Source organism: Streptococcus suis YS56 (assembly GCF_000440115.1).
Taxonomy (GTDB): Bacteria; Bacillota; Bacilli; order Lactobacillales; family Streptococcaceae; genus Streptococcus; species Streptococcus suis_L.
Genome location: NZ_ALMY01000056.1, coordinates 1 through 57,671, shown reverse-complemented (window position 1 = coordinate 57,671; position 57,671 = coordinate 1). Strand labels below are relative to the sequence as shown.

General features: G+C 39.8%; 58 protein-coding genes and 3 pseudogenes (1 of these 61 running past the window's edge). 47 read left to right on the top strand and 14 right to left on the bottom strand.

Going from position 1 to position 57,671, the window contains the following annotated elements:
- A protein-coding gene (locus tag SST62_RS0106535) for a GntR family transcriptional regulator (protein WP_029178110.1) crosses the window boundary here: on the bottom strand, window positions 1-161 show its 5' portion. It extends 214 nt beyond the left edge of the window; 161 of the gene's 375 nt are visible here — the first part of the coding sequence; the start codon lies at window positions 159-161; its stop codon lies off the left edge, out of view.
- 152 nt (window positions 162-313) lie between these two features.
- Between SST62_RS0106535 and SST62_RS0106530 the strand changes: the two genes are divergently transcribed.
- The 6 genes from SST62_RS0106530 to SST62_RS0106500 all read left to right on the top strand — a co-directional run bounded on the left by SST62_RS0106530 (window position 314) and on the right by SST62_RS0106500 (window position 10,783).
- Entirely contained in the window at window positions 314-3,424 is a 3,111-nt protein-coding gene (locus tag SST62_RS0106530) for a DNA polymerase III subunit alpha (protein ID WP_029186725.1), read from the top strand.
- A gap of 84 nt (window positions 3,425-3,508) precedes the next feature.
- Window positions 3,509-4,519, top strand: a complete 1,011-nt coding sequence (pfkA, locus tag SST62_RS0106525; RefSeq protein ID WP_029186724.1) for a 6-phosphofructokinase — start codon at window positions 3,509-3,511, stop codon at window positions 4,517-4,519.
- 78 nt (window positions 4,520-4,597) lie between these two features.
- The gene (gene pyk / locus SST62_RS0106520; protein ID WP_029186723.1) at window positions 4,598-6,103 is read left to right on the top strand and encodes a pyruvate kinase; all 1,506 of its coding nucleotides are present in this window, start codon (window positions 4,598-4,600) and stop codon (window positions 6,101-6,103) included.
- 160 nt (window positions 6,104-6,263) lie between these two features.
- Window positions 6,264-9,377, top strand: a complete 3,114-nt coding sequence (locus SST62_RS0106515; protein WP_029186722.1) for an IdeS/Mac family cysteine endopeptidase — start codon at window positions 6,264-6,266, stop codon at window positions 9,375-9,377.
- Between the two features lie 454 nt (window positions 9,378-9,831).
- Window positions 9,832-10,107 carry a hypothetical protein gene (locus SST62_RS0106505; protein WP_153309611.1) on the top strand — a complete coding sequence of 92 codons (276 nt, stop codon included), beginning with the start codon at window positions 9,832-9,834 and terminating at the stop codon, window positions 10,105-10,107.
- Window positions 10,108-10,459: 352 nt separating this feature from the next.
- On the top strand, window positions 10,460-10,783 hold the full coding sequence (locus SST62_RS0106500; RefSeq protein ID WP_029186720.1) for a hypothetical protein: 324 nt from the start codon (window positions 10,460-10,462) through the stop codon (window positions 10,781-10,783).
- 194 nt (window positions 10,784-10,977) lie between these two features.
- Here the strand turns inward: SST62_RS0106500 and SST62_RS0106495 are convergent, their stop codons facing one another.
- Window positions 10,978-12,087 (bottom strand): NAD(P)/FAD-dependent oxidoreductase, encoded by a 1,110-nt coding sequence (locus tag SST62_RS0106495; RefSeq protein WP_029186719.1) that lies wholly within the window; start codon window positions 12,085-12,087, stop codon window positions 10,978-10,980.
- An 84-nt stretch (window positions 12,088-12,171) separates the two neighbouring features.
- Here SST62_RS0106495 and SST62_RS0106490 point away from each other — a divergent pair, with 84 nt between their 5' ends.
- The 6 genes from SST62_RS0106490 to SST62_RS0106465 all read left to right on the top strand — a co-directional run bounded on the left by SST62_RS0106490 (window position 12,172) and on the right by SST62_RS0106465 (window position 17,676).
- Window positions 12,172-12,789, top strand: a complete 618-nt coding sequence (locus tag SST62_RS0106490; RefSeq protein WP_024413844.1) for a GDSL-type esterase/lipase family protein — start codon at window positions 12,172-12,174, stop codon at window positions 12,787-12,789.
- A gap of 42 nt (window positions 12,790-12,831) precedes the next feature.
- Window positions 12,832-13,374 carry a signal peptidase I gene (gene lepB / locus SST62_RS0106485; RefSeq protein ID WP_029186718.1) on the top strand — a complete coding sequence of 181 codons (543 nt, stop codon included), beginning with the start codon at window positions 12,832-12,834 and terminating at the stop codon, window positions 13,372-13,374.
- Window positions 13,375-13,572: 198 nt separating this feature from the next.
- Window positions 13,573-15,384, top strand: coding sequence for a glutamine--fructose-6-phosphate transaminase (isomerizing) (gene glmS, locus SST62_RS0106480; protein ID WP_029186717.1), 1,812 nt, complete (start codon window positions 13,573-13,575; stop codon window positions 15,382-15,384).
- A 151-nt stretch (window positions 15,385-15,535) separates the two neighbouring features.
- Entirely contained in the window at window positions 15,536-16,177 is a 642-nt protein-coding gene (locus SST62_RS0106475; protein ID WP_024375819.1) for an amino acid ABC transporter permease, read from the top strand.
- Window positions 16,178-16,186: 9 nt separating this feature from the next.
- Window positions 16,187-16,819, top strand: a complete 633-nt coding sequence (locus tag SST62_RS0106470) for an amino acid ABC transporter ATP-binding protein (protein WP_009909533.1) — start codon at window positions 16,187-16,189, stop codon at window positions 16,817-16,819.
- Between the two features lie 26 nt (window positions 16,820-16,845).
- Entirely contained in the window at window positions 16,846-17,676 is an 831-nt protein-coding gene (locus SST62_RS0106465) for an amino acid ABC transporter substrate-binding protein (protein WP_024385321.1), read from the top strand.
- Window positions 17,677-17,856: 180 nt separating this feature from the next.
- Here the strand turns inward: SST62_RS0106465 and SST62_RS0106460 are convergent, their stop codons facing one another.
- The 3 genes from SST62_RS0106460 to SST62_RS0106450 are packed head-to-tail and all read right to left on the bottom strand — an operon-like array spanning window position 17,857 to window position 20,321.
- The gene (locus tag SST62_RS0106460; protein WP_029186716.1) at window positions 17,857-19,050 is read right to left on the bottom strand and encodes a cation diffusion facilitator family transporter; all 1,194 of its coding nucleotides are present in this window, start codon (window positions 19,048-19,050) and stop codon (window positions 17,857-17,859) included.
- Between the two features lie 56 nt (window positions 19,051-19,106).
- Entirely contained in the window at window positions 19,107-19,559 is a 453-nt protein-coding gene (locus SST62_RS0106455; RefSeq protein WP_024400719.1) for a threonine/serine exporter family protein, read from the bottom strand.
- A gap of 3 nt (window positions 19,560-19,562) precedes the next feature.
- Window positions 19,563-20,321 carry a threonine/serine exporter family protein gene (locus SST62_RS0106450; RefSeq protein WP_029186715.1) on the bottom strand — a complete coding sequence of 253 codons (759 nt, stop codon included), beginning with the start codon at window positions 20,319-20,321 and terminating at the stop codon, window positions 19,563-19,565.
- 161 nt (window positions 20,322-20,482) lie between these two features.
- On the opposite strand from SST62_RS0106450, the gene SST62_RS0106445 reads away from it, so the two are divergent.
- Together SST62_RS0106445 and SST62_RS0106440 are read left to right on the top strand one after the other, a co-directional pair.
- The gene (locus SST62_RS0106445; RefSeq protein ID WP_024406937.1) at window positions 20,483-20,908 is read left to right on the top strand and encodes a MarR family winged helix-turn-helix transcriptional regulator; all 426 of its coding nucleotides are present in this window, start codon (window positions 20,483-20,485) and stop codon (window positions 20,906-20,908) included.
- Between the two features lie 19 nt (window positions 20,909-20,927).
- On the top strand, window positions 20,928-21,287 hold the full coding sequence (locus SST62_RS0106440) for a DUF1304 domain-containing protein (protein ID WP_029172151.1): 360 nt from the start codon (window positions 20,928-20,930) through the stop codon (window positions 21,285-21,287).
- A gap of 35 nt (window positions 21,288-21,322) precedes the next feature.
- On the opposite strand, the gene SST62_RS0106435 is transcribed toward SST62_RS0106440, so the two are convergent.
- The 7 genes from SST62_RS0106435 to SST62_RS0106405 form a co-directional block, all read right to left on the bottom strand.
- On the bottom strand, window positions 21,323-22,177 hold the full coding sequence (locus SST62_RS0106435; protein WP_029186714.1) for a DUF4097 family beta strand repeat-containing protein: 855 nt from the start codon (window positions 22,175-22,177) through the stop codon (window positions 21,323-21,325).
- On the bottom strand, window positions 22,164-22,742 hold the full coding sequence (locus tag SST62_RS0106430) for a DUF1700 domain-containing protein (RefSeq protein ID WP_029186713.1): 579 nt from the start codon (window positions 22,740-22,742) through the stop codon (window positions 22,164-22,166). Before SST62_RS0106430 ends, SST62_RS0106435 begins: the two co-directional genes overlap by 14 nt.
- A gap of 11 nt (window positions 22,743-22,753) precedes the next feature.
- Entirely contained in the window at window positions 22,754-23,866 is a 1,113-nt protein-coding gene (locus tag SST62_RS0106425) for a DUF4097 family beta strand repeat-containing protein (RefSeq protein WP_029186712.1), read from the bottom strand.
- Window positions 23,863-24,180 carry a PadR family transcriptional regulator gene (locus tag SST62_RS0106420; RefSeq protein ID WP_029186711.1) on the bottom strand — a complete coding sequence of 106 codons (318 nt, stop codon included), beginning with the start codon at window positions 24,178-24,180 and terminating at the stop codon, window positions 23,863-23,865. Before SST62_RS0106420 ends, SST62_RS0106425 begins: the two co-directional genes overlap by 4 nt.
- 148 nt (window positions 24,181-24,328) lie before the next feature.
- Window positions 24,329-24,727: a DUF5684 domain-containing protein gene (locus tag SST62_RS0106415; protein WP_029186710.1), complete on the bottom strand. Its 399-nt coding sequence runs from the start codon at window positions 24,725-24,727 to the stop codon at window positions 24,329-24,331.
- 125 nt (window positions 24,728-24,852) lie between these two features.
- On the bottom strand, window positions 24,853-26,073 hold the full coding sequence (pepT, locus tag SST62_RS0106410) for a peptidase T (RefSeq protein WP_029186709.1): 1,221 nt from the start codon (window positions 26,071-26,073) through the stop codon (window positions 24,853-24,855).
- Between the two features lie 9 nt (window positions 26,074-26,082).
- Window positions 26,083-26,898: a Cof-type HAD-IIB family hydrolase gene (locus tag SST62_RS0106405; RefSeq protein ID WP_029186708.1), complete on the bottom strand. Its 816-nt coding sequence runs from the start codon at window positions 26,896-26,898 to the stop codon at window positions 26,083-26,085.
- Between the two features lie 405 nt (window positions 26,899-27,303).
- On the opposite strand from SST62_RS0106405, the gene SST62_RS0106400 reads away from it, so the two are divergent.
- The 24 genes and pseudogenes from SST62_RS0106400 to SST62_RS1000000112900 form a co-directional block, all read left to right on the top strand.
- Complete coding sequence (locus tag SST62_RS0106400) at window positions 27,304-27,774, top strand: ATPase (RefSeq protein WP_029186707.1); 471 nt, start codon at window positions 27,304-27,306, stop codon at window positions 27,772-27,774.
- Between the two features lie 17 nt (window positions 27,775-27,791).
- A complete protein-coding gene (locus SST62_RS0106395) occupies window positions 27,792-28,049 on the top strand; it encodes a hypothetical protein (RefSeq protein ID WP_002940881.1) in 258 nt (85 codons plus the stop codon).
- Between the two features lie 6 nt (window positions 28,050-28,055).
- Window positions 28,056-29,315, top strand: a complete 1,260-nt coding sequence (locus SST62_RS0106390) for a DUF2130 domain-containing protein (RefSeq protein ID WP_029186706.1) — start codon at window positions 28,056-28,058, stop codon at window positions 29,313-29,315.
- A 25-nt stretch (window positions 29,316-29,340) separates the two neighbouring features.
- The gene (locus tag SST62_RS0106385) at window positions 29,341-32,073 is read left to right on the top strand and encodes an AAA domain-containing protein (protein ID WP_079267448.1); all 2,733 of its coding nucleotides are present in this window, start codon (window positions 29,341-29,343) and stop codon (window positions 32,071-32,073) included.
- 10 nt (window positions 32,074-32,083) lie between these two features.
- A pseudogene (locus SST62_RS0106380) lies at window positions 32,084-32,407 on the top strand (PAS domain-containing protein); the annotation flags it as partial.
- 33 nt (window positions 32,408-32,440) lie between these two features.
- Window positions 32,441-32,872 carry a hypothetical protein gene (locus tag SST62_RS1000000112910; RefSeq protein ID WP_228376853.1) on the top strand — a complete coding sequence of 144 codons (432 nt, stop codon included), beginning with the start codon at window positions 32,441-32,443 and terminating at the stop codon, window positions 32,870-32,872.
- 52 nt (window positions 32,873-32,924) lie between these two features.
- Window positions 32,925-33,800 (top strand): tRNA pseudouridine(55) synthase TruB, encoded by an 876-nt coding sequence (gene truB / locus SST62_RS0106365; RefSeq protein WP_029186702.1) that lies wholly within the window; start codon window positions 32,925-32,927, stop codon window positions 33,798-33,800.
- A gap of 34 nt (window positions 33,801-33,834) precedes the next feature.
- The gene (locus SST62_RS0106360; RefSeq protein WP_029186701.1) at window positions 33,835-34,758 is read left to right on the top strand and encodes a bifunctional riboflavin kinase/FAD synthetase; all 924 of its coding nucleotides are present in this window, start codon (window positions 33,835-33,837) and stop codon (window positions 34,756-34,758) included.
- The gene (locus SST62_RS0106355; RefSeq protein ID WP_029186700.1) at window positions 34,751-35,488 is read left to right on the top strand and encodes a potassium channel family protein; all 738 of its coding nucleotides are present in this window, start codon (window positions 34,751-34,753) and stop codon (window positions 35,486-35,488) included. The genes SST62_RS0106360 and SST62_RS0106355 overlap by 8 nt, the downstream gene beginning before the upstream one ends.
- Before the next feature lie 73 nt (window positions 35,489-35,561).
- Entirely contained in the window at window positions 35,562-35,963 is a 402-nt protein-coding gene (locus SST62_RS0106350) for a Spx/MgsR family RNA polymerase-binding regulatory protein (protein ID WP_029186699.1), read from the top strand.
- A gap of 5 nt (window positions 35,964-35,968) precedes the next feature.
- Window positions 35,969-36,247, top strand: a complete 279-nt coding sequence (locus SST62_RS0106345; protein WP_024379624.1) for a UPF0223 family protein — start codon at window positions 35,969-35,971, stop codon at window positions 36,245-36,247.
- Entirely contained in the window at window positions 36,237-36,995 is a 759-nt protein-coding gene (locus SST62_RS0106340) for an inositol monophosphatase family protein (RefSeq protein WP_029186698.1), read from the top strand. Before SST62_RS0106345 ends, SST62_RS0106340 begins: the two co-directional genes overlap by 11 nt.
- A complete protein-coding gene (locus SST62_RS0106335; RefSeq protein WP_029186697.1) occupies window positions 36,995-38,296 on the top strand; it encodes an RsmF rRNA methyltransferase first C-terminal domain-containing protein in 1,302 nt (433 codons plus the stop codon). The genes SST62_RS0106340 and SST62_RS0106335 overlap by 1 nt, the downstream gene beginning before the upstream one ends.
- 137 nt (window positions 38,297-38,433) lie before the next feature.
- On the top strand, window positions 38,434-39,303 hold the full coding sequence (locus SST62_RS0106330) for a phosphate ABC transporter substrate-binding protein PstS family protein (protein WP_029186696.1): 870 nt from the start codon (window positions 38,434-38,436) through the stop codon (window positions 39,301-39,303).
- Between the two features lie 2 nt (window positions 39,304-39,305).
- Window positions 39,306-40,223, top strand: a complete 918-nt coding sequence (gene pstC / locus SST62_RS0106325; RefSeq protein WP_002937619.1) for a phosphate ABC transporter permease subunit PstC — start codon at window positions 39,306-39,308, stop codon at window positions 40,221-40,223.
- Window positions 40,213-41,100, top strand: a complete 888-nt coding sequence (gene pstA / locus SST62_RS0106320) for a phosphate ABC transporter permease PstA (protein WP_014635996.1) — start codon at window positions 40,213-40,215, stop codon at window positions 41,098-41,100. Before pstC ends, pstA begins: the two co-directional genes overlap by 11 nt.
- Before the next feature lie 24 nt (window positions 41,101-41,124).
- Complete coding sequence (gene pstB, locus SST62_RS0106315) at window positions 41,125-41,928, top strand: phosphate ABC transporter ATP-binding protein PstB (RefSeq protein WP_029186695.1); 804 nt, start codon at window positions 41,125-41,127, stop codon at window positions 41,926-41,928.
- 11 nt (window positions 41,929-41,939) lie between these two features.
- Complete coding sequence (gene pstB / locus SST62_RS0106310) at window positions 41,940-42,698, top strand: phosphate ABC transporter ATP-binding protein PstB (RefSeq protein ID WP_029186694.1); 759 nt, start codon at window positions 41,940-41,942, stop codon at window positions 42,696-42,698.
- Window positions 42,699-42,724: 26 nt separating this feature from the next.
- Complete coding sequence (gene phoU, locus SST62_RS0106305) at window positions 42,725-43,381, top strand: phosphate signaling complex protein PhoU (RefSeq protein WP_029186693.1); 657 nt, start codon at window positions 42,725-42,727, stop codon at window positions 43,379-43,381.
- A 165-nt stretch (window positions 43,382-43,546) separates the two neighbouring features.
- Window positions 43,547-43,984 (top strand): hypothetical protein, encoded by a 438-nt coding sequence (locus SST62_RS0106300; protein ID WP_029186692.1) that lies wholly within the window; start codon window positions 43,547-43,549, stop codon window positions 43,982-43,984.
- 191 nt (window positions 43,985-44,175) lie between these two features.
- On the top strand, window positions 44,176-44,847 hold the full coding sequence (locus tag SST62_RS0106295) for a response regulator transcription factor (RefSeq protein WP_029186691.1): 672 nt from the start codon (window positions 44,176-44,178) through the stop codon (window positions 44,845-44,847).
- Window positions 44,840-46,219 (top strand): sensor histidine kinase, encoded by a 1,380-nt coding sequence (locus tag SST62_RS0106290; protein WP_029186690.1) that lies wholly within the window; start codon window positions 44,840-44,842, stop codon window positions 46,217-46,219. The genes SST62_RS0106295 and SST62_RS0106290 overlap by 8 nt, the downstream gene beginning before the upstream one ends.
- Window positions 46,220-46,504: 285 nt before the next feature.
- Complete coding sequence (locus SST62_RS1000000112905; protein WP_228376852.1) at window positions 46,505-46,975, top strand: hypothetical protein; 471 nt, start codon at window positions 46,505-46,507, stop codon at window positions 46,973-46,975.
- Window positions 46,976-46,996: 21 nt separating this feature from the next.
- A pseudogene (locus SST62_RS1000000112900) lies at window positions 46,997-47,734 on the top strand (transglutaminase domain-containing protein); the annotation flags it as partial.
- A gap of 263 nt (window positions 47,735-47,997) precedes the next feature.
- On the opposite strand, the gene rpsT reads toward SST62_RS1000000112900, so the two are convergent.
- Both rpsT and coaA read right to left on the bottom strand, forming a co-directional pair.
- Window positions 47,998-48,246, bottom strand: coding sequence for a 30S ribosomal protein S20 (gene rpsT / locus SST62_RS0106280; protein WP_012027069.1), 249 nt, complete (start codon window positions 48,244-48,246; stop codon window positions 47,998-48,000).
- A gap of 58 nt (window positions 48,247-48,304) precedes the next feature.
- Window positions 48,305-49,225 carry a type I pantothenate kinase gene (gene coaA / locus SST62_RS0106275; RefSeq protein WP_002940857.1) on the bottom strand — a complete coding sequence of 307 codons (921 nt, stop codon included), beginning with the start codon at window positions 49,223-49,225 and terminating at the stop codon, window positions 48,305-48,307.
- 108 nt (window positions 49,226-49,333) lie between these two features.
- Here coaA and SST62_RS0106270 point away from each other — a divergent pair, with 108 nt between their 5' ends.
- The 9 genes and pseudogenes from SST62_RS0106270 to SST62_RS01000000111600 all read left to right on the top strand — a co-directional run.
- Window positions 49,334-49,924 (top strand): class I SAM-dependent methyltransferase, encoded by a 591-nt coding sequence (locus tag SST62_RS0106270; protein WP_024376492.1) that lies wholly within the window; start codon window positions 49,334-49,336, stop codon window positions 49,922-49,924.
- On the top strand, window positions 49,921-51,198 hold the full coding sequence (locus tag SST62_RS0106265; RefSeq protein WP_029186689.1) for a pyrimidine-nucleoside phosphorylase: 1,278 nt from the start codon (window positions 49,921-49,923) through the stop codon (window positions 51,196-51,198). The genes SST62_RS0106270 and SST62_RS0106265 overlap by 4 nt, the downstream gene beginning before the upstream one ends.
- Window positions 51,199-51,213: 15 nt before the next feature.
- The gene (gene deoC, locus SST62_RS0106260; protein WP_029186688.1) at window positions 51,214-51,876 is read left to right on the top strand and encodes a deoxyribose-phosphate aldolase; all 663 of its coding nucleotides are present in this window, start codon (window positions 51,214-51,216) and stop codon (window positions 51,874-51,876) included.
- Window positions 51,863-52,252, top strand: a complete 390-nt coding sequence (locus SST62_RS0106255) for a cytidine deaminase (RefSeq protein WP_029186687.1) — start codon at window positions 51,863-51,865, stop codon at window positions 52,250-52,252. Before deoC ends, SST62_RS0106255 begins: the two co-directional genes overlap by 14 nt.
- Window positions 52,253-52,332: 80 nt before the next feature.
- Window positions 52,333-53,400 (top strand): BMP family lipoprotein, encoded by a 1,068-nt coding sequence (locus SST62_RS0106250; RefSeq protein WP_002940836.1) that lies wholly within the window; start codon window positions 52,333-52,335, stop codon window positions 53,398-53,400.
- A gap of 194 nt (window positions 53,401-53,594) precedes the next feature.
- Window positions 53,595-55,130: an ABC transporter ATP-binding protein gene (locus SST62_RS0106245; RefSeq protein ID WP_002935272.1), complete on the top strand. Its 1,536-nt coding sequence runs from the start codon at window positions 53,595-53,597 to the stop codon at window positions 55,128-55,130.
- Window positions 55,123-56,184 (top strand): ABC transporter permease, encoded by a 1,062-nt coding sequence (locus tag SST62_RS0106240; RefSeq protein WP_002935270.1) that lies wholly within the window; start codon window positions 55,123-55,125, stop codon window positions 56,182-56,184. The genes SST62_RS0106245 and SST62_RS0106240 overlap by 8 nt, the downstream gene beginning before the upstream one ends.
- A 1-nt stretch (window position 56,185) precedes the next feature.
- The gene (locus SST62_RS0106235) at window positions 56,186-57,139 is read left to right on the top strand and encodes an ABC transporter permease (protein WP_012775589.1); all 954 of its coding nucleotides are present in this window, start codon (window positions 56,186-56,188) and stop codon (window positions 57,137-57,139) included.
- 375 nt (window positions 57,140-57,514) lie between these two features.
- Window positions 57,515-57,671: pseudogene (locus SST62_RS01000000111600) on the top strand (dihydrofolate reductase family protein); the annotation flags it as partial.

Sequence of the window (57,671 nt, the reverse complement as noted above, 5' to 3'; positions counted from 1 at the left end):
GCGCGCTGAACGGTATTTGGATTGACGCCAGCAATTTCGGCTAAGTCACGAACAGTGGGAAGTTTATCTCCAGATTTTAATTGATTGGTTACAATCTGTAATTTTATAGTATTACTGATTTGAATATATATGGGCATATTGTTGTCAAATTTCCAAGCCATTATTCTTTCCTTTCTAGGCATTTTCGCCAATACCTATGTTCTAACTAAATAATACAATAAAACATGATAAATTGCAAGTCTTTTGATTGCATTTCTTGAAAAAATTTTCCTAGAATATTTGGTATAATAGAAGAAATAAAAAGGAGAAGACCATGCTGGCACAACTAGATACAAAAACCGTCTATACCTTTATGGATAGCATGGTGACGATAGAAAATTATGTAGGCAAGGCTAAAGAGCTTGGTTACCACGCATTGGGGATAATGGATAAAAACAGTCTTTATGCAGCCTATAGTTTTATGGAATCCTGTAACAAAATGGGGCTTCAACCAATTATTGGTTGTGAACTGGACTGGAAATTACAGGGAGAGGAGCAGGACGTCACTACTCAATTGATTGCTCTGACAACCAGAGGTTATCGCAATCTATTGAAAATTTCGACTGCTAAGATGACAGGGCAAGATGATTTTGAAACCATTCGTCAATATTTAGTCGACATAGCAGTGGTTGTTCCTTATTTTTCTGGCATTGAGCACCTTGAGTTAGGTACTAACTATTATATCGGAGTGACGGTTGACACACCAGTTCAAGACTTTAAGCAAGCAATACTCCCGATTCATACGGTTCGTTTTTTTGAAGAGGAACAATTGGAAAGTCTACAGGTTCTCCATGCTATTCGAGATAATATTCCACTTAATCAAGTTGCAGATATAGATAGTCGGCAAAAACTTTTATCGGCTGATAGCTTAACCAATCTATTTTCGAATCGGTTTCCGCAAGCAGTTGATAATTTACGTGACTTGGTTGCAGGGATTTCTTATCAATTAAATACAGATTTAAAATTGCCGCGTTTTAATCGTGACAGACCTGCAGTGGAAGAATTATACGAGCGCTCCTATCAAGGATTAGAAGAGAAGGGCTTGACTAATTCACTGTATAAGGAACGCTTGGAAAAGGAATTATCCATTATTCATCAAATGGGATTTGATGATTATTTCTTGATTGTATGGGACCTACTTCGTTTTGGACGTAGCCAAGGGTACTACATGGGAATGGGGCGTGGTTCAGCTGTTGGAAGCCTAGTTGCCTACGCCTTAAATATCACAGGTATCGACCCAGTTAAGCATAATCTTCTCTTTGAACGCTTTCTCAATGCTGAACGTTATTCAATGCCCGATATTGATATTGATATTCCAGATATTCATCGAGCAGATTTTATTCGTTATGTACGAGATCGTTATGGTTCAACCCATGCTGCTCAAATTGTAACCTACTCGACATTTGGAGCTAAGCAGGCCATTCGTGATGTATTTAAGCGTTTCGGAACACCTGAATATGAGTTAAGTAATATAACCAAGAAAATTTCATTTAGAGATAGTCTTACTTCTGCCTATCAGCGAAATGCCGCTTTTCGTCAGATTATCAATAGTAAGATAGAGTACCAAAAAGCTTTTGCGATTGCTCAACAAATTGAAGGGCAACCTCGCCAGACTTCCATTCACGCAGCAGGGATAGTGATGAGTGATGAGGAGTTGACAGATACCATCCCTCTTAAAATAGGGGATGACATGCTGGTAACCCAATATGATGCACATGCTGTTGAGGCGAATGGTCTGTTGAAGATGGATTTCCTTGGCTTACGAAATCTGACCTTTGTGCAAAAAATGGCAGAAGGAGTACGTGAACGTTATCAGCAGGAAATTGATATTGCCAAGATAGATTTAGAAGACAAGAAAACCTTGGAACTTTTTGCTGCTGGTCGGACTAAGGGAATTTTTCAATTTGAACAGCCTGGTGCGATTAGCCTGCTTCGAAGGGTCAAACCTGGTCGATTTGAAGATATAGTTGCGACAACGAGTTTGAATAGACCGGGGGCTAGTGATTATTCGGATAACTTTGTAAAACGCAAGCATGGACAAGAGGCAGTTGATTTGTTGGACCCAACCATTGCTCCTATTTTACAACCGACTTATGGTATCATGCTTTATCAGGAACAGGTCATGCAGATTGCACAGGTCTATGCAGGCTTTACGCTTGGAAAGGCGGATTTACTCCGCAGGGCGATGTCTAAAAAGAATGCCCAAGAAATGCAGGCAATGGAAACGGAATTTTTACAGGGAGCACTGAAAAACGGACATGCTGAAGAGAATGCAAGGGAAATATTTGGTATGATGGCTAAGTTCGCTGGTTATGGTTTTAACCGTAGCCACGCCTATGCTTATTCAGCTTTAGCCTTTCAAATGGCCTATTTCAAGAGTCACTATACGGATGTCTTTTTTGATGTCATGCTCAATCATTCTAGCAGTGCTTATATTGAAGATGCGATGCAGTTTGACTTTGAGGTGGCTCGACTCACGATTAACAATATTCCTTATCACGATAAGTTTGATAAAAGTAAGGTTTACCTAGGATTAAAAACACTAAAAGGTTTGCCTAAAGATTTAGCTCTATGGATATTGGAACATCGTCCCTATAAGTCTGTAGAAGATTTTATTTTGCGCTTGCCAGATAATTTCAAGAAAAAAGATTTACTGATCCCTCTTATTCAGATTGGTTTATTTGATGATTTTGACGCCAATCGTAAAAAGATTATTGAAAATCTAGACAATCTCTTTGTCTTTGCAGAGGCGATTGGTACATTTTTTGCAGAGGAGAGTTATAGTTGGACAGATGTAGAAGATTACAGCGATAGCGAAAAATTTATGCTAGAGCAAGAATTGCTAGGTGTTGGTATTAGTCCGCATCCTTTAGTCACTATTTGTCGAGAGTCTAAGCGTAGTTTTACAGATTTGGCTGATTTAGCGGTTGGCAATCGAGCAACCGTTCTTGTGCAGATTCAAGCTATTCGATTGATTCGTACCAAAAAGACTGGGGAGCAGATGGCATTTCTACGAGTGACAGATACCAAGAGGACGGTTGACGTGACTCTTTTCCCAGAATCTTATCGACAATACGCTTCTATTTTGGAAGAAGGGGGAATGGGCTACATCACTGGTAGAGTGCAAGAGCGCGAAGGACAGTTGCAATTAGTTCTAGAAAAATTAGAGCCTGTCAGTTTGGAGAAATTTTGGATTCTTTTGGAAAATCGAGAACACGATTATGCCGTTGCTCGTATTTTGGACAAATATAGAGGAAGCATTCCAGTAGTGCTTCATTATCAAGATAGTAATCAGACAATTCAGGCTGAGCATCACATGGTTATGAAAACGCCTCAATTAGAAGAAGAGTTAAGTGAATTTGTTATGAAAACGATTTTTCGATAAAAAAATAGCAAAAAGTCAAGCAAGTTTAGGTTAAGTATGTTATAATAGGGCAGTTAAAATGAAAAGTTAAAGGAGCATTAACGAATGAAACGTATTGCTGTTTTGACCAGTGGTGGTGACGCCCCTGGTATGAACGCTGCTATTCGTGCAGTTGTTCGTCAAGCAATTTCAGAAGGAATGGAAGTTTATGGAATCAACGAAGGTTACGCAGGTATGGTTGCGGGTGATATCCATGAATTGTCTGCACGTTCTGTAGGTGATATTATTTCACGTGGAGGAACATTCCTTGGTTCAGCTCGTTATCCAGAATTTGCCAAATTAGAAGGGCAACTTAAAGGGATTGAGCAATTGAAAAAACATGGTATCGAAGGTGTAGTTGTTATCGGTGGTGATGGTTCTTACCACGGAGCAATGCGCTTGACGGAGCATGGTTTCCCAGCTATTGGTGTACCTGGTACAATTGATAATGACATCGTGGGTACAGATTTTACAATCGGTTTTGATACAGCTGTAACAACTGCTATGGATGCGATTGATAAAATCCGCGACACTTCATCAAGTCACCGTCGTACTTTCGTTGTTGAAGTAATGGGACGTCATGCGGGAGACATTGCTCTTTGGGCTGGTATTGCATCTGGTGCTGATGTCATCGTGGTTCCAGAAGAAGAGTATAATATCAGTGAAATTGTAGAACGTATTAAAGCTGGCTACGAAAATGGTAAGAAGCATAGCATTATTGTCTTGGCTGAAGGTGTTATGCCAGCTGCGAAATTTGCTGAAGAGTTGAAGGCAGCTGGTGATACTAGCGATCTTCGTGTGACTGAACTCGGTCATATTCAGCGTGGTGGTTCACCAACTGCTCGTGACCGTGTACTTGCATCTCGTATGGGCGCGCATGCTGTTAAATTGCTCAAGGAAGGCCGTGGTGGTCTTGCGGTTGGTATCCGTAATGAGCAAATGGTTGAAAATCCAATTCTTGGTACAGCTGAAGAAGGAGCATTGTTCAGCTTGACTGCAGATGGTAAGATTGTTGTGAACAATCCACATAAAGCTGACTTAGAAATGGCTGAATTAAACCGCAACTTGTCAATCTAATTTGACAATTTCATTATTTGTTATTAAGGGTCAAAAGACCATTCAAAAGACCATTAAATATAAAGGAGTTTTGTTAAGATGAATAAACGTGTTAAAATCGTTGCAACCCTCGGACCTGCGGTAGAAATCCGTGGTGGAAAAAAATTCGGTGATGATGGTTATTGGGGAGAAAACCTTGATGTTGAAGCATCAGCACAGAAAATTGCTCAATTGATCACTGAAGGTGCAAACGTATTCCGTTTCAACTTCTCACATGGTGACCACAAAGAGCAAGGTGAGCGTATGGCAACTGTACGTCGTGCGGAAGAAATTGCTGGTAAAAAAGTTGGTTTCTTGTTGGATACAAAAGGTCCAGAAATCCGTACTGAGTTGTTTGCTGACGATGCTAAAGAATATTCATACAAAACAGGTGATGTTCTTCGCGTAGCTACTAAACAAGGTATTCAATCAACTAGAGAAGTAATCGCTTTGAACGTTGCAGGTGCACTTGATGTATTTGACGATGTTGAAGTTGGTAAACAAATTCTTGTTGACGACGGTAAACTTGGTCTTAAAGTTATCGAAAAAGATGCTGAAAAACGTGAATTTGTTGTTGAAGTTGAAAACGACGGTGTTATTGCTAAACAAAAAGGTGTAAACATTCCTTACACTAAAATTCCTTTCCCAGCTCTTGCTGATCGCGACAATGCCGATATCCGTTTCGGTTTGGAACAAGGTTTGAACTTCATCGCGATTTCATTTGTTCGTTCTGCTAAAGATGTTGAAGAAGTTCGTAACATTCTTAAAGAAACTGGTAACGAGCACGTTCAATTGTTCTCAAAAATCGAAAACCAACAAGGTATCGACAATATTGATGAAATCATCGAAGCTTCAGATGGTATCATGATTGCTCGTGGTGACATGGGTATCGAAGTACCATTCGAAATGGTTCCAGTTTACCAAAAAATGATTATCACTAAAGTGAATGCAGCTGGTAAAGCAGTTATCACAGCAACAAACATGTTGGAAACAATGACTGAAAAACCACGTGCAACTCGTTCAGAAGTATCAGACGTATTCAACGCAGTTATCGACGGTACTGACGCAACAATGCTTTCAGGTGAGTCTGCAAACGGTAAATATCCAGTTGAATCAGTTCGTACAATGGCAACTATTGCTAAAAACGCACAGACTCTTCTTAATGAATATGGTCGTTTGAACTCTGATCACTTTAACCGTGCATCTAAAACAGAAGTTATTGCATCTGCAGTAAAAGACGCTTGTCACTCAATGAACATCAAGTTGGTTGTAACAGTTACTGAAACTGGTTATTCAGCTCGTTCAATCTCTAAATACCGTCCAGATGCTGACATCTTGGCAGTAACATTTACTGAGAAAGTACAAAAATCATTGATGCTTAACTGGGGTGTTATCCCAGTTGTAACAAAACGTCCAGATTCAACTGACGATATGTTTGATTTGGCTGAACGTATTGCCAAAGAGCAAGGTCTTGTTGAAGCAGGAGATGATATTATTATCGTTGCTGGTGTGCCTGTAGGTGTTGCAGGTTCAACAAACACTATGCGTGTTCGTACAGTAAAATAATCAAAAAGGTCCTCTTGGACCTTTTTGTCGTGATTATGGAAATAGACTATGAATTTCTTTCAAACGCTTGTTTATAAATATTTTCTTGGGGGATGTGGAAATAAAAATAAGTCGTAAATAGAATAGTTTATTCAAATTTTTGATGATAAACGGAGGAAAGATGAACATTCAAGAACGATTTTCTTTGAGAAAATCAGCGGTTGGCTTGGTCTCAGTCTCTTTGCTATGTGCTATTCATACATCCACTGTTGCTGCAGATACAGTTGTTACAGGAGTGAATGAAATAATTGAAGAATCACAAGTCAAGGATGAGGCATCTATTGAATCAGAAAAAAATGAATCCCTAGATGGTTCTAATCTTGAAATTGTAGAGGAAATAGCAGACAACATCCCATCACCTGTTATCGCTGAAGGAGAAGTAGCGGTAGAGATGAAAGTTGACGGAGGGACCGATAATGTAGTTTCTAGAAATGATACAGAAGTTACGACGAGTGAGCAAAATCAGATAGAGGTTGCTGAGACAAAAGAAATTTTGAATCAGACCAGTTATCAAACGGAGAGTGGCGAGCAACGACAAATTGTATGGGCTCATGGAATTACCTCTCCTGCAATGGAACAAAGCGGTGGTTTTGTAAAGGAAAAGTATGGAGATTATTTAAACTATACAGCGCCATTTGAGGCAGGAAAAGGCTATTATGATACCAATAAAAGTCTCAATGCTTCATTTATTGACCTTAACCTATGTTTTGCGGCCGTGTCTTCCAACATGGTACATTGGTGGTTGGAACAGAATAGTTCCTATGTTGAGCGATATCTCAAGGAAAAAAATAGTACAGTAAATGTTGGGGAAAACTATGCAATAACGGACCTACGTCGCTATATTGATTCGTTCCAGGATCAGCAAAATAGTCGAGTCTTTGATATGTTCAAAACTTACTACGGTTATCGTACAAATGGTTTTGTGTCAGATGCCTTAGTTGACTTGTTTATTAATGGATATAAACCTAAGGTACAGGGTGGTGTCAATCTGGAAGATAGCCAGTTAGTACCAGATAGTAGGGGTGGCTTTTTCTACGACGTTTTCAAAGAGAAAAAACTGACAAATCGTATTTTCAGTGGTAGCTATGAGCGTTTTGGTGAGGATGTTCGAACTGTTTTGGAGAGCAAAGGATTACTCGGTCTAACTTATAGAACATTAGGATATGCAACGCATATTGTGACGGTATGGGGTGCTGAGTACGATAATCAAGGTAAGATTAGGGCTGTCTATATCACTGATTCTGATGATCAACAAGAACAAATTGGTTTGAAGCGTATGGGAATCACTCGTGATGCTTCTGGAAATCCACGTTTGAATAATCATGTGAAAAATAATTCAGCTGGGGCGCTTTTGGATTATGTTCATACGATTCGTCTTGGTCAAGACTTATGGGAAGAATATTTCAATCCGCTCGCAAAAGCCAAAGAAATAGCTAGTCAGACACTAGCTGATACAAAGAAGGCGATGGTTCTGTCTATTCACGGACAATCTGAATTATCAGAGTCGGCACGTGTAACATATCTTGAAAAGTTAGATAGGCTATATGATCAAGGTGTGTTAGCCATTCAAAAAGCAGACAGCTCTGAGCTACTTAATGTTGCGTTAGAGGATAGTTTAAAAAGTTTAGACTTCCCTATGTCAGCAGTTGGAGAAGCTCTGACAGCAGAGTTGCCAGCAGGCGAGCTTCCGCCCAATGCAGATGAAAATTCTCAGCTATCTCAAGAAATCCGCTCTGCAGATGGGAAAGAAGAAAAAGGGGATGTTGCCCTTGTTGTAGATAGTATCAATCAACCCGTCTTACCAGTAGACGACCAGGCGATATTGCCTGTAGCAGTCGTTGGTGAACCAGTACATGACGAACAGTTAGTTGCTAATGAAAACCAGAGCCAGTCAACTATAGCTTTAGGGGAGGAAACTCAAGTAGAGGGAAGCGATCTACCAGTAGTAGTTGATCAAGAAGCTGTGAAAAATGATGAGGTAGTCCCTGTGGAAGAGCTTCTTGAATCAGAAACAGTTGAGAATCAGAGGTCAGAACTTCTATCAGGTCCCATAGGTATGGAGGGGGTAAATGTAAAAGAAGAAGATCAAGTTGCGACGACCGCTACTGAACAACCAGCCACCTCTAAAACCACAACTGTCCAAGAACCTCTCGACGAACCAGCTAGTTCAGAAAGCGAACCCGTCTCCCAACCAGCTCCAATTTCGTTTCCAGACAGGTCAGCTATTCCCGTTCAACCAGAAGTCGCTGTGGAGTCAGGAGAAATTGATATTCCTCCTGTTGCATTGCCCGAAACGTTCTCTGCCCCAGTAGTCCAAGCATCTCTCGACGAATCGGCTAGTTCAGAAAGCGAACCCGTCTCCCAACCAGCTCCAATTTCGTTTCCAGACAGGTCAGCTATTCCCGTTCAACCAGAAGTCGCTGTGGAGTCAGGAGAAATTGATATTCCTCCTGTTGCATTGCCCGAAACGTTCTCTGCCCCAGTAGTCGAAGCCTCTCTCGACGAACCAGCTGGTTCAGAAAGCGAACCCGTCATCCAAACTGAAACAACTTTAGTTCCTGTTGCTGAGGATATTCCAGCTTTACCTGGGCATTCAGCAATTCGTGTGGTCGAATCAGTAGCTACATCATCTACTATTTCTGAAAAACACAAGTTTGTAGATGGCGGAGTTTCTTCCGCATTAAAAGTGGATTCTGAGGGGGTTACTAATGAGTCGAATGCTCCTCGAGTTGAATTTCTGACAGAAGTAACGACAGAAAGCGTCTTGGCTGAAGCAGATAGGTCTTCAATCCTAACAGAAATAAAGGTGATTCAACCGAATACATTGATGAATGATTTGGAGAGTAAAGAAAAAATCTTGGGCCCTAGATCCAAATCATTGGACAGTGTTAAAATGGATATGAGTTCTCAGGAGATTGTATTGCCAGAAGTTCCAGAGAGAGAGCCTCAGATGTCCAGAAGAGAAATGGATGAAGAACGCAAAGAAACCGAGCTATTTGAGATGGTTGGCTCTGTGGCAATTGTAGGAAATACCTCTCAATCCTCAAATAATATGAGGGAATATGGTCAGAATCCGGCTCTTCACTCCAAAACGGATACAAAGCAAGTTTTAAGTGTGGAACAATCTTCAAAACCAGGTACAAATGCTTCTGGGCAGATTATTGGAGTTAGCCTATTAACTCTCTTACTTGGTAGTGTTTGGGGACTATTAAAAAAAGCAAGTAAAAAGCAATAATCAAGGGTTAGAGAGTGAATAATTAGCGATTATCTATTGTAAAATTTACTTCGGAAGTATATTAAGACTCATGAAAAATAGATAAAAAGCTGGGAAAATCTATTGCTATACACAGAAATTTCAATTAGGATTATCTTGTAACAATCAACAGAATGCATTCAAAAAATTTGTTACGACCTAAAGCAATAATCCCGGTCGGGTAGTACTGTCATATTACCATTTTATAGTTTGAGTTTGGGTAATATGGACAAAAGATAATAGAAATTGGAGACAACGTTATGAACTTTTCAAAAAAAGTAAAGAATTTTGCCATGCTTTCAGTAGCCTGCATGAGTACAGGTCTTACAGCACTTGCCCCTGTCGTCAGCGCAATACAGCTGAATCAAATGCTTACGTAAAATATAACACAAGAGAAACAGCTAATTACACTCGCAATTCATATGTGGATGTGAAATTGACACAACAAACTGGTGTTCCTGGTGCACAAGTAGAAGTATTCTTGAAACAATACTACGACGAAGCGCCAGATGTTTACTTCGTTTTTGGGGAACATAACTGTATTCCACTTGAACGCACAGCGTCAGGATCCTATATTGCTAACTTGACAGATGAGGATTTGAAGGGCTCAAAAGATTTCCATGTTGAAATTATTAGCAAAATCCCTTACGGAACACATAAGCATATTGTAGAAAGTAAATCATTCAAACTAGAATCAAGTTTCCGTCGTTAAGATAAGATTTAAAATTTGTCGAAAATCCCCCTTTTTAATTGATGCTTTCAGTAACTATCGTAGAAAGCAACGACATCAGAAATAGTGGAAGACTGGACTCAGGTTCAGTCTTTTCATATTCAACTAATCTCGAGGATAGGATAATTTGTAGTTTATAATGCTAAATCATATAATAGATTAAAATCAGAAAATGTTGACGGTGAGTTTAGGGGTGTTGTTTATAATAATAGTGTAGTGGCTGGTATACTAGATAGAAGTATTCTAGTTATTACAAAAGAAAAAATTTGTGATGTGCACCACAAAGGTAATAATTCTATCAAATCTTATGTTATATTTGAAGAGAGGTAATAATATGAATAAACTCGGTAAAGCAGTTTTGGGTCTAGCCCTTGCTGGAGGCTTAGCTTTTCCTATGGCTTCTGCTTCGGCGCAAGCAATTTGTTCACGTGATGATGTTTTACTTCATCAAAATCTGACTGATGTTCAGCGGAAAGTATTATTAGATGAAAAAGACGTCTGTTTTGCTTCGCAAAAAGCGGAGGCTGCAAGTCTCATCAATAAGAGTGATTTGTCTCCACGTCAGAAAGCCAAGTACTTATCACTGGTCGAATTTGGCAGTAGCACAGAAGTTTTAGCTCTCATAAATCACTTTTCTGGGCTCCCTAATCAGTTCTGATATGATGTATCTAATATAGGGATAGTATTTGAATTGATATAGTCGCATCTTAAATTGTTTGAAACTAGGACGGTAGCGTCCTAGATAGAAATAAGCAACGAGGTTCCCCGTTGCTTATTGTATTTATTGGTTGGATAACAACTAGTCTTAGTATCTACATTTAAAGGATTAGTAGAATCTAAACTTATTGTATCTTATTTTTTGAGAATATATCTATTTGGAGAATATGGTGTACGGTCAAAGTTTGTTTCTTGATTGAGAATTTCTTTAGCAATTTGCCAACCGATAATTGGGCCATTTGTCAGGCCGGTAGAGCCTAGACCACTAGCTACCCAGACATTAGGCATATCCTCAATATTTCCGTAGAATGGTGAATAAGTTGAAGTATAGGCGCGCGTTCCAATACGAGTTCTGGCTACAGGATAATTTGCCAAATCAGGCATGAACTCGGCTATTTTATCATGCATGGCTTGGATTTTTTCAGGGTCTAGTTCTAAATCGTACCCCATATCATCTTCATGAGTTGCACCAATAATGATTTTTCCATTTTCAAATGGTAGGATGTCAATCTCTCCGTAAGGCATACAAACTGGCCAATTATCAGTATCGAATTCTGTATCTAATTCTAACAATTGTCCTTTTTGTGGTCGAACATCCACTTGATAACCAAGAGGTTCAAGAATATGTGGCAACCAGGCCCCTGTGGCTAAGATAATGTGGTCAGCAGTAAGCACTTGATTATCTACTTCGACAGTATGGTTGTCGAGCAGTTTTGCTTGTCCGTAGATACGTGTACCACCATTTTTCAAAAATTGTTCCTGAAGAATATCAATCAAACGCCCACCATCAATACGACCGCCACCTTCTAAATGGATACCAAAATAGTCTGGTTTAAGTAGTGGCAAGTAGTGGTTAATTTCCGAGCCTACAAGCGGAGTAATTTCGCCAATAGTCGGAGTATCTACGCGACGTTCCTCGGCAATTTTTTGGATTTTATCAAGTAGTTCAGGCTTACTTTTTAGGCCGATGGTTCCAGTCTGTTTGAATGGAATTTCAGTAGCACCCGATTTTTCCAAATCGGCTACCAATTGACGGTAGAAAACAGCACCATCGGAAGTCAGCTTGTACCAGTCTTTATTTTTTTTCTGAGCCATCCATGGGCAGATGATACCTGCGGCAGCTCGTGTGGCTGTTCCAATACCTGAATCAATGAGAGTAAGATTGACTTGTTCTTCTTGGGAGAGATAAAAGGCTGCAGTAGAGCCAACAATTCCTCCGCCTATAATAATAACTTGTTTTTTCATAAGTTAATTATATCACAAATTCAGAAGTTTATTTATTTTTTTCAACATGATACAATAGAAAATAAGAAAAATTGAGGAGTTCGTGTGTCAGATATAATGTATCCTGAGGTCCTAACCGTTGGAAGTGGGGCCGTAAAAGTTGCAACAGTCGGAGATAGTTTGACTTATGGATATGGCTTGGAGAATCGTGAAAAAGATGCCTATCCTTGTATTCTAGCTGAGAAACTTGGGCATCACTATCAAGTTTCAAATTACGGATTGAGTGGGCGTTCACTTCAGTCAACTGCAGATTTTCCTTACTTTAAAGAGAAGAATGCCCAACTTTCACTTGAGAGTGAAGCGGATATTGTCATCATCATGATTGGTAGTAACGATAGCCGAGGACCATATTGGAATAGGGAGAGATTTATTCGAGAGTATAGGGAAATGGCCGAGCAGTATATGGCTTTATCAAGCCAGCCGGATGTTTATTTAGTCATCCCGCCTTACGTACCAACCAGTCGTTTTGGATTGAATAATCAAATTATTGAAGATGAATTACAAAAGATTATCCCAGCTATCGGAAATGAACTTGGTTTACCAGTTATTAACCTTTACACTGTGACGGAGGGACATCTTGAATACTATAGCGATGGTCTTCATTTGACACCGCTAGGAAACCAAGTTATTGCTGAAGAGATTTACCAGCATCTCAGACACTAATGGCTCTAAATTGTGGTATAATACTAGTGAAATGGAGAGATTATGGTAAAAAGAGATTTAATAAAACAAATCAGTTTATTGGTCTTATTGATTTTTGGAATCATTGGCCTACGATTTTGGTTACTTGAGCCGGTCACGATTACCCCTGAGATGGCAAATACTTATTTGAAGGAAAATGACTTTATCATGACGGTGCGAAATGTCCGCCCGATTCATGGAGATTTTATTTTGTATAACCATGAGGGAAAAGAGTATGTAAGTCGTGTGATTGCCTTGGAAAACGAGACGGTTACCTATATGGACGATGTTCTCTATCGTAATGATATTATTGTTACAGAGAACTATTTAAAAACACCTCATTCACAAGAAAGTTATACAGATGACTTTACATTGGAAACCTTGACAAATGGAAAGTACAACGTCATTCCAGAGGGGCATTATTTGGTGTTGAATGATGTACGAACGAATCAACAGGATAGTCGTAGTTTTGGTTTGATTTCTAGTGAGGATATTGTTGGTAGACTGACTTTTCGGGTTAGTCCACTTTCAGAATTTGGTTTTATTAAGACAGGGCTGGTTCAGTAGAACTGGTCTTTTCATTTTTGAAAATCAGTGGTCTCGTTGTCAATGCAATTTACAGAATATGACTAGACCAATTAAAATGTTGACAAGGATGAAATCTTGTTATATACTGATTTCACTGGTCTTTTTAGATACAAATTAGACTATACCAATTTTTAAAGAAATGAAAGCCGATGTTAACAAACATCGTAGGTGAACTGTATGTGTGGAATCGTTGGTGTTGTAGGAAATACAAACGCAACTGATATTTTGATTCAAGGACTTGAAAAATTAGAATACCGTGGTTATGATTCAGCAGGTATTTTTGTGACGGGTGGTGAGCAAGCTCATCTTGTCAAAGCTGTTGGTCGCATTGCAGAATTGTCTGCAAAAGTTGGCGATAAGACCGAAGGGACAACAGGGATCGGTCATACTCGTTGGGCAACTCACGGGAAACCAACTGAGAACAACGCTCACCCTCACACTTCTCAAACTGCTGGACATATCCTTGTTCACAACGGTGTGATTGAAAACTATGCAGAAATCAAGGAAGAGTATCTTGCTGGTCATGACTTGAAAGGGCAGACAGATACAGAGATTGCTGTGCACTTGATTGGTCAGTTTGCTGAAGAAGGTTTGTCAACTCTAGAAGCCTTCAAAAAAGCATTGAAGATTATCCAAGGTTCATATGCCTTTGCCTTGATTGATGCCACGGATGCAGATACTATCTACGTTGCCAAAAATAAATCTCCACTTTTGATTGGTTTGGGCGATGGCTATAACATGGTCTGCTCAGATGCCATGGCTATGATTCGTGAGACAAGTGAATACATGGAAATTCACGATAAGGAATTGGTTATCGTGAAAAAAGATAGTGTTGAAGTCATGGACTATGATGGCAATGCGATTGAACGTGGTAGCTATACAGCTGAGCTTGATTTATCAGATATTGGTAAGGGAACTTATCCATACTACATGCTCAAGGAAATTGATGAGCAACCAACTGTTATGCGTAAATTGATTAGCGCCTATACAAATGAAGCTGGTCAGGTAACAGTTGATACGGATATTATTAAGGCAGTACAAGAAGCTGACCGTATCTATATCTTGGCTGCTGGAACTTCCTATCACGCAGGATTTGCCGCAAAAGACTTCTTGGAAAAATTGACAGATACACCAGTAGAATTGGGAATTTCATCTGAGTGGGGCTACAATATGCCATTGTTGAGCAAAAAGCCACTCTTTGTCATGATTAGCCAGTCAGGTGAAACTGCTGATAGCCGTCAGGTATTGGTTAAAGCGAATGAAATGGGCATCCCAAGTTTGACCGTAACCAACGTTCCTGGTTCTACCCTATCACGTGAGGCAACTTACACCATGTTGCTCCATGCAGGTCCAGAAATTGCGGTAGCTTCTACAAAAGCCTACACTGCACAGATTGCGACTTTGGCAATCTTGGCTAAGGCTGTCGGTGATGCAAATGGCAATGCCTACGCTAAAGAATTTGACTTGGTACATGAATTGTCCATCGTAGCTCAATCTATCGAGGCCAGCTTGTCAGAAAAAGATGTGATTGCTGAAAAAGTTGAAAAACTCTTATCAACCACTCGCAACGCATTCTATATCGGTCGTGGTAGTGACTACTACGTTTCGATGGAAGCCAGCTTGAAATTGAAAGAAATTTCATACATCCAATGTGAAGGCTTTGCGGCTGGTGAATTGAAACACGGTACCATTTCATTGATTGAAGACGGTGTTCCTGTCTTGGCCTTGATTTCAAATCATCCACACCTTGCAAGCCATACTCGAGGCAATATTCAGGAAGTAGTGGCGCGTGGTGCCAATGTCTTGACAATTGTAGATGAAGCAGTAGCTAAGGAAGAAGATGACATCACTGTTACAACTGTTCATCCATTCTTGTCAGCGATTGCTATGGTCGTTCCGACACAGTTGATTGCTTACTATGCAACATTGCAACGCGGTTTGGATGTTGATAAACCACGTAACTTGGCAAAATCAGTTACAGTAGAATAAGGTTAGAAGGTTCGGATTTCGGACCTTCTTTTCTGTCAATTGAAAAAATATACAAAATTTTGTTAAATTTATTAAAAATTCTGAAAAATCCTTTGTAATACAAGATATTTTCTGATATACTATAACCTAATCACTCTTTTAGGAGAATTCTATGGATTATGTTTTGGAAGTTCTGCCCAGTCTATTAAATGGAGCGGTGGTTTCCCTGCAAGTATTTTTTCTAGTATTGATATTATCCTTGCCATTAGGAGCTGTTTTCGCTTTTTTAATGCAGATTAAATTTAAACCCTTACAATGGTTATTGCATTTCTATGTATTAATTATGCGAGGAACCCCCTTGCTTTTACAATTAATTTTTGTTTATTACGTTTTACCAAGTGTCGGTATTACATTTGACCGAATGCCTGCAGTGATTCTGGCCTTTACGCTCAACTATGCGGCCTATTTCTCTGAAATTTTCCGTGGTGGTATTGAAGCTATTCCAAAAGGTCAGTATGAAGCGGCTAAGGTATTGAAATTTACCCCTGTTCAGACCATTCGCTATATTGTTTTACCACAGGTCGTGAAAATTGTCCTGCCAAGTGTTTTCAATGAAGTCATGACTTTGGTAAAGGATACTTCTTTGGTCTATGCACTTGGGGTTAGCGATTTGTTGTTGGCTAGTCGTACTGCTGCCAATCGTGATGCCAGCTTGGCGCCTATGTTTATCGCAGGTGCAATCTACCTATTGATGATCGGTGCGGTAACACTGATTTCGAAACAAGTAGAAAAGAAATTTGATTATTATAGATAGGAGGAAGTCATGTTAGAGTTACGCAATTTGTCAAAACGCTTTGAAGATAAACAGATTTTCTCCAACTATGATTTGGTCATTCCAGAAGGGAAAATTGTTGCCATCGTTGGTCAATCTGGCGGTGGTAAGACAACTCTTTTACGGATGTTGGCTGGTTTAGAGACTATTGATTCAGGAACTTTGATGTATAATGGTCAAGAACTGCCATTAGAGGAGTTGGGAAAACGACATTTGCTGGGCTTTGTCTTCCAGGACTTCCAGCTTTTCCCGCACCTATCCGTATTGGAAAACTTGGTTCTCTCTCCTATGAAAACGCAAAATATGTCGCGTTCAGAGGCGGAAGACAAGGCCCTTAAACTCTTGGATACTCTTGGACTTGCTAACCACGCAACTGCCTACCCATTTTCATTATCGGGCGGACAGAAACAACGTGTGGCTTTGGCGCGTGCGATGATGATTGATCCTGAGATTATCGGCTATGATGAACCAACTTCGGCCCTAGACCCTGAATTAAGAAAAGAAGTTGAGAAACTGATTCTTGAAAATAGGGCTACTGGAATCACACAAATTGTGGTCACCCATGATATGCAGTTTGCTGAGAATATCGCAGATGAAATCATCAAAATTGAACCGAAACACTAAGAAAAGGAACAAATATGATGATGAATATGAAGAAAATGATGCTTGGAGCTCTTGCTCTTGTAACTTCTTTAACTCTTGCTGCTTGTGGCTCCAATGATTCGGCTACTAAGTCTGATAATTGGACAGCCTACGAGTCTGAAAAATCCGTTACGATTGGCTTTGATAAGACCTTTGTTCCAATGGGATTTGAACAGACAGATGGTTCTTACACAGGTTTCGATATTGACTTGGCTAATGCAGTCTTTGAAAAGTATGGAATTACTGTAAAATGGCAACCAATTGACTGGGACTTGAAAGAAACCGAATTGAATAACGGGAATATTGATTTAATTTGGAATGGTTATTCTATTACAGATGAGCGTAAGGAAAAAGTTCTCTTCACAAATCCCTACATGGATAACCAACAAGTTCTTGTAACCAAAAAATCTTCCAATATTAGCCAAGTATCTGATATGAAGGATAAGATTTTAGGTGCGCAAGCAGGTTCATCTGGCTATTCAGTATTTGAATCACAACCAGCTATTTTGAAAGATATTGTTCAAAATAACGATGCAAGTCAGTATGCGACCTTCAATGAAGCCTTGATTGACTTGAAAAACGATCGTATTGATGGCCTCTTGATTGACCGTGTGTATGCAAATTATTACTTGCAACAAGAGGGAATTATTGCAGATTACAACATCATTGATGCAGGTTTCGAAAACGAAGCCTTCGCAGTCGGTGCTCGTAAATCAGATACTACACTCGTAGAAAACATTAATAAGGCGTTTGCTGAATTATATAAAGAAGGTAAATTCCAAGAAATCTCCCAAAAATGGTTTGGTGAGGATGTTGCAACCGATGCAGTAAAAAACTAATAATATAAGAAAAAGAGCCATGCGCTCTTTTTTTAATACTCTTCGAAAATCAAAATTATCCGTTGTCATCTTGCCTTGATGAACTCCAGTTCTATCTTCGGCTTCGTTTCCTAGGCTACTTTTGATTTTCATTGAGTATAAAACCAAAATTTAAGGTAAAGGAAAAGCCAGGTCATTCGACTAGGCTTGTTTTTTTGAGATCTGGTGGAAAATAACAGTCCAATTTTCATGACGGCGCCAAAGTGACGTATGAACATAATCACCAATTTCAAACGTAACCAATTTTGATTTTTGGCTTATGGAGGTCATTTGGTAATTGGATAAATACGTCGTTTGGATGGGGTGGTCGGCAAGCATCTGAGTTTTATTTCGATAGCGGCCTTTGGCATCAATTAAGAGATACTGGTCGTCAATCAATTCTTCATACCCATTCGCATGAGCTTGTATCTCTGTTTCAAAACGGAAGAGTTTATCGTACACATGCTCATACATCTCATCGTGTGGAATTTCAGATGGTTCTACGTGAATATCCACATCAAAAACTCCATGTTTGAGTGTTAGGAGTTGCTCAACCTGCTCAGTCACTTCATGACTTTCATAAACGGATAAGTCTGGATTCATTTCTAAAACAACATCAAGATAGATATTGGCTCCATAAGTCCGACCACGTTGTGATTTGACAGAAACGATTTTTGGGAGTTTGAGAATATCTTCCTCGTACTTTTTCAATAAATTTTCATCAAATCCATCAGACAGGGTAAAGAAACTTTCCATAAAAATATCGTAGGCTGTTTTTAGGATAAAGAAGGTAATGATGATGGCTGCAATTTTATCGACAATAGGGAAGTTGAAAGCCGCAGCAAAGATTGCGATAGAAGTTCCTATGGAAGTGACTGCATCGGATAGATTGTCCTTGGCAGCTGCTTCTAAGGCCTTGGAACGTACTTTTTTTGCCAAGCGGTTATTATATAAATAAACAGCTAACATAACTAGTGCAGAAAAAATTCCGACAATGGCCCCCATAATGTCTACTTCGATAGAAGAATTGCTGATTAGTTTTTGGAGGGTATCATAGAGTACTTGGAAACCAACGACAAACATGATGAAGGATGTAATCAAGCTTGCTAAATCTTCCATTTTCCAGTGTCCAAATTTATGATCGGTATCAGCTGGTTTCTGTGCCATTTTTAGTCCAATAAGTACAGCGATATTACCGATAATATCAGAAATATTATTGAAGGCATCTGCTCGTAAGGCATCTGAATGAAAGAGCTGTCCTGCAACGAGTTTGATACCTGATAAGATAATATAGGCACCGATAGATAGCAAGGCACCACGTTCAGCAAGTTTTAGATTGGTTACGTTTTGGTTCATAGCATCTCCTTTGATAAGTTTTCATTTTAACAAAAAGGCCCCTTATTTTCAAGGGGTTAGGCTGTTTTTTTGCCTGTTCGAAGAACCTTATAAAGGCGTAATAATATTGTTCCGCTGGCCATACCGATGGGAATGACTAAGGCTAAAGTTAAGACGGTAGTGATATTGGTTAGGGCTTGAGCGTGGTCACCAGAAACGAAATAAGTCGTGGTCATGTAGGCTCGATAGCCTGGAACAAGCGGTGCTAGGATAGCAAGTGAAAAAATAACAGATGGTGTTTTAAGCAAAATACTCATGATTTGACTAATGCAAGATCCGATAATTGCTGCAAGGAAGGTTGCAATCAGTACATTAGTTGGTCCTAATAATGAAAGATAGATGAGCCAGACTAGCATGCCTAGGAGTCCACCAGGGACTAGCATTTTTCTTTGAACATTGAGAACAATTAAGAAGGCTGCGATAGCGATATAAGAGGCGAGTGCCTGTAATAAGAAGTTAACTGGTGTCATAGATTACCTCACAAGCATAAAGGCCACAGTTGTACCTGCACCGAGCGATAAGATAATAAGCGCAGTTTGGAAAAATTTGGTCATCCCTGTATTGATATGATTGGTCATAAGGTCTCTTACAGCATTTGTAAAAGCAATCCCTGGTACAAAAGGCATGACTGCCCCTGCGTTAATTAAGTTGGGATTGATGGGGAGAGTAGTGGTTGCGCTTAATAAGTAGGAGGTAAGTGAGAAGACAAAGGCGCCAACGAAGGTGGTAACAAAATCAATTCCAACGTAACGCTCGACAATCAATGAGATAGGGAAAGCCAAAGCCGTTGCGAGGACAGCACCTGCTGCATCTAAAAGAGAACCCCCGAACATAATGGTAAAAAATGGTGCGGCCACTACGGCAGCTAAGGTTATTTGGATATTGTTATAAGGTGGCTTTTGTTGTTTGATTGCATTTAATTGGCTCCAAGCGTCTTCTAGGCTGATTTCTTCATTGGCTAGGGAACGGGAGATTTGGTTGACGTCACAAACTTTCTGCATGTCGTAATTTGAATTTACGATGCGTTTCATACGCGAAATATTCGTATGGTCGATGGAGAAAAAGATAGCAGCAGGGATGGCAAGGACATTGGCCTGTTCAATTCCTTGTGAATGTGCAATCCGAATCATGGTATCTTCAACTCGGTGAATTTCTGCACCGCTTTGTGACAAAATGGCACCAGCGAGCATGAGCACATCTATGACCAAGTTTAGTCTAGGAGTGTTTTCCATAAGTAAGTCCCATCCCTCTACTAGTTATTTTCTTAATTATAACAAAATATAGGTGTAGGCAACATATTTTTTTAATAGTTAGGCAAAATAGTTGAAAATTGTTCAGATTGTAGTATAATTGACTTATCAATGATTGATTAATCAATCAAAAGAGGTAGATAATGCAAGAAATGGAAGATTTGTTATACAGACTGAAAGTGGCAGATGAGACGATTTCCAATCTTTTTGAAAAGCAGTTGGGAATCAGTTTGACACGCTATTCAATATTGCAAGCATTATTAAAAGATGCACCCCTGCATCAGTTGGCTTTGCAGGAGAGGCTTCAGATAGACCGCGCAGCGGTTACACGTCATCTCAAATTGTTGGAAGAGAGCGGCTATATCATTCGCAAGCGAAATCCTGACAATCAGAGAGAAGTACTTGTCTGGCCAACTGAGCAGGCTAGGGAAGCGCTAGTCACGAGTCCTTCTGCTCACCACCTAGCTATTAAAGCTTCGATGAATCAGATTCTAACTGTTGAGGAGAGTGAGCAATTCCTAGCCACTCTTGATAAACTGTTGATTGGCTTGCAAAATCTACCTATATAATATTTTGAGAGGAGACATTATGTCTATTTTTACCACTATTCTAGCTAGTATCGTAGCTATTGAGCACCTATATATCATGTATTTGGAAACCTTTGCGACCCATTCAGATTCTACTAGTCGTGTCTTTAATATGACAAAGGATGAATTGCAACGTAAGTCTGTGACGACACTTTTCAAAAACCAAGGTATTTACAATGGTTTGTTGGCTGTCTTTCTCTTGTATGGAATTTTCACAGGAAACCTTGAAATTACAACTATTTTTGTCTTGTTTGTTATTGGAGCAGCAGGTTATGGAGCTGTGACATCTAGTCCAAAAATTATCTTGACCCAAGGTGGACCAGCCATCTTGGCACTGATTTCTATTTTGTTGTTTAAATAAGTTAAAAAGCCTTCCGTCAGGAGGGCTTTTTGCAATTACCGAATATTCAGTTCCCCATCTAGTGTAGAAATATCGAGGTAATTTGTAGCTTTGGGATTAATATAGTTTGGAAGGTCAATTCCGCTATTATTTTGACTGGCATCTATGTAGATGTCTGTTTTGGTTTGTGAATGAAGAGAAATGTCAATCGAACCATTGTAATTACTGATGCCATGCCTTCCCTCTAGTTTTAGGTTTTTTGCTTTAAAATCACCATCCTCAACAGTTAGAATACTTCCGGTAGTATCGGAAATGTCATTCGGACTTGTTAATGTGGAATGATTGATTGCTACTTCTCCATTGATGTGTAATAGCCTAATAAGGCTGATGTGACTGTTTTCAATCAACATGTCACCATTTTCAACAAAGAGTTGGAAATCTTGAATAGTCACTTTATCCAGATAGACATCTCCTTGAATGCTCCCTGAGAGTGTTTCGATTGTGCTATTTTTAGGGACCTGTAAGACAGGTTGGTAGTAGGCAATATTCTGGTCATTGACAAGATTTAAGATAGGTTCGAGTAAACCATCATATGTAACGATACCTTGATAGGCACTAGAAATGGTTAATTTCCCACCTTGGACTTGGTGACTGAGGAGGTCGATGTCTTTATGCTGATTTCGATAGTAGTGGAGGTGGAATTGGTTGTCGGGCGAGGGCATAATGGACAGTTTTTCATTAATCTCTATTGCCCTAATGTCACTAAAACTGGCTGTTTGAGGCTGAAAATAGTTTTCTGCAACAAGTTTCATATTTGTCCAACCGCCAGCTAGGTAGCCAATGAGGCTTAGAATAGCTCCAAGACTTAGCAGGCTCAGACTGATTTTCGTAAATGGTTTAAGCTCTTTCATGATACTCTCCTTTGCGAATGGTTCTTTGTATCCAGTGTAAAACAAGCAAGAAGGTTTTGCTTCCAAGGTCTAGAGTGAATTTACTACCCAAGAGGGTGAGTGCCAAGCAGACAAGGGCTAGCCCTGTGAAGAGGAGGGAGGAGGACCATGAGAGAGTGAAGAGGTCGAAGGCGAGGAGAAGTTGGGCGATTGCTAGACTGAGGAGGACAATCCAAAGTGATATTAGGAGTAGAAAGGCACTGAGGATGAGCAGGAGTAGGATAATGAAGAGGGCAACTAGGGTGATTGCTAGGGGGATGCCGATTGGTGCGGCAAGGATGGCGAGGATGGTCAACCAGACCATATTGCGAGTATTGGGTTTATCTTCCGTCCGTTCTTTGTCATAGAGGGTCGCTAGAATTTCACTTGCGGCTTCTTTAGGACTGCCCAATTCTTGAATAGCTTCTTCGTCGTTTTCTTTCTCATCGAAAAATTCATTGAAATAGTCCAAGGTATCTTGAAAATCTTCTTTTGGCAAGTGTTTGAGATGTTTTTCAAGTTTCTGTAAATATTCCTTGCGATTCATAGGAACCTCCTTTATCCTACAGTAAGCTGGCAGTCTTGACAATGAATAACCAGCTGAGCAGGGCTATTTTCTTGCTTGTAGCTGAGATGAGTGGTGTTATCCTCTTTCATCATGGTAAACGCCTTATCCTTTGGAAGTTTGAGGCTAGAATCTTCCTCCCAGATGTCCAAACTGATGTCCGTACTTGGTTTAAAGGTTAGGACAGAATCTTCAGCCTGGCAGTTTAGGCTCTTTTCAAGGACAAAATCCTTCAACTTCCAGACACAATCTTCTAATCTTATCCTTGCATCTGAAAGGCTCATGCTTGAGAGAGTGATAACAGCATCGCTGGCTTCCAATTTCAACTCATCCAGTCGCCCATCTGAGATAGTGAGTGTAGAGTCCTCTAACCCTAGGGCAGAGCTTGGACAGCTTACTTTCGTCATGCTGATGCTACTATCTTCTGCATTGATGACGAGCTGTTCGCTCGCCTGCACAGCCGCCACCGTCAGACTACTATCTGTCGTTTTCAGATTGAGACTCGTAAGGGGCAGGAGTACTTTAGGGATTTTGAGAATAGCAGAGCTGGTTTGCTGGTTGGAAAAGTAGAGGTGGTCTGGGAGTGGCTTGCTAGATAGGTACAAACTATCTTGGACTAGCTGATAGTCAAAAGCCCGATAGGACATTTCTTCAGAAAATGGATTGTGTAATACTACCTTATCACCTTCATAGCTTTGCACACTAAGTGCCTGGTCTTCGAGAATAATCTGTAAACTTGCAAAATCAGGTAATTCTTCAATCTTCGTCTGCAATTCAATCCTTTCCTTAGCTTGAAAGGCTGAGTGTTTGAAATTGTTGAAAAAACCATCCCAGTCAAATTGAAAGTCAAAGTCAAAATCGAAATCAAATGCTTTAGTTGATTGTGAAGTGCCTTGGTCATCCTTAGCAATGAGGGCATCTTCGGGCAGGTTGGCAATGATTTCCTTTGCAGCTTCATCAGGTGTTCCTAGATCTATAATAGCTTCCTCGTCGTTATCCTTTTCGTCAAAATATTCATTGAAGTAGTCCAGAGCTTCCTGTCTGGCACTTGGATGGAGTTGAGATAGTGCTTGTTCCAGTTTGTTCAGATAATCTGCGCGTGTCATTTTCGTAGGCTCCCTTCTATAATTCCGTCAATATGGTCTTTGTAGGCATTCCATTCACCCTGCAGGAAGGGGATGTGCTCACGTCCAGCAGGTGTGATGGTATAGTATTTCCGCTTTCTCCCTTGAAATTCTTTGGTATAGGTGGTAACGTAGCCAGCCTTCTCCAGTTTTTTCAAGATAGGGTAGAGCGTGGACTCCTTTATGTCAGCAACTATCTTGATGGTCTGACTGATTTCATAGCCATAGGAATCTTGCTTTTCCACAATGGCTAAGACCAGAAATTCAATCAAGATAGAGGATACGGGGTAGTACATGAACTCACCTCTTTATTTTTATGTAAATTATTTATATATAAATTATATACCTATTGTTTACTAAAATCAAGTGATTATATAAATTTTTTATATATTTTTTAAACAAGTAAAAAGCCCCTTCTGAGCTGAAGAGGGGCTTCGTTTTACATTAGTCGATAAAGAATTCTTGTGGACCTTGGTAACGACTTCCGTCATTAAAGGCGATGTAGAGGTTAAAGATAGGTGTAAGAAGAACATAGAAGATAGCTTGTACAGCTGACAAACCGAAGCTACGACCAAAATTGTAAACGAGATAGATGCCATATAATGGCCCTGCTAGTGGAATCAGTAAGAATAGAATGAACCATCTTTTTTCATAGCCAAAGGCGATGCATTGTTGGATATAGAGGTTATAGATTGGAATGATAGATTTCCAACCTGCATAGCCCGCTTTTTTGAAGAGGATGTAGTTGGAAATAGCAACAAGAATATACCAAATAAATGAAAATAGTAGTGTTGTACCCCAAATGCCAATGAGAATTCCCTGTGCTAATGTTTCTTCTGTCATAATAAAACTCCATTTCTTTTTTATAGTTCTATTATATCAGTATTAGTTCAATAACACAATATAAAATTGCATTTTTTTAAAATTTTCTGAAAAAGTCGATTTTCCAAAGAAAACCGACTGAAAGATTATTTATAAGCGACGATTCCGAGAATGACATCGACGGCTTTTTCCATGGTTTGCAGGCTGACAAACTCAAAGCGGCCGTGCATGTTTTCACCACCGGCGAAGATATTTGGCGTTGGAATGCCCATGAAGGAAATCTTAGAGCCGTCTGTTCCTCCGCGAACAGGCTCAATCAGTGGCTTAATGCCCAGATTTTCCATGACGTCCTTAGCGATATTGATTGGGGTCATATCTTTTTCAATGATTTTCTTCATGTTGTAGTACTGGTCATGCAGGTTGACAATGACACGTGGAGTGTCAAAGTTGGCATTCATCTTTTCAGCAATATCAAGCATGAGTTGCTTGCGGGCTTGGAAGTCTTCTTCCTCAAAGTCACGGATGATGTAGGTGGTAGAAGCAGTATCGACGCTGCCTTCCATGTTCATCAAGTGGAAGAAACCTTCGTAACCTTCAGTTTTTTCAGGACGGTCTGCTTCTGGAAGGGCATTGTGGAAATCAATAGCCATCTGGAAGGCATTAATCATCTGGTCTTTTGCTGAACCTGGGTGGACATTGCGTCCAAGGAAATCAATCTTGGCACCAGCTGCTGAGAAAGTTTCGTACTGGAGTTCGCCCAGTGGTCCACCGTCCATAGTGTAGGCAAAGTCCACATCAAAGTCTTCTACATCAAACTTGTCTGCACCGACACCGATTTCTTCGTCAGGACCAAAGCCGACACGGATTTCGCAGTGTTTGATGTCCGGATTTTGGACTAGGAATTCAATGGCTGTCATGATTTCCGCAATTCCTGACTTGTCATCAGAGCCTAGTAAGGTAGTACCATCTGTGGTAATCAGTGTTTGACCGTGATAGTTGGCAAGTTGTGGGAAGTCTTTTGGATGCAATTCGTAGCCAGAAGTTCCCAAGGCAATTGGGTTGCCGTCGTAGTTTTCGATGATCTGAGGATTCACACCTTCTGCGTTGAAATCCGCCGTATCCATGTGGGCGATGAATCCAATCTTACGTGTCAAACTTGGGTCGTTAGCAGGTAGTGTTCCCACAGCAAAACCATTTGGCAGGTAGTGGACATTCTGTAAGCCGATGCGTTTCATTTCAGGCAGAAGGATATTCTGTGCAAACTCGACTTGGTTTTGGGTAGATGGAGTAGTTGTCGAATTTTCATCTGAGCGAGTATTTTCTTTGACATAGACTAAAAAGCGGTCTAAGAGTGTTGGGTATTTCATAGTGTCTCCTTATTTGTTCAAAATATGTTTTTTAATGGCTTTGGCAACGCCGTTGTTTTCATTGGTGTCTGTGATGTCCTGTGCGATAGCCTTGACCTGTTCGTTGGCGTTACCCATGGCAATTCCCAGACCGGCAAATGCAATCATTTCCAGGTCGTTGTTGGCATCTCCCATAGCCATGATTTCTTCTGGGAGGATACCGAGGCGGTCTGCCAATTTTTTCAAACCAGTGGCCTTGCTTGCTCCGTTTGGTAAAATTTCCAAGAGATAGTCCTGTGAACGAACGGTGGAATAGCCTTGGCTGAGTACAGGATTGTGTTGATTTTCAAAGGCATCAATATGCTCTTTTTCACCGACGAACATGGCTTCAAAGAAGCGATGCTGACCTGACTTGGCTTCTTTTAAATCAATTGGTTGAGGAGTCATTCCTACCAAACCTGCGTCTAAATTAACGCGTGCATTGGCTTTTTCTGCAAGCACGAAATAATCTTCCTCATCAAAGAGAGAAATTTGTACATCATCATTTTCAATAAAAGTGGAAAGATAATCAATATCTGAGATAGATAGTTCTTCCCAGTCAATCAGGCTCCAATCCTTTGTCGAATGGGTTGAACAGCCGTTATTGACAATGATAAATTCTTCCTCGGTGTCAAAGCCGAGCTGCTCTACGAAAGGCTTCACACCAGCCAAGGGTCGACCAGTACAAAGAACAATCTTGACGCCCGCTTCAACAGCCTGATGAATGGCATCAATCTGTGGCTGCATCAGCTCTTTTTTCTCGTTTAAGAGGGTTCCGTCCATATCAAGAGCGATTAGTTTAATCATATAAACCTCCTTGTTTTCAATACATCTAGTATAGCATAAAATGAGAAAGGAATGATTGAAATACTAAACTCTGTTCTATATTGTAAAATAAATTGGGTGGCGGATAGATGAAATGAAAGTGTAAAAAATAGAAGTGTTTCAAAAATGACAATGTTCATTATGTGGCAGGAAAGTCTAACATTGCTAGGGGATACAAAACATGGAGTATGAGCCAGGTAAACAAAGGTAAGGACTGTCTATGAAAGATGTTATAAAAAATAATTCAGATTTCAAGATACCGTTTTTCAATCCTTTGGAATGAATAGCACTCATGCTTGATTATGATTAAAGAATAGAGGCAATGGAAATATCGGTTATGGACCAGTATTTTTTTGGTATAATAGGGGAATAGAAGAGGAGTTATGTATGAAGATTAGTGTTCAGAAAGAGTCCGAGATGTACCTGCTAACTATTTCCTATACTGTTCCAGCTAGTTTTGCAGAAGCTTGGGACTTGTTGGCGACAGATAGTGGTTTTGCCCGCTGGTTTCCACAGTTAAACATTGTAGGAAATACGCTGGTTTTTGAAATGGAAGACTTCTGTGAAACCATGGATTTACTGGAATATCGAAAAAATGAGAAAATTGCCTACAGGTGGGATTCAGCAATGGTTTCATTTGCACTGTCTCAGCTAGAAAATCAGACCTTGATTACTTTTGAAGAACGAATTCCAGAAGATTTTGGTAATGAATTTGCTAATGCTCAAAAAGAGATGACAGGATGGTTGGTGCAAAATGAATGTATCAAAAAAGTCTTTGAAGGTCAGGAGTCGCCTGTACGTCAACCCTTGCAGGAAAAGTGGAGGACTTTTCTGGAGCTTGAATTAGAAGGTTTGTGATTTGAAAGGAGGCTGTTATGAAAAAGTGGTGGGAACAACTGAAAGAAGAATATTACGAAACACGGTTTGATTCTAATGAAGATTGGATGGAATGGTTTATCAAACGGAAGATGACCTGGGGATGGAGATGGCCGACTGCCATAACGATTTTTGTCCTTTGGGCTCTATCGCTTCCAGATGCTAGAAATGCGGTTCGTTTCTTTTATTTTTTATTGGCGCTGGGAGTAGCTACGGTTTTACATAAATTAATATCTTATTTGAAAAGAAGAAAGTGAGAGCATATGCATCAAATTACTTGCCCCCATTGTGGGACGGCCTTTCAGGTCAATGAAACAGAATATAGTCAGCTTTTAGCCCAGGTGCGTGGTGCGGAGTTTGACAAGGAAATCCATGAACGATTGGAGCGGGAACGAGAATTATTAAGCCAGAAGGCTGAAAATGATTTGCAGGCTAGATTGAGTGATAAGGATAAGGAGATTCTGGAACTGACCGCAAAACTTGATAAATTTGCTAGTCAGACGGAACTGGAAATCAGCTCTGCCATTTCCCAAAAGGACCAAGAAATCCAAGAGCTTAAGGCTCAGTTGGGGCAAATCGGTTTGGCTAAGGACTTGGAGTTGCAACAGGCGGTGGCTCAGGTGGAGAAGGAACGGGATGCGGCTCAGAATGCTTTGGCCATGCAGGAACAGAAGCAGGAGTTGGCTTTGGCGACCACTCGTCAGGAATACGAGGTGCGGCTCAAGGCGGCGGATGAGCAGGTGGAGTTTTATAAGAACTTCAAGGCCCAGCAGTCTACTAAGGCAATTGGAGAGAGCTTGGAGCAATTTGCTGAGGCGGAGTTTAACAAGGTTCGTTCCTATGCTTTTCCACGTGCCAAATTTGCGAAGGACAACGAAGTATCAGCGTCCGGTTCAAAAGGAGATTTCATTTTCCGTGATTTTGACGAGTCGGGCTTGGAATTTATCTCCATCATGTTCGAAATGAAAAACGAGGCGGACACGACCAAGACCAAGCATAAAAACGCTGATTTCTTTAAGGAGTTGGATAAGGACCGTCGGGAGAAAAAATGTGAATATGCTGTATTAGTCAGCATGCTAGAGGCGGACAATGACTATTACAATACAGGGATTGTGGATGTTAGTCATGAATATGAGAAGATGTATGTCATTCGACCACAGTTCTTTATCCAATTAATCGGAATTTTACGAAATGCTGCGCTTAATAGTCTGCAATATCAGCAGGAGTTAGCCTTGGTTAAGGAGCAGAATATCGATATTACTCATTTTGAAGAAGATTTGGAAATTTTCAAGAATGCTTTTGCAAAAAACTATCAATCAGCCAGCACCAATTTCCAGAAGGCTATTGATGAAATCGACAAGGCAATCAAGCGAATGGAAGCTGTTAAGGCAGCCCTGACCACCAGCGAAAACCAGCTTCGCCTAGCCAATAATAAACTAGACGATGTCTCCGTCAAAAAACTAACCCGCAATAACCCGACTATGAAAGCCAAGTTTGAGGCGTTGAGGGAGGAGGAAGATTAAGATTGAAAGTGAGAGTGGAGATATGGTGAAAGATAGAAAAATAATTTTGATTGATGGAGAGGACAAGTCAGAAAATATCGAATCGCTTCAATTGATTCGTTACAAAGGGAAGCTCTACTTTGAAATTTATTTTAAAAATAATGTCCAACCTTATCGCTACAATATGCAGAGAGTTGAGGTGCTGAAGTTTTCCAAACAGTTGAATCCTTCAGAGATAGGAGTTTATAGAAGGCAAGATGGGGTTTTATTAAATAATATTGAGTCAATTATTGAATTCAATGGAACGCACTCACGGGCTTATATCATCCGCTACAAAAATGGCACTGGAAAATTATATATGGGGAGAGACCTAGAAATACGGCAAAATGAGTTGACACATTCGAATAGTCGTCATGTTTTTAGTTATTTGACGGAACTATCCAAGCTGAATCCTCTGAGAAACTCTGAGACCGATCAATTGCTCTTGTTAAAAAGGTATGAGGAATTGGATTATGTAGACAAAACAGTTGCTTTAGCGAGCTATCTAAGTCCCAGTAAGAAGAATAACTTGCCGTTTCATGGGGAACTGATTTTCCCTTTTGGTTGCAATAATAGTCAATATAAAGCAACAAAAAATGCCTTAATAAATCAATTTAGTGTCATTCAAGGACCTCCTGGAACTGGTAAGACACAAACGATTCTGAATATTATAGCTAATATAGTGATACGGAATAAGACGGTTCTAATTGTTTCTAATAATAATGCAGCCATTGATAATATTTACGAAAAACTGAAGAACTATGGTCTTGACTTTCCCGTGGCTTATCTTGGAAGTGAAAAAAATAAAAATAATTTTATTCTCAATCAGTATAGTATGTACCCTGATTTTTCTTCTTGGAGATTAAAAGATAATGGTATGGAAAGCCTTGATAAGGAACTAAATGAAAAGATTCGTAGGCTTCCTCGTATTTTTGAAATTCAGGAAGAAGTGGCTAATCTGAGACAAGAACTTTCAGAATTAGAAACGGAATTTCGCCATTTCAAAGATTTTTTTGAGCACATAAATATATCGCCTATAGAATTAAAACTGTATTCTTCTAAGAAGTTATTTAAGCTTTGGAATGAATTTGAGGAATTCTATAAAAAGAATAGAAGGTTAGGTTTAATTTTTAAGATAAAAAACTTTTTATTATATGGTGTTAAAAACTGGGAACTTTATAAACAAGAATTATCTGATTTGACAATACAATTTCAGAACCTATTTTATCAGCATAAACAAACAGAAATAAGGAATAAATTAGAAACTCTTCAAGAAGAATTGGTTCACTTAAATGGTACGGAAGTTTTAAACAATTTTACCAGTGATTCATTAAAGATTTTCAAAAATTTTCTAGTTAGTAAGTATGGGAATGGAAGAAAAAGAGTACAGTTTACAAAGGAAGATTTACGGAAACAATCGAGACGAGTTCTTCTAGAATATCCCATTGTTCTTAGTACAACATTTTCATCAACAACAAGTTTAGGAAAGAATATTACCTATGATTATTTAATCATAGATGAAGCCTCACAAGTGGATATTACAACTGGGGCACTAGCATTATCCTGTGCTAAAAATGTTGTAGTTGTTGGAGATAGTAAACAGCTACCGCATATTGTCACAAAAGATGTCAAAGAAAGTAGTGCTCAGCTTTTCCATAAATATGGTGTTCATAGTGGTTATGAATACACAAACAGTTTTCTTCAATCGGTACTAAAAGTGATTCCGAATATTCCAGAAACGCTATTACGAGAGCATTATAGATGTCATCCCAAAATTATCAATTTCTGCAATCAAAAGTTTTATAATGGTGACTTAGTGATTATGACAGGTGATAAAGGGGAAAAAGATGTTCTTCAGGCTATTAGAACACCTAAGGGAAATCACGCTCGTGATCACTATAGTCAGAGAGAGATTGATATAATTCTGAAAGATGTTATTCCAAATTATGAAATCTATCGGGAGCGGACAGGAGTTGTCACGCCTTATCGAAAGCAGAAAGAGAAGTTGCAAGAGCAAATTGATGATTTGGAAAGCGATACAGTCCATAAGTTTCAGGGAAAAGAAAAAGATACGATAATCATCTCCACGGTTGATAATAGCATAACACGTTTTACGGATGATCCGTACTTACTAAATGTGGCGATATCAAGAGCTAAAAATAAATTATTTCTTGTCATGACTGGGAATGAGCAATCATTAGATAAAAATATTAGTGATTTATTGGGATATATACAATATAATAATTTTGAAGTAAGAGAGAGCCCTGTATATTCCATCTTCGATTACTTATACAAACAGTATGAGCAAGAAAAGGAGGAATATTTTAGAAAACGAAAACGGATATCGCGATATGATTCTGAGAATTTAATGTATCATCGGATTAAGGAAGTATTTATGAGCGATGAAAAATATAATAGTCTAGATGTTATACATGACTATAAACTGCATAATCTTGTGAAGGATTTTACTCGACTAACAGAAGTGGAAGCGAAGTATGCAAGGCATGGAAATACGCACCTTGATTTTTTGATAATCAATAGACTTACCAAAGCACCTGTACTAGCTGTAGAAGTAGATGGATATGCATTCCACAAAGGTAATTCTAAGCAGTTTGAACGTGATATTATGAAGGATAACATTTTGAAAAAATGCAACATCCCCCTAATCAGGCTTAAAACAAATGAGAGTCAGGAAAAAGAAAAATTGATTGAAATATTGGATGGATTACTAGGAAGATAGCAATGAACATGACGACATTTTCCAATATTATAATGACAGCCACCCTGTTGAAGACATGATTTTCAAACGGACGCCAAGCCAGATAGGACGTCATGTGGAGTTCTGCCATCCACCCAAAATCTTAGACAAGGTCAAGAAGATTTTTGAACTGCTTCGCACGGGACAAAAAAACCAGGTGACCATGTGGTTCAAGTCCGAGAGTATGGGCAAGTTTGTCTATGTGGTCTATAAGGCCGTGCGTGATGACCAGGGAGAGTTTCAAGGCGTCTTGGAATACGTCCAAGATATCCAACCATTTTTTGAGATTGACAGCGATTTTCATCGGGATATTTAGAAAATCTTGTATGTAATTGTGAAAGGAAAGAAAATGAAACAATTTGAACGCATATATGAGAATATAGATTTAATTATCTTCAGAGCAGATTATATTGAGGGAAGAAGTGTAGAAGTAGCAGTTAGTCTAAATGAACACGACTATTTGATACAGCATGTTGATAAAAAAGGCTTAGTTGAAAATGAACCAGAATATACTCCTATTCGTATGAGCAAGGCAAAAAAATTCAGAGAATTTTTGAAAGAAATTAAATTATTGGAGTGGCCTACCCTAAAATTAGGAGATAAAGGATATCATGATGCTCCGTTGACATTCTCTTACGGCTATGACGAAGAGGAAGAGGTCGGGATTGACGAAGCTGTTCCCTTTGGTGCGGTGCCTTCTGAAACCATGCGACGTGTTCATAAGGAACTGGAGAATTTGATAGGTACGACTTTTGGTAGCTATCGTTTTTATGATGAGTAAAAAATAAAGGACCGCCCACAAGTGCGGTCCTTTATGTTATAATGGGAACATGATTTCAGGAATTATTAACGTCAAAAAAGAAGCGGGCATGACCTCGCACGATGTGGTTTTTAAGCTCCGCAAGATTTTGCAGGAGAAGAAGATTGGGCACGGGGGCACCTTGGATCCAGATGTGACAGGCGTTCTGCCCATTGCAGTCGGCAAGGCCACGCGCATGATTGAGTATATGCAGGACGAAGGCAAGATTTACGACGGGGAGATTACCATCGGCTACTCGACCACGACAGAAGATGCGTCGGGCGATATGGTCGAGCGGACACCAGTTTTGGACATAGCAGAGCAGGCAGTTGATGAGGCCATGGCTAGCTTTGTCGGTACTATTACCCAGATTCCGCCTATGTACTCTGCTGTCAAAGTAAACGGCCGCAAACTCTATGAGTACGCACGGGCGGGCGAAGAAGTCGAGCGTCCTCAACGCCAAATTGACATTTACAGTTTTGAGCGGACTAGCCCGATCGAGTTGGATGATGACTGCGCTCGTTTCACCTTCCGAGTTCGCTGTGGAAAGGGCACCTATGTTCGTACCCTGTCTGTTGACTTGGGAGCTAAGCTTGGCTATGCCAGCCATATGTCTAAGTTAGAGCGAACAGGCTCAGCAGGAATGAGCCTGGCTGATGCCCTTACAATCGAAGAAATTGCTGACAAGGTTGCCCAGGAAGATTATTCCTTCCTCCGTCCTATTGAGCAGGGAATTGGTGACTTGCCAGTAGTGGAACTGACAGCTGACCAAGTGACAGAGGCCAAATTTGGACGGTTTGTAGCCTTAGACAGTCAGGCGGACCTGCTGGCAGGCTTTTGTCAGGGAAAATTGGTCGCCATTTTGGAAAAACGGGAGCAGCTCTACAAGCCCCGCAAGGTTTTTTTGTAAGGATTTCCTTTCCAGTTGTGATAAAATAAACAATATGAAGATTAGAACGATTAAAGATTATCAAGAGTTTCATCAAGAAGAGCCGACTGTTTTGGTGTTAGGCTATTTTGATGGGATTCATTTGGGGCATAAGGCCCTTTTAGAACGTGCGAGACGAGTGGCTGATGAAAAAGGATTGTCCGTAACTGTCCTTACTTTTCCAGAAACACCTCGTCTAGCTTTTGCGCGATTCACACCAGAATTATTACTCCATTTAACCAGTCAAGATGAGCGTTTCCGCTTGTTGGAGAAATATGGTGTGGATCATCTGGTCTTGACGGATTTTACCAGTGAGTTTGCTAGTAACACGCCAGAGCAGTTTTTGGAGCGTTATATTAAAGGAATCAATGCTCAGGTTTTGGTCGCTGGTTTTGATTATCATTTTGGAAATTGCAGAGCAGATGTCCAGGATTTGACTAACTTATTTGACGGTCAGGTTGAAATTGTAGACGAAGTCTGTCTAGATGGAGAAAAGGTGTCCTCTACCCGTATTCGACAAGCTATCCAAGCAGGAAATGTTACTTTAGCCAATCGCCTTCTGGGTTATCCATTTATGACAGAAGGCATTGTTGTTCACGGTGATGCTAGAGGCCGTACAATCGGATATCCAACTGCCAATTTAGCCCCATTTGATCGCGTATATTTACCATCGGAGGGAGTCTATGTAGCCGATGTCGAAGTGGATGGTAAACGGTATCGAGCCATGACCAGCGTTGGGAAAAATGTGACCTTTGATGGAACAGAAATGCGGATTGAAGCCCATATTTTTGACTTTGATCGTTTTATATATGGTGAAAAAATGACCATTTTCTGGCTTGAGAAGATTAGGGACATGGTAAAATTTGATGGTATCGAAGGCTTGATGGAACAAATGAAGTCCGATGAAGTGTTTGCCTTGAATTGGGGTCAGCATGATTAAACGATTGATTCGTCATCCTTTTTATGAGAAGGCTATGACCTACATAGCTGTAGTCTATGTATTTCTTATCGTACTTGAATTAATGGATGCTAGTATTGCCAATTCTAGTGGCTATCGGGTACTGGATTGGCTCCTGTGGTTTATCTTTGTCTGCGATTATTTTGCTCAGCTTTATTATGCGGATGACATACTTGAATATGTACAGGGGCATATCTTGGAATTAATTGCCATTATTCCATTTGATTCATTCTTCAGTTTTCTTCGCTTGGGAAGACTTGCACGACTCTTCAGATTGGTCAAAGTAACGAGAATATTTGCCCTGTCTAATCGATTCTGGGATACAATCAACAAGCTTTTGCATACCAACAGTTTATCCAAGGTATTGATGCTAAATAGCTCAGCAGTACTAGTTGCAAGTGTCTTATTATCAGTAATTGAAGGAAAATCATTCTTCGATGCACTTTGGTGGTCCATTGTAACGATGACAACTGTAGGGTATGGAGATATTGTCCCCCAAGATACGATTTCTAAAATTATAGCCATCCTCTTGATGTTGGTTGGTATTTGTACTTTTGGTATGGTTACCTCCACAATAACTCGTTTTTTCTCTGAAACGGAGCGTGAAACGAAGTTGGATACCTTGACGGCAAAAATTGATGAACAAAACGAAATATTGCTACGCTTAGAGAAAAAAATAGAATCTTTGGAAAAATTACAGGGAAGAGATTAGATTTACTATTGAAAACTCTTTTAAGTTAGAGTATAATACAAGAAGAAAAATGTTTTTAGAGGGGATGGAAGACATGATTACTTTATTTTTGTCACCGAGTTGTACCAGTTGTCGTAAAGCTCGTGCTTGGCTGACAAGTCACGAAGTCCCTTTTATTGAGCACAATATTATGACTAGCCCTCTAACTGCTGAGGAATTGAAGAACATTTTAGCATTGACAGAAAATGGGACAGATGATTTGATTTCTACCCGTTCAAAAATTTTTCAGAAGCTAGATATTGATGTTGATGAGCTTTCTGTGAAGCAACTTATTGGGTTAATTGAAACCTATCCAAGTCTCTTACGACGTCCGATTATTTTGGACGAGAAGCGGATGCAGATTGGTTTTAACGAAGATGAAATTCGTGCATTTCTTCCGCGCAAGTACCGCAAACAAGAATTGAGAAATGCCACATTACGATCAGAAATAGGATAAAAGATATGAACAAAAATTATTCATATCCACTTGATTTTTCGTGGAGCACAGAGGAGATTTCCTCCGTGCTTTCTTTTTTGAATCAGGTGGAGGCAGCTTATGAAAAAGGAGCAGATGCGGTGGCTATATTAGCTAGTTATAAAAGCTTCAAAGATGTTGTTAAAAGTAAGGGACAGGAACGTCAAATTGATCGTGACTTTGAAGCAGTTTCTGGTTATTCAACCTATCGAGTTGTTAAGGCTGCTCGAGATAAGGGGAAAGGAGTTATTCGTTTTGGAAACTAAGTATCACTTTGCCCAAACGATTGTTCTGGAGGCTGGAAATTTTCTCCGACAGCATCTACATGATAATCTTCAGATTGAAGAAAAGGGTGACTTTACAGACTTGGTAACGCACCTTGATAAACAAGTGCAAGAAATGCTGACTCAACAGATTCAATCTCGCTATCAAGGTGATGGGATTTTAGGTGAGGAAGGTGGAGACGTTTCTTCTATTCATGAGGGAAATGTTTGGGTTATTGATCCAATTGATGGCACCACAAATTTTATTGCTCAGAAAACTGATTTTGCCATTATGATTGCCTATTTTGAAAATGGAGTAGGAAAGTTCGGTATTATTTATGATGTCATGCGAGACAAACTTTTCCATGGAGGAGATTCATTCCCTGTTTATTGCAATCAAGAACGCTTAAAAAAACCAGAGCTGCACCCTCTTCGCCAGAGTTTGATAGGAATCAATGCACAGTTGTATGCAGCCAATGTACATGGAGTGGCAGAATTAGCAAATCAAAGTTTAGGTACAAGATCTGTAGGAAGTGCTGGAATTGGTTTCGCCCACGTTCTGGAAGGAAGATTATTTGCCTATGCTTCTTATCTGTGTCCATGGGACTACGCAGCAGCCAGTATTATTGGTTCCTCTTTAGGTTTAGTCATGTTAAGTTTTGATGGTCCGAGTCTGGCCTATGATAAACGAGAGTTTGTCATGCTAGTATCAGAATCCCATCTTGAGGAAGTGAAGGGGTATATATTCTAATGCAATTGCCACAGGATTTTATAGATAAATATAATCATTTGCTTGGTAGTGAAGCCCAAGCATTTTTTGAGAGTTTCGAACAAGACCCCATCTCAGGATTTCGCACAAATCCTCTTAAAGAAAGCCAATTGGATTTTGAGCAACCAATCCCTAATATGACTTGGTCATACTATGGTAAGGTCTCAGGAAAGTCTCCAGAACATGTAACTGGCTTAGTCTACTCACAAGAGCCAGCTGCACAGGTTGTCGGTCAGATTGCAGCTCCGGAAAAAGGGATGAAAGTGTTGGACTTGGCAGCAGCGCCAGGAGGAAAGTCTACTCACTTGCTTTCATACTTAGAAAATACGGGGCTCTTGGTTAGTAATGAAATTTCCAACAAACGAGCAAAAATCTTGGCTGAAAATATTGAGCGTTTCGGAGCGAGGAATGTTGTTGTAACAAATGAATCAGCAGACCGCTTGGAAAAGGTCTTTCCAGGATATTTCGATATGATTGTCCTAGATGCTCCCTGTTCAGGTGAAGGGATGTTTCGAAAAGACCCCGATGCGATTCAATATTGGTCCAAACATTATCCAGCACAATGTGCAAGCTTACAAAGAGAGATTTTAGAATCGGCCTTGAACATGTTGGCTCCAGATGGTCAATTGATTTATTCTACTTGCACTTGGGCACCAGAGGAAAATGAAGAAGTAGTGACTTGGCTCTTAGAACAATATGATTTGGAACTGATAGACATTCCTAAAATCAATGGAATGGTAGAAGGAATCGGTTATACAGAAGTTGCTCGTATGTATCCCCACCATTTTGCAGGAGAAGGTCAGTTCGTTGCCAAATTTAGATTTCTAGGGGAAGCCAGTCAGAAAAAATTAAAACCAGGAAAATCCAATTTGAATAGAGAACAGCAAGCTCTCTGGAAAGAATTTGAACAGAAGCATTTAAAGGTTCAATTGGATGGTTTACTGCAGGTTTTTGGCGACAATCTCTATCTACTGCCACAGGGCCTTCCTGATTTGTCAAAGGTAAAGATTGCTCGAAATGGTCTACACTTGGGGACGTTTAAGAAAAAAAGATTTGAACCAAGTTTTGCTTTAGGTCTAGCACTCCATAGTTCGGAGGTTAAAAATCGAGTAGAAATCAGCTTAGAAGAATTCTCGTCCTATACTGCTGGACATACAATAGCTGTGTCCAAGGATTTAGCTAATGGCTGGTATCAGGTAGCAGTTCAGGGGAACGGTCTTGGTTTCGCAAAAATTGTATCTGGAACGCTTAAAAATGGCTTTCCAAAAGGGCTGAGATTTTAAAATAAATCAGCAGATTTTTTTTGCAACTTGTCTTTTTATATGATATAGTGGATGAGTGGAAATATCTTGTAAATTCCTTGTAAAATACAGAGTTAATTTTAGGAGATTCCACTGAAAAATGTAAAGGAAAAAACGAAATGAAAAAAAAGCAGAAGCTTGGAATTGTAGCTTTGTTTCTTTTGAGTAGTATAGCTCTTTCAGGTTGTTCCTCATGGATTGATCGAGGAGAGTCTATCACTGCAGTAGGATCGACAGCCCTTCAACCATTGGTTGAGGCAGCGGCAGATGAATTCGGTAGTGTGAATATCGGAAAATCTGTAAACGTGCAGGGCGGTGGTTCTGGTACTGGTTTGTCACAGGTTCAGTCTGGAGCTGTTCAGATTGGTAACTCTGACGTATTTGCTGAGGAAAAAGATGGTATTGATGCAAGTAAACTTGTTGACCATCAAGTAGCAGTAGCTGGTTTGGCCGTTATTGTAAATGAGCAAGTATCGGTTAAAGATATTACTACAGAAGATCTGCGTAAAATTTTTACTGGTGAGATTACCAACTGGAAAGAACTGGGCGGTAAGGATTTGGAAATTTCAATCATTAACCGTGCAGCTAGTTCAGGTTCACGTGCGACCTTTGATAGTGTTATCATGGATGGACAAACCGCAGCTCAGAGTCAAGAACAAGATTCTAACGGTATGGTAAAATCTATTGTTGCTCAGACACCAGGTGCAATTTCCTACCTATCATTTGCTTATCTAGATGATTCCGTTAAAACAATTAAGCTAAACGGTTTTGAACCAACTGCTGAAAATGTAGCAACAAATGATTGGCCAATTTGGTCCTATGAGCATATGTATACGATGGGAAAAGCGACTGATTTGACAGAAGAATTTTTAGATTACATGATGTCAGATGAAGTTCAAAATGGTATCGTTGAGAGTATGGGGTACATTTCTATCAACAATATGAAAGTTGTGAAAAGTGCTGATGGCACGGTGACTGAGAAGGAGTAAGCATGAAAAACGAACAACTAGCAAAAGAGTTATCGTCTCCATCTAAAAACTCTCGCTTGGAGAAGTTTGGTAAGGTTATTACCTTCCTTTGTCTTTCATTGATTGTATTTATCGTTGCCATGATTTTGATTTTCGTTGCGCAACGTGGTCTGTCGACCTTCTTTGTAGACGGTGTTAGCATCACTGATTTCTTATTTGGAAGCAAGTGGGAACCAAGCTCGAAAATATTTGGTGCCCTGCCAATGATTTCAGGTTCTTTCATTGTTACGATTCTGTCAGCTGTTGTTGCAACCCCTATCGCAATCGGTGCAGCGGTCTTCATGACAGAAATATCACCAAAACGTGGTGCTAAAATCTTGCAACCAGTTATCGAGCTTTTGGTCGGTATCCCGTCAGTTGTATATGGTTTCATCGGTTTGCAAGTGGTTGTGCCATTCGTGCGTTCTATCTTCGGTGGTACTGGTTTTGGTATCTTATCAGGGGTATTTGTTCTCTTCGTTATGATTTTGCCTACAGTAACCTTTATGACAGTGGATAGTTTGCGTGCAGTGCCTCGTCACTATCGTGAAGCAAGTTTGGCCATGGGGGCAACTCGTTGGCAGACGATTTGGCGTGTTATTTTGAACGCAGCTAAGCCAGGTATTTTTACGGCCGTTATCTTTGGTATGGCGCGTGCCTTTGGTGAAGCCTTGGCGATTCAGATGGTAGTGGGGAACTCTGCGGTTATCCCGACTTCCTTGACAACGCCAGCAGCGACTTTGACTTCTGTTTTGACAATGGGTATCGGTAATACGGTTATGGGAACTGTTCAGAACAACGTCCTATGGTCCTTGGCCCTAGTCTTGCTCTTGATGAGCCTTATCTTTAACATGATTATGAAATTTATTACGAGAGAGGGTAAGAAAAACTATGCACGCTAAAAAATTTGATAAATTGGCGACTGGTATTCTTTACTCAATCGCTGGTGTGATTGTCGTTATCTTGACGTCACTGATTCTTTACATCTTGCTACGTGGTCTGCCACATGTAAGCTGGGATTTTTTGACAAGTAAATCTTCATCTTACAAAGCTGGTGGTGGTATTGGAATTCAGCTCTACAACTCATTCTTCCTATTGGTTGTAACGCTCTTAATTTCTGTTCCCTTGTCAACCGGTGCAGGTATTTATTTGGCTGAATATGCTAAAAAAGGTCCATTGACGAACTTTATCCGTACCTGTATTGAGATTTTGTCATCCCTACCGTCCGTTGTCGTTGGTTTGTTTGGTTACTTGATTTTCGTTGTTCAGTTTGAGTACGGTTTTTCTATCTTATCAGGTGCCTTGGCTCTTACAGTCTTCAACTTACCACAGATGACGCGTAACGTAGAGGACAGCCTTCGTCACGTTCACCATACACAACGTGAAGCAGGATTGGCTCTTGGTCTATCACGTTGGGAAACTGTTCTCCATGTTGTTATTCCAGAAGCACTTCCAGGGATTGTAACAGGTATCGTCTTGGCATCTGGTCGTATCTTCGGTGAGGCAGCAGCTCTTATCTACACGGCTGGTCAGTCAGCTCCAGCTCTTGACTGGTCAAACTGGAATCCATTGAGTGTTACTAGTCCGATTTCTATCTTCCGTCAATCAGAAACCCTTGCGGTTCATATCTGGAAGGTAAACAGCGAAGGTACAATCCCAGATGCAACCCAAGTTTCTGCTGGTTCAGCAGCGATCCTCTTGGTCTTCATCTTGATTTTCAACCTTTCTGCCCGTTATATCGGTAAGAAACTTCATGCGAAAATGACTTCAGCAGCCTAGAAGTCTGACTATTAAGGAGAAAAAATGGCAGATTACAACTGGAATGAACGCCATATCATTACTTTTCCAGAGGAGAATATCGCCCTTTCGACAAAAGATGTTCATGTTTACTATGGTAAAAATGAAGCGATCAAGGGCATTGATATGCAGTTCGAAAAAAATAAAATTACAGCCTTGATTGGACCATCAGGGTGTGGGAAATCAACCTATCTTCGCAGTCTCAATCGTATGAATGATACGATCGATATTGCTAAGGTAACAGGCCAAATCCTCTACGAAGGAATTGACATCAACAGACCAGATATGAACGTTTACGAAATTCGTAAGCATATCGGAATGGTTTTCCAACGTCCTAACCCATTTGCAAAATCGATTTATTGCAACATCACCTTTGCCCATGAGCGTGCAGGTGTAAAAGATAAGCAAGTGTTGGATGAGATTGTTGAAACATCCTTGAAACAAGCAGCCCTCTGGGATCAGGTAAAAGACGATTTACATAAGTCAGCCTTTACCTTGTCTGGTGGACAACAGCAACGTTTGTGTATCGCACGTGCTATCTCCGTTAAGCCACAAATCTTGCTCATGGATGAGCCTGCATCAGCCCTGGACCCGATTGCGACTATGCAGTTAGAAGAAACTATGTTTGAATTGAAGAAGGACTACACCATTATCATTGTTACGCACAATATGCAACAAGCAGCTCGTGCAAGTGATTACACAGCTTTCTTCTATCTGGGTGACTTGATTGAATATGATAAGACAGCAAACGTCTTCCAGAATGCAAAACTCAAGTCAACTAGTGACTACGTTTCAGGACATTTTGGATAGAAAGGGAAACAATGACATCACCTATTTTACAAGTAAAAGATTTGTCTGTTTACTACAATAAGAAAAAGGCTTTGAATAGTGTTTCAATTGATTTCTATCCAAATGAAATTACAGCCTTGATCGGTCCGTCAGGTTCTGGTAAGTCAACGCTCTTGCGTGCGATTAACCGCATGGGTGATTTGAACCCAGAAGTAACCTTGACTGGTGCTATTGATTACAATGGTAAAAATATTTACAGTCCTCGTACGGATACTGTTGACCTTCGTAAGGAAATCGGGATGGTCTTCCAACAACCAAACCCATTCCCTATGTCTATCTATGAAAATGTTGTCTACGGTCTTCGTATTAATGGTATTAAGGACAAGCAACTTCTTGATGAGACTGTAGAGCGTGCCTTGATTGGTGCTTCTATTTGGAACGAGGTTAAGGATCGTTTGCACGATTCAGCAGTTGGATTGTCTGGTGGTCAGCAACAGCGTGTCTGTGTAGCGCGTGTCTTGGCTACTAGTCCTAAAATTATCTTGTTGGATGAGCCAACATCAGCACTTGACCCTATCTCAGCTGGTAAGATTGAAGATACCTTGTATGGTTTGAAGGATAAGTACACCATGGTATTGGTAACACGATCTATGCAACAAGCGTCTCGTATTTCAGATAGAACAGGTTTCTTCTTAGATGGAGATTTAATCGAATACAATTCTACAAAAGAAATGTTCATGAACCCGGCAAACAAAGAGACAGAAGATTATATTACAGGTAAGTTTGGTTAGGCCTGTAAAAAAGAAAAGAGGTTTATATGTTAAGAGCGCAGTTTGAAGAAGAATTAGGAAAACTTCACAATCAATTTTACGCGATGGGAAATGAAGTTTTGGCTCAAATTAATAATGCTGTTCGTGCCTTTACAACTCATGATCGTGAATTGGCGAAAGAAGTGATCGAAGCAGATAAAAAAATCAATGATTTTGAAATTAAACTCGAAAAGAAATCTTTAGAGATTATTGCATTGCAACAACCAGTTTCTACAGATTTACGTCGTGTAATCACTGTCTTGAAAGCAACAAGTGACTTGGAACGTATGGGAGACCACGCAGTTTCGATCGCAAAAGCTGCTATTCGTATGAAAGGCGAAGTCCGCATTCCAGTAGTTGAAGATGAAGTGAAGAAGATGGGCCGCGAAGTTCGAAAACTTGTTGAAGAAACTTTGGAGCTTTATCTTGGTGATGCGGATATGGAAGTCGCATATGAAGTAGCTGCTCGTGATGAGGTTGTTAATGAGTTTTATTCAAGTATCCAAGAATTAACAACAGAAGAAATCAAAAAGAATCCAGATGCCTTGATCGCAGGTCGAGACTACTTCCAAGTTTTGACTTATTTGGAACGTGTCGGTGACTATGCTAAGAATATCTGTGAGTGGGTTGTTTACTTACGTACAGGAAATATCACTGAATTATAAAAGAGAAAGTCCAACAGGGCTTTCTTTTAGTTTACTTTAAGAAAAATGCCTGTCTTCTTTAGCTTGATTTAAGTTTTTCAGCTTATACTATTCTTGTAATCGATTTGAGGTGACATTTTTATGGAATACCTGAAACGATAAAAAATAGTTGAAAAGAGGAAAATTATGTCGTTAATCAATCAATTGAAGTCTCAATCGAAGACTGTCTTAGCAGCAGTTGCAATCTCAGCAGCTACTCTTGGTTTTGCTGGAGGGATGAGTATTTCAAAAACATCTACAGCTGTATCGACCCAAAGTCAAGCTGCATTAGCTCAAAATGGTGCTACAACTAGCGGTCAAACTACACAAGCTGCTCCTTCACAAGGTATGCCTCATGGGCAAGGAAGAGAAATGCGGGGTATACCATCAGAACAAGGAGGAGAAATGCAAGGCATGCCGCCAGGTCAAAATGGCAATAGGCAAGGTACAACCCCTCCTGATACAACAAGTGGAGCAACCCAGTCAAACTCGAGTACTTCTTCTGATGAAGTGAATGCTTTAAAAGAGAAGAATCAAGAAATTAAAGCTCAAATTTCAGGGGATAGTAGTTCTTCTAATCAATAAACATTGAGATTTTGGTTTTTACTTGTTCCATGATATAATGAACACGTATCAATAAATAGTTAGATAAAGCCTACCCGATTATTCATTTTTAGATGGTCACGTGGGACTTTATCTAACCATTTCTATTAAAGACCATGCCCTGTGTCCAGGTCTTTGGTTTGTTTATTAAACCGAAACGTAAGGAGTATATGATGATTAAAATATTGTTAGTGGAAGATGATTTAAGCCTATCAAATTCTGTTTTCGATTTCTTAGATGATTTTGCGGATGTTATGCAGGTTTTTGATGGTGAAGAGGGCGTTTATGAGGCGGAAACAGGCGTTTATGATTTGATTCTTTTGGATTTGATGTTGCCTGAAAAAGATGGCTTCCAAGTTTTGAAAGAGTTACGTGAAAAAGGTGTTACGACACCTGTTCTGATTACAACAGCCAAGGAAAGTCTAGAGGATAAAGGCCATGGTTTTGAATTGGGAGCTGATGACTACTTGACAAAACCGTTTTATTTAGAAGAATTGAAGATGCGAATTCAAGCTCTATTAAAACGAGCGGGCAAGTTTAATGAAAACACACTAATTTTTGGAGACGTGACTGTTGACTTATCGACAAACTCCACAACTGTAAATGGCGAAGAAGTTGAATTGCTAGGAAAAGAATTCGATCTACTAGTCTACTTCTTGCAAAATCAAAATGTTATCTTACCAAAAACTCAAATTTTTGACCGTATTTGGGGATTTGACAGTGACACTACTATTTCAGTAGTAGAAGTATATGTTTCTAAAATTAGGAAAAAGTTGAAAGGAACGACCTTTGGGGAAAATCTTCAAACCCTGCGTAGTGTCGGGTACATTCTAAAAAATGCCTAAGCGAATCAGAAAATTAGTGTATACGGATAAATTTTCCTTCTTTATCCGTTATTTTGCAGTATTTACCCTGATTTTTGGCTTGATGACAGCTATCATTTTTCAATTAATGCGTTCGACTATGTATCAAAATTCCGATAATACCTTGAAACGGATTAAGGAAGAACCAGCGATGGCTGTTGGTTTTGCAATTGCAAGAACCTATGAGCCCAATTCTGTATTTATCCTTCAAGATAGTCCAACTGGTGAAGAAACTACGAACTCTAGTCCAGATAGCATGCCTGTTCCTAAAAATCAAAAAAATACTAGAGCTGGAGAACAGCTGAGATTAGGTATCAATACTCATGTCTTACTCTATAGTAAAAGTGGAGAAATGGTCAATCCGGATACTTTTACTGGTTTGGCCGATCTACCGTTAGATAAGGAAAAATTGGGTGAAATTAAGGAAGCAACGGTTGAATCAAGCTTCGGTATGTCTGAAGATTATCGCTATATAACGATTGGGCTGGCTACAGATGAACTAGGTTATTATTCGTCCTATGATATAAAATATGCGACAATTTTGGTGAATGTCAGCCAAATTAAATCTTCCATTGAGAGCTATGAATCGACAGTTGCTATTGTTATGGTATCAGCTTGGCTCATTTCTATCTTGGCCAGCATTTACCTATCAAATCTTAGCATGCGTCCAATTCTAATCAGCTATCAAAAACAAAAGGACTTTGTCGAAAATGCTAGTCATGAGTTGCGTACGCCGTTGGCTGTTCTCCAAAATCGTTTGGAGAGCCTGTTTCGCCATCCCGAAGCGACGATTTTAGAGAGTAGTGAAAGCATCGGGTCTAGCTTGGAAGAAGTCCGAAATATGCGATTATTGACAACGAACCTGCTCAATTTGGCTCGTCGTGATGATGGCTTAAAAGTCGATATGATCGATGTCCAACCGAACTATTTTGATGAAATCTTTGCTAATTACCTTATGATTGCCGAAGAGAATGGAAAAATACTAGCAGTTAATAATTTGATTCATCAGCCGATTCGAACAGATAAGGTCCTGATTAAACAGTTGCTTACCATTTTATTTGACAATGCCATGAAGTATACCGACGATGATGGCAGAATTCAAATTACAGCTAATATCAAGGATAAATCTGTCTACTTCACAGTTGCCGACAATGGTTTGGGAATCAGCGATGCCGATAAGAAGAAAATCTTTGATCGCTTTTATCGAGTTGATAAGGCCAGAACACGTCAAAAAGGTGGTTTCGGTCTAGGATTATCGCTGGCTCAGCAAATTATCAAGACACTAGGTGGGAAAATCTCTGTTAGAGATAACCAACCGAAAGGAACTATTTTTGAGGTAGGATTACCTAAATAAAACAATATTATTAGGCTAGGAAAATTCTAGTCTAATTTTTTTGTGTAGTTCGTCAGAAGCCTCCTAATTATGTTATACTTATACTCATTTAAAATCAAAAATAGCCACCTACCACTCAAAGTGGATATGGAGCGTTTCGATTTTGTTATTTTTTTAGAAGAAAACAGCTACTTGAAATCCACAATCCTCAACTCAAACTTATAAATTAAGGTTTCACATGTTATAAGTAGCTTAGACTTGCTATTTTTGATTTTTATTGAGTATTAAACAAGAATGGAGGTAAATATGAGGAAAGTTTCTCGTGGCGTTTTAACCATATTATTGTCGGCGACAGTCCTTTCTGCTTGTTCAGGAGGAGGACAAGAGCTGAGTGAACGTTTGGAAGCAGCTAAAATTGAATTTTCTAAAGAAAAAAAGCAACTAGAAGCAGAATTAACAGCATTAGAAGAAGAGGTTCAAGGAAATTTCTACTACCAACAATTGGATACTGATAAGGAACGTCGTGTCTATCTCCAATTTGTTAATGGACTCAACAAGCGGATGCAAGTGATTGATATTGATTCTGTTAACGATGAAATATATTCGCGCGTCTATTTTTCTGTCGCTCATGATTATCCAGAATTTTACTGGCTAACAGATGAAGCGGCAATGACTGGCGGAGTGGATATATTGGATTTAGAAGAGCCAGCGTATCCGACTGATTTATCTCCGACACGAAATAAAATAGAAGAGGAAGTGAATAAGATACTTGCTTAGGCCCCAACAGGGTCGGACTATGAGAAGGTTAAATATTTTTACGAGGTGATTATAAAGCAAACGGATTACGACCTTGAAGCCCTACAGACCAACTCTGTCACATGGAGAAGCCAAGGAATTACCAGTGTACTCTTAGATAAGAAATCAGTTTGTGCTGGCTATAGTCGCACCTTCCAATATCTATGTAAAAAAGCAGGCATTGATTGTATCTATGTCACAGGGATTGCAAAAAATGGACAAAACGGTGAGTTTGGGCATGCTTGGAATCTAGTCAAGATAAATGGACAATACTATGGTGTTGACACGACTTGGGGAGACCCAGTTTTTGATCAAGCTATAAGCGGAGAAGCGCATACAGATATTTCATACGATTATCTATGTGTCCCTGATGAAATCTTAGAGAGAAGTAGAATTGCTGATACCGACCTCCTCGACTACTGGGGAGAAGAACAATATTATGAACCTAGAGCATTGACCTATCCAAAGTGCACAGATAATTCATTGAATTACTATGTTCAAAAGGGAGTCTATTTCACAAGCTTTGATGAAGCTGCAGTTTTACAGTCCATCACTGATCAGCGACTACAAGGTACGGATAAAGTAGTCTTGCAATTCGGAACAGCAGAATCAATGCAACAAATGATTACATTGGCCTCTACTGAAAATAATGCTATTTTTCAGGCTTTGGGCGATGTAGGAGAGTATCAGTACTATTATAATGATCAAACCTATACATTTGAACTGGCAGATTGGTTCTAACGAATTAGTTTGAATCTCAAGGAGCGTGTTCTTCCCTAATAATAAAAAAATAGGGAGCGGGAAAGACATCCATGATGGCTCCGCCTCACCCACAGAATAATGAAAACGAACATAAATCCCTCACTAGGTGTATAATCTTAGTGAGGGATTTGTGGTTGATGAGTTAATGATGTTATTCATCGAGGGAAAAATTGATCCACTTTGTCCCGCATCCTTATAATGGAAAAAATAAAAAAAAGGAAACCCAAAGGTTTCTTTTTTAATTAAGCAAGTTTTGATGCAAGACGTGCTTTGTCGCGGCTTGCTTTGTTTTTGTGAATCAAACCTTTAGTTTCTGCTTTATCGATTGCTGAGCTAGCAGCACGGAAAAGCTCTTCAGATGGGTTAGCTTCAAATGCTTTGATTGCAGTACGCATAGCTGATTTTTGTGCTGAGTTTTTCTCGTTTTGTTTAACGTTCAATTCAGCGCGTTTGATAGCTGACTTAATGTTTGCCAATGGTTTCACCTCCACCCTTTCTTGTACTAACTATACCATTATATCTGAAAAGACTTGATTTGACAAGTGAAAATTATTTTTTTAGATAAATTTTATCAATCTCATGGTTTTCAGCTTTATGGAGAATAATGTCAGCCCTATTTCTAGTTGGTTCAATGAATTTTTCTAAGTTAGCTAGATTAATGTTTTTCCAAGTATTCTGGGCAATAGATAGAATCTCAGGGTACGTCATCTGGGTAAAACGATGGTAATAGTTGTTAGGGTCATTTTTTGCCAATGTCAATAATTTTTGGAATCGTTCCAAGTACCAGGTTTCAATATGCTCCACATCAGCGTCAACGTATATAGACAGGTCAAAATAGTCACTGACATAGAGGCGCTGGTTTTGTGGATTTTGAAATACATTGATTCCTTCAACAATCAAGAAATCTGGAGACTTAATATCCTGAGTTTTGTTGGGGACAATATCATAGATTTCATGTGAATAGACAGGAATTTGGCAGTCGTAGCCGTTTTTTATCTTATCAAGGAAATCAATTAATTTCTCCATGTCATAGGACTCAGGAAACCCCTTTTTATTTAACAGTTGCCGTTCTTCTAAAACCGCATTTGGATGGAGAAATCCATCCGTTGTCACTAATTCAACCTTGGCGTGTTTAAATGTCCGAGCGATAAGAATTTGTAGCAATCTACTAGTTGTTGATTTGCCGACAGCAACACTTCCAGAAACGCCAATGATAAACGGTTGAGGCTTGATAGTTTTCTGTAGAAATAAACTCTTCGTAAAATTTAGGTCTTTGCGTGCTTTCCGATAGATATGGATAAGATTAACCAAAGGAAGATAGATGTCAGAAACCTCATGTAATTGGATGCGGTCGTTAAAACTTTTAATAGAATTTAGTTCGCTTTGACTAAGTGGAATGGTAGTCTTACGATGTAGTTGTTGCCAAGTGGCTCGGTCAATTTGTTCAAAATTTAAAAATTCATTTTTCATACATAATTCTTCCTATAGGTAAGCGTTTCAATATCGATTTCATTTTATCATATTTTTCATGTAAGAAAAACTCTTGAAAACGTTTTTAGGAAATGTTATAATAAGTACATGTCCAATATGTATTACGAAAAAAATCCTACAGTAGCACATGATATTCATGAAATCCACGTAAACTTACTAGACACCCCAATGTCTTTCATGACAGATGCAGGTGTTTTTAGCAAGAAGATGGTTGATTATGGTAGTCAAGTGCTTTTAAAAACCCTTCATTTTGAAAAAGGGGCATCGGTGTTGGATGTTGGTTGTGGTTATGGCCCAATTGGTTTGACACTTGCTAAGGTGTTCAGCACCAAGACAACACTGATTGATATTAATAGCAGAGCTTTGGATTTAGCTACAAAAAATGCTGAGAGGAATGGTGTTACCGCTAAAATTTATCAATCCAATATCTACGAAAACGTGGACGAAACATTCAATCATATTGTTTCAAATCCACCTATTCGGGCCGGAAAATCGGTTGTACATGAAGTAATTGCTGGAGCCTTTCAACGCTTAGAGGCAAACGGAACCTTGACCATTGTCATTCAAAAGAAACAAGGTGCACCGAGTGCCAAGGCTAAGATGGAAGAGGTGTTCGGCAACTGCCAGATTATAAAGAAAGACAAGGGTTACTACATCCTTGAAAGTGTGAGAGAATGAGAGCAGTTGATTTAATTCAAAAAAAGCGTGATGGCTTAGAACTATCGTCTGAAGAGATCAAATGGTTGATTGATGGATATGTAGCTGGGACAGTACCGGATTATCAAATGTCAGCCTTGGCGATGGCGATTTATTTCAAAGGGATGTCAACACGTGAGATTTCTGATTTGACAATGTCCATGGTTGCAACGGGTGAACAGATTGATTTGTCTGCAATTCCAGGCATCAAGGTAGATAAGCATTCTACAGGTGGTGTCGGAGATAAGGTCACACTCATCTTAGCGCCATTGGTAGCAAGTTTTGATATTCCAGTTGCAAAGATGAGCGGTCGTGGACTTGGTCATACTGGCGGAACCTTGGATAAGTTAGAGTCAATCAAAGGATACCAGATTGAAGTTAGTCAAGAAGACTTTATCAAGCAAGTTCAGGAAACAGGTGTGGCAGTTATTGGTCAATCGGACAATTTAGTGAAGGCTGATAAATTGCTTTATGCCCTGCGTGATGTGACTGCCACGGTGGATATCATTCCGCTGATTGCAAGTTCGGTTATGTCTAAAAAGATTGCGGCTGGTGCGGATGCCATCCTTCTTGATGTAACGGTTGGCGAAGGTGCCTTCATGAAAAACATCGAAGATGCACGTGTTCTTGCTCGAACAATGGTCGACCTTGGAAAAGCTGTAGGTCGCAAGACAGAAGCTGTCTTGACAGACATGTCCCAACCGGTAGGTACTTCCATCGGTAACCGTTTGGAAATTCTAGAAGCCTTGGATATTCTCCAGGGCAAAGGCAGAGAAGATGTGACAGAATTCATCTGTGAATTGGCTCAAATCATGCTTGGTTTGGCAAATGTTGAAAAGACAGTGGAAGAAGTTCGCCAACATATCGAAAACGGAGCTGCCCTCAAGAAATTTGAAGAGATGGTTGTCGCTCAAGGTGGTGATTTGGAAGACTTGTATCGTCCAGTTCAGGTTTCACATCAAGTAGATGTCTTGGCAGATGAAGACGGCTATATTGTTGGACTTCCGGCCTTGGAATTTGGTTTATTCGCTATGAGAATTGGAGCAGGTCGTGCTGTAAAAACAGACGATTTGGATTACGAGACCGGAATTGTTTTCCATAAGAAAGTTGGTGAGCCAGTTTCCAAAGGAGAAAACGTAGCAACAATTTACGCAAATGAAAATATTTCGGAAAATATGCTTACAATTTTCAAAAAAAATGTTAAAATAGATAAAGAGAGTGTAAAAACGAAAGAAATCATTGAGATTATTTCGTAATGTACGGAGAAAATAATGAAATTAAATAAATACATTGATCATACAGTTCTTAAACCTGAAACAACAAAAGAACAAGTTGCAAAGGTGCTAGAAGAAGCTAAAGAATATGACTTTGCCAGTGTATGTATCAACCCAACCTGGGTATCATTTGCGGCAGAAGGCTTGAAAGGTACTGATGTAAAGGTATGTACTGTTATCGGCTTCCCTCTAGGAGCTAATACACCAGCTGTCAAAGCCTTTGAGACCAAAGATGCTATTGCAAATGGTGCAGATGAGATTGACATGGTTATCAATATCGGTGCTCTGAAAACTGGAAATTACGATTTGGTTTTGGAGGATATTAAAGCTGTTGTAGCAGCAAGTGGTGATAAACTAGTCAAAGTTATCATCGAAGCATGTCTCCTTACTGACGATGAGAAAGTGAAGGCTTGTCAATTATCTCAAGAAGCTGGTGCGGACTATGTTAAAACATCTACAGGATTTTCTACAGGTGGTGCTACAGTAGCGGATGTTGCTTTGATGAGAAAAACAGTAGGTCCTGACATGGGAGTGAAGGCTTCTGGTGGTGCACGTTCGTATGAAGATGCTATTGCTTTTATCGAAGCAGGAGCGTCTCGTATTGGTGCGTCATCAGGCGTGGCAATCATGAATGGAGCACAGGCGGATGGAGACTATTGATTTAATTGAATTAGCTGTAGAAAACAGTCAAAAAGCATACGTACCGTACTCAAAGTTTCCAGTTAGTGCAGTTCTTGTAGCTAAGGCAGGGGAAATATTTACGGGTGTAAACATTGAAAATGCAAGCTTTGGTTTGACCAATTGCGCTGAAAGGACAGCTATTTTCAAGGCCATTTCTGAAGGAGTGAAAGATTTTTCTGAGATCATTATTTATGGTGAAACAGAAAAGCCAATATCTCCTTGTGGAGCTTGTCGCCAAGTTATGGCAGAATTTTTTGATAAGGATTTAAAAGTGACCTTGGTCGCTAAAGATAAATCGACAGTCGAGATGACAGTCGGGGAATTACTTCCATATTCCTTTACAGACTTAACCTAGTCTGTATGACAGTCATTTGACTGTAGCAATATTACTCTGCAACAATGTAGTTGCAAAAAGATTTTTAGGAGGGTTCAGAAATGAACAAGAAACTTGTTGGACTTGGTCTAGCAGCTGTTGCGGCTGTATCTTTGGCTGCATGTGGTAACCGTGCTTCAAAAAGCAGTAGCTCAGAAGCATCTTCATCAGCGGACACATCTGTGAAAGCTGCTATCGTTACTGACATTGGTGGTGTTGATGACCGTTCATTTAACCAATCTGCATGGGAAGGTCTTCAAGAATGGGGTAATGCAGCTGGTCTTTCTAAAGGTAATGGCTACGATTACTTCCAATCAGCTAATGAATCAGAATACATTACAAACCTTGATTCAGCTGTTGCTGGTGGTTACAACCTTGTGTTCGGTATTGGTTTTGCCTTGGAGAGTGCGATTGCTGAGGTTGCACCAAATAATCCTGACACACACTATGTAATCGTGGATAGTGTTGTTCCAGATCAAGACAACGTAGTTAGCGTAGGTTTCGCAGACCATGAAGCATCATATCTTGCTGGTGTTGCTGCAGCTAAGTCAACTAAAACAAACCACGTAGGTTTCATCGGTGGTATGGAAGGTGTTATCATCGATCGCTTTGAAGCTGGTTTCGTTGCGGGTGCTAAGTCTGTAAACAAAGACATCAAGATTACAGTTGATTATGCAGGTTCATTTGGTGATGCTGCTAAAGGTCAAACTCTTGCAGCTGCTCAATATGCTGCAGGTGCAGATGTTATCTTCCACGCTTCTGGTGGTACTGGTAACGGTGTATTTGCTGCTGCTAAAGCAGAAAATGAAACTCGTAATGAAGCAGATAAAGTTTGGGTAATCGGTGTTGACCGTGACCAATCAGCAGAAGGTGAATACACTTCTAAAGATGGTAAGTCTTCTAACTTTGTATTGGCTTCAACATTGAAACAAGTTGGTACTTCAGTTAAAGATATTGCAACTAAAGCTGTCGCTGGTGAATTCCCTGGTGGTCAAGTACTTCAATTCTCATTGAAAGATAAAGGTGTTGAATTGGCAGAAACTAACCTTTCAGAAGATGCTTCTAAAGCAGTTGCAGATGCTAAGCAAGCTATCTTGGATGGCAAAGTAGAAGTTCCTGAAAAACCTTAATGAATTTCTTTTCGACAATTCCGATTCGGCGACCCGACGGGGTCGCCGTTTTCGGGCTGAGATTTTTCTCAGTAAAGCCTATCAGCTATGGTAGGTTTTACTGACAAAAATGGTATAGTTGATGAAGAATTTTAAGGTACTAAAGTAGTACTGAAGAATTTTCAGAAGGCTATAGTCAGAAAGGATAATAGATTATGACTAAGGATTATGTCATTGAAATGCGCAATATCACTAAGATATTTGGTGAATTTGTAGCAAATGACCACATCAATTTGAATGTCAGACGTGGTGAAATCCATGCCCTTCTTGGTGAGAATGGTGCGGGTAAATCTACTCTGATGAACATGCTTGCTGGCTTGTTGGAACCTACAAGCGGTGAAATTGTTATCAACGGTCAATCCGTGAAGATTGACTCTCCATCCAAAGCAGCCCAATTGGGTATTGGTATGGTGCACCAACACTTTATGTTGGTTGATGCTTTCACAGTTGCTGAGAACATCATTCTTGGTTCTGAAACCACCAAAGGTGGCGTGATTGACCTTAAAAAAGCTATCGCAGAAATTAAAGAACTTTCTGCTAAGTATGGTCTTGAAGTTGATCCAACTGCAAAGGTTGCAGATATTTCTGTGGGTGCACAGCAACGTGTAGAAATCCTTAAAACACTTTACCGTGGAGCAGACCTTTTAATTTTTGATGAGCCGACAGCTGTATTGACCCCTGCGGAAATTGCAGAGCTCTTGAAAATTATGAAAGCCTTGGTTGAAGAAGGTAAATCTATTATTTTGATTACGCACAAATTGGATGAAATTCGTGCAGTTGCCGATAGTGTAACAGTTATTCGTCGAGGTAAATCAATCGAAACAGTTGCCGTTGAAGGAGCAACAAACCAAGATTTGGCTGAGTGGATGGTTGGACGTTCCGTTTCCTTTAAAACAGAGAAAGTTGAAGCGAGTCCTAAAGAAGTCATTTTGTCAATTAAGGATTTGGTGGTCAATGAAAACCGTGGTATCCCAGCAGTTAAGGGCTTGTCGCTTGATGTTCGAGCAGGTGAGGTTGTTGGTATTGCCGGTATCGACGGAAACGGTCAAAGTGAGTTGATTCAGGCAATCACTGGTTTACGTAAGGTAAAATCTGGTTCAATCACTATCAAAGGTGAGGAAGTAGTTGGTAAAACTCCACGTAAAATTACAGAAATGCAAGTGAGCCACGTTCCCGAAGATCGTCATCGCGATGGACTCGTTCTTCCGATGACTGTTGCTGAGAACTTTGCGCTTCAAACTTACTATAAAGAACCGATTTCAAAAAATGGTATCTTGAACTATAATATCATTAATGAAAAAGCACGCGCGTTAATGGAAGAATTTGACGTTCGTGGGGCGAGTGAACTCGTTCCAATCAAGGCTCTTTCAGGCGGTAACCAGCAAAAAGCTATCATCGCGCGTGAAATCGATCGCAACCCAGACCTTTTCATTGTTAGCCAACCAACACGCGGTTTGGACGTTGGTGCTATTGAGTATATTCGTAAGCGTCTCATTGCAGAACGTGATAAGGGTAAGGCTGTTCTTGTTGTCAGCTTCGAATTGGATGAAATTTTGGATGTATCAGATAGAATTGCTGTTATCCATGATGGTGTCATCCATGGTATTGTTGAACCTGCTAAGACCAATAAACAAGAGTTGGGTGTCTTGATGGCAGGTGGACATATTGAGAAGGGAGAAGAACATGCTTAATAAATATAAGAATTTGGCCCTTCCATTAATGGCTGTGGTCAGTGGTATCCTACTTGGAGCGATTGTCATGCTTGTTTTTGGCTACGATCCAATTTGGGGCTATGAAGAGTTATTCTATTCAGCTTTTGGTAATATCAAATCAATTGGTGAAATTTTCCGTGCAATGGCACCACTTGTTTTCACTGCTCTCGGTTTCGCAGTAGCTAGTCGTGCAGGTTTCTTCAACGTTGGTTTGTCTGGTCAGGCCTATGTTGGTTGGGTTTTTGCTGGATGGTTTGCCTTGGCGAATCCTGACTTACCACGTCCAGTTTTGATTTTGGGAACAGTCTTGATTGCTATGTTGGCAGGCGGTATTGCTGGAGCTATTCCAGGTATTCTACGTGCCTATTTGGGAACAAGTGAAGTTATCGTTACGATTATGATGAACTACATCTTACTCTATTCATGTAACTATATCATTCGTGATGTATTTGCAGATAGTTTGATGAAGAATACAGACTCGACAGTTAACGTGTCAGCAAATGCCTCTTACCAAACAGAGTGGCTCCGTGCATTGACAGATAACTCACGTATGAATATTGGTATTTTCTTTGCCATTATTGCAGTTTTTGTGATTTGGTTCCTATTGACCAAAACGACTCTTGGTTTTGAGATTCGCTCAGTGGGTCTTAACCCAACAGCATCGGATTATGCGGGTATGTCTGCGAAACGTACAATTATTCTATCTATGATTATTTCAGGTGCTCTTGCGGGTCTTGGGGGAGCTATCCAAGGTTTGGGTACTTTCCAAAACGTTTACATCCAAAGCGGTAACTTGGATATTGGTTTTAATGGTATGTCAGTAGCGCTTTTAGCTTCTAATTCACCGTTAGGTATTCCATTGGCTGCCTTTCTATTCGGTGTTCTTTCTGTCGGTGCCCCAGGTATGGTACGTGCACAGATTCCACCTGAATTGATCAACGTTGTTACTGCATCAATCATTTTCTTTATCGGTGTGAAATTTATTTTTGAACAATTATTAAAATCTAGAAATAAAGCGAAAGGAGCGAAATAAGATGAATGTTTCAATTCTTGCCTTACTCATTTCGCAAATGTTGATTTATTCAGCACCCTTAATCTTTACCAGTCTTGGAGGAGTTTTCTCTGAACGCGGTGGTATTGTAAACGTTGGTCTAGAAGGAATCATGGTTATCGGTGCCTTTGCTGGTGTTGTTTTCAATATCGAATTTGCAGGGACATTTGGTAATGCTACTCCATTATTAGCTGTTATTGTAGGAGGTCTTGCTGGTGTTGTCTTTGCCGCTATTCATGCGATGGCGACGATTAATTTCCGTGCAGACCACGTTGTATCAGGTACGGTGTTGAACCTTTTGGCTCCAGCATTGGGAGTTTTCCTAGTCAAGGTTATCTATAATAAGGGTCAAACTGATAGTATTACTGAATCATTTGGTAAATTTTCATTCCCTATCTTGGCAGATATTCCCATCATTGGTGAAATTTTCTTCAAAAATACAAGCTTGATGGGTTATGTAGCTATTGCAACAGCATTTCTTGCTTGGTTCATCCTTTATAAAACCAAGTTCGGTTTGCGCCTTCGCTCAGTAGGTGAACATCCGCAGGCAGCGGATACTTTGGGAATCAATGTCTACGCTATGCGTTATGCAGGTGTGTTGATTGCTGGTTTCCTTGGTGGTGTTGGTGGAGCTGTAAGTGCTCAATCAGTGAATATCAACTTCTCTGCAACAACAATCGTAGGTTCAGGTTTCATCGCTCTAGCAGCTGTAATTTTCGGTAAGTGGAATCCAATTGGCGCTATGCTTGCCAGTCTATTCTTCGGTCTTTCGCAAAGTTTAGCAGTAGTGGGTGGACAATTACCAGGATTGAAAGATATTCCAACAGTTTATCTTCAAATTGCACCATATTTGATTACTGTTATTGCCCTGTCTGCTTTCTTTGGTAAAGCAGTCGCTCCTAAAGCAGATGGTATCAACTATATCAAATCTAAATAAATAAAAAGGTCCAGTGGACCTTTTTATCATGAGCTTGAAAATACGAAAGCGAATAAGGTCCGGTGGACCTTTCAGATTGAAGAAAAAGTCCATTTTGGTCAATTTTCTTCAATCTTTTTTTCTTTATGTTGAAAATAAAAAAGCTCTCAGAAACGCCGAAATATCAATGTTTCTAAGAGTTTAATAACTTGCTATCTTTCACAAACTTCTTCAATTTTTTTAAGGTCCAGTGTACCTTTTTATCATGTTCTTTGCTGTACAGGAAATGAATAATTGTCCTATTCAAAGGAAGAGGAGTTATAGGGACTTTTGGTTGAGAATAGGAAGAATGACTGGTATAATAGTTTGTCACTAAGGTATGAAATGAGGTTAATTGTGAGACGATTGGTGTTAAATATTGCAATGAGTTTAGATGGATTTATTGCACGTAAGGATGGAAGCTACGATTGGATTGAAGGACATGGTACCGATAAATACGATACAGTCTTACAGTTTGATAATCAAAAATTCTTTAGGGAGTGGGAAAGAACTC

Bases quoted from the DNA above. Each gene is read 5' to 3' on its own strand.
- SST62_RS0106465 (WP_024385321.1), top strand. From the start codon at position 16,846: ATGAAGAAAATGATGCTTGGAGCTCTTGCTCTTGTAACTTCTTTAACT.
- SST62_RS0106425 (WP_029186712.1), bottom strand. From the start codon at position 23,866: ATGACACGCGCAGATTATCTGAACAAACTGGAACAAGCACTATCTCAA.
- SST62_RS0106415 (WP_029186710.1), bottom strand. From the start codon at position 24,727: ATGACAGAAGAAACATTAGCACAGGGAATTCTCATTGGCATTTGGGGT.
- SST62_RS0106360 (WP_029186701.1), top strand. From the start codon at position 33,835: ATGAAGATTAGAACGATTAAAGATTATCAAGAGTTTCATCAAGAAGAG.
- SST62_RS0106400 (WP_029186707.1), top strand. From the start codon at position 27,304: ATGAAGATTAGTGTTCAGAAAGAGTCCGAGATGTACCTGCTAACTATT.
- SST62_RS0106430 (WP_029186713.1), bottom strand. From the start codon at position 22,742: ATGAATCGCAAGGAATATTTACAGAAACTTGAAAAACATCTCAAACAC.
- SST62_RS0106405 (WP_029186708.1), bottom strand. From the start codon at position 26,898: ATGATTAAACTAATCGCTCTTGATATGGACGGAACCCTCTTAAACGAG.
- SST62_RS0106460 (WP_029186716.1), bottom strand. From the start codon at position 19,050: ATGAACCAAAACGTAACCAATCTAAAACTTGCTGAACGTGGTGCCTTG.
- SST62_RS0106450 (WP_029186715.1), bottom strand. From the start codon at position 20,321: ATGGAAAACACTCCTAGACTAAACTTGGTCATAGATGTGCTCATGCTC.
- SST62_RS0106440 (WP_029172151.1), top strand. From the start codon at position 20,928: ATGTCTATTTTTACCACTATTCTAGCTAGTATCGTAGCTATTGAGCAC.
- SST62_RS0106515 (WP_029186722.1), top strand. From the start codon at position 6,264: ATGAACATTCAAGAACGATTTTCTTTGAGAAAATCAGCGGTTGGCTTG.
- SST62_RS0106270 (WP_024376492.1), top strand. From the start codon at position 49,334: ATGTCCAATATGTATTACGAAAAAAATCCTACAGTAGCACATGATATT.
- phoU (WP_029186693.1), top strand. From the start codon at position 42,725: ATGTTAAGAGCGCAGTTTGAAGAAGAATTAGGAAAACTTCACAATCAA.
- SST62_RS0106390 (WP_029186706.1), top strand. From the start codon at position 28,056: ATGCATCAAATTACTTGCCCCCATTGTGGGACGGCCTTTCAGGTCAAT.
- coaA (WP_002940857.1), bottom strand. From the start codon at position 49,225: ATGAAAAATGAATTTTTAAATTTTGAACAAATTGACCGAGCCACTTGG.
- SST62_RS0106530 (WP_029186725.1), top strand. From the start codon at position 314: ATGCTGGCACAACTAGATACAAAAACCGTCTATACCTTTATGGATAGC.
- SST62_RS0106420 (WP_029186711.1), bottom strand. From the start codon at position 24,180: ATGTACTACCCCGTATCCTCTATCTTGATTGAATTTCTGGTCTTAGCC.
- SST62_RS0106435 (WP_029186714.1), bottom strand. From the start codon at position 22,177: ATGAAAGAGCTTAAACCATTTACGAAAATCAGTCTGAGCCTGCTAAGT.
- SST62_RS0106295 (WP_029186691.1), top strand. From the start codon at position 44,176: ATGATTAAAATATTGTTAGTGGAAGATGATTTAAGCCTATCAAATTCT.
- SST62_RS0106500 (WP_029186720.1), top strand. From the start codon at position 10,460: ATGAATAAACTCGGTAAAGCAGTTTTGGGTCTAGCCCTTGCTGGAGGC.
- SST62_RS0106475 (WP_024375819.1), top strand. From the start codon at position 15,536: ATGGATTATGTTTTGGAAGTTCTGCCCAGTCTATTAAATGGAGCGGTG.
- SST62_RS0106250 (WP_002940836.1), top strand. From the start codon at position 52,333: ATGAACAAGAAACTTGTTGGACTTGGTCTAGCAGCTGTTGCGGCTGTA.
- pstA (WP_014635996.1), top strand. From the start codon at position 40,213: ATGCACGCTAAAAAATTTGATAAATTGGCGACTGGTATTCTTTACTCA.
- SST62_RS1000000112905 (WP_228376852.1), top strand. From the start codon at position 46,505: ATGAGGAAAGTTTCTCGTGGCGTTTTAACCATATTATTGTCGGCGACA.
- pstB (WP_029186694.1), top strand. From the start codon at position 41,940: ATGACATCACCTATTTTACAAGTAAAAGATTTGTCTGTTTACTACAAT.
- SST62_RS0106495 (WP_029186719.1), bottom strand. From the start codon at position 12,087: ATGAAAAAACAAGTTATTATTATAGGCGGAGGAATTGTTGGCTCTACT.
- SST62_RS0106245 (WP_002935272.1), top strand. From the start codon at position 53,595: ATGACTAAGGATTATGTCATTGAAATGCGCAATATCACTAAGATATTT.
- SST62_RS1000000112910 (WP_228376853.1), top strand. From the start codon at position 32,441: ATGAAACAATTTGAACGCATATATGAGAATATAGATTTAATTATCTTC.
- SST62_RS0106350 (WP_029186699.1), top strand. From the start codon at position 35,562: ATGATTACTTTATTTTTGTCACCGAGTTGTACCAGTTGTCGTAAAGCT.
- SST62_RS0106470 (WP_009909533.1), top strand. From the start codon at position 16,187: ATGTTAGAGTTACGCAATTTGTCAAAACGCTTTGAAGATAAACAGATT.
- SST62_RS0106345 (WP_024379624.1), top strand. From the start codon at position 35,969: ATGAACAAAAATTATTCATATCCACTTGATTTTTCGTGGAGCACAGAG.
- SST62_RS0106255 (WP_029186687.1), top strand. From the start codon at position 51,863: ATGGAGACTATTGATTTAATTGAATTAGCTGTAGAAAACAGTCAAAAA.
- lepB (WP_029186718.1), top strand. From the start codon at position 12,832: ATGGTAAAAAGAGATTTAATAAAACAAATCAGTTTATTGGTCTTATTG.
- SST62_RS0106395 (WP_002940881.1), top strand. From the start codon at position 27,792: ATGAAAAAGTGGTGGGAACAACTGAAAGAAGAATATTACGAAACACGG.
- pepT (WP_029186709.1), bottom strand. From the start codon at position 26,073: ATGAAATACCCAACACTCTTAGACCGCTTTTTAGTCTATGTCAAAGAA.
- deoC (WP_029186688.1), top strand. From the start codon at position 51,214: ATGAAATTAAATAAATACATTGATCATACAGTTCTTAAACCTGAAACA.
- SST62_RS0106235 (WP_012775589.1), top strand. From the start codon at position 56,186: ATGAATGTTTCAATTCTTGCCTTACTCATTTCGCAAATGTTGATTTAT.
- glmS (WP_029186717.1), top strand. From the start codon at position 13,573: ATGTGTGGAATCGTTGGTGTTGTAGGAAATACAAACGCAACTGATATT.
- SST62_RS0106445 (WP_024406937.1), top strand. From the start codon at position 20,483: ATGCAAGAAATGGAAGATTTGTTATACAGACTGAAAGTGGCAGATGAG.
- SST62_RS0106265 (WP_029186689.1), top strand. From the start codon at position 49,921: ATGAGAGCAGTTGATTTAATTCAAAAAAAGCGTGATGGCTTAGAACTA.
- SST62_RS0106240 (WP_002935270.1), top strand. From the start codon at position 55,123: ATGCTTAATAAATATAAGAATTTGGCCCTTCCATTAATGGCTGTGGTC.
- SST62_RS0106330 (WP_029186696.1), top strand. From the start codon at position 38,434: ATGAAAAAAAAGCAGAAGCTTGGAATTGTAGCTTTGTTTCTTTTGAGT.
- pyk (WP_029186723.1), top strand. From the start codon at position 4,598: ATGAATAAACGTGTTAAAATCGTTGCAACCCTCGGACCTGCGGTAGAA.
- SST62_RS0106335 (WP_029186697.1), top strand. From the start codon at position 36,995: ATGCAATTGCCACAGGATTTTATAGATAAATATAATCATTTGCTTGGT.
- SST62_RS0106355 (WP_029186700.1), top strand. From the start codon at position 34,751: ATGATTAAACGATTGATTCGTCATCCTTTTTATGAGAAGGCTATGACC.
- SST62_RS0106300 (WP_029186692.1), top strand. From the start codon at position 43,547: ATGTCGTTAATCAATCAATTGAAGTCTCAATCGAAGACTGTCTTAGCA.
- SST62_RS0106455 (WP_024400719.1), bottom strand. From the start codon at position 19,559: ATGACACCAGTTAACTTCTTATTACAGGCACTCGCCTCTTATATCGCT.
- pstB (WP_029186695.1), top strand. From the start codon at position 41,125: ATGGCAGATTACAACTGGAATGAACGCCATATCATTACTTTTCCAGAG.
- pstC (WP_002937619.1), top strand. From the start codon at position 39,306: ATGAAAAACGAACAACTAGCAAAAGAGTTATCGTCTCCATCTAAAAAC.
- pfkA (WP_029186724.1), top strand. From the start codon at position 3,509: ATGAAACGTATTGCTGTTTTGACCAGTGGTGGTGACGCCCCTGGTATG.
- SST62_RS0106290 (WP_029186690.1), top strand. From the start codon at position 44,840: ATGCCTAAGCGAATCAGAAAATTAGTGTATACGGATAAATTTTCCTTC.